43 protein-coding genes and 1 pseudogene (1 of these 44 only partly in view) are annotated in these 57,671 nt (G+C 61.6%); 17 read left to right on the top strand and 27 right to left on the bottom strand.

What is annotated here, in order from left to right; all coding sequences use genetic code 11:
* The first annotated feature begins 229 nt into the window (after positions 1-229).
* A complete protein-coding gene (locus tag M5B99_RS05910; protein WP_248803109.1) occupies positions 230-1,417 on the top strand; it encodes an MFS transporter in 1,188 nt (395 codons plus the stop codon).
* 155 nt (positions 1,418-1,572) lie between these two features.
* Here the strand turns inward: M5B99_RS05910 and M5B99_RS05905 are convergent, their stop codons facing one another.
* From M5B99_RS05905 to M5B99_RS05820, 18 genes are all read right to left on the bottom strand, one after another.
* Positions 1,573-3,063 carry an efflux transporter outer membrane subunit gene (locus M5B99_RS05905; RefSeq protein ID WP_248803107.1) on the bottom strand — a complete coding sequence of 497 codons (1,491 nt, stop codon included), beginning with the start codon at positions 3,061-3,063 and terminating at the stop codon, positions 1,573-1,575.
* Entirely contained in the window at positions 3,060-6,167 is a 3,108-nt protein-coding gene (locus M5B99_RS05900) for an efflux RND transporter permease subunit (RefSeq protein WP_248803106.1), read from the bottom strand. Before M5B99_RS05900 ends, M5B99_RS05905 begins: the two co-directional genes overlap by 4 nt.
* Positions 6,164-9,265, bottom strand: a complete 3,102-nt coding sequence (locus tag M5B99_RS05895; protein WP_248803105.1) for an MdtB/MuxB family multidrug efflux RND transporter permease subunit — start codon at positions 9,263-9,265, stop codon at positions 6,164-6,166. The genes M5B99_RS05900 and M5B99_RS05895 overlap by 4 nt, the downstream gene beginning before the upstream one ends.
* Positions 9,262-10,566, bottom strand: coding sequence for an MdtA/MuxA family multidrug efflux RND transporter periplasmic adaptor subunit (locus M5B99_RS05890; protein ID WP_248803104.1), 1,305 nt, complete (start codon positions 10,564-10,566; stop codon positions 9,262-9,264). Before M5B99_RS05890 ends, M5B99_RS05895 begins: the two co-directional genes overlap by 4 nt.
* Before the next feature lie 190 nt (positions 10,567-10,756).
* Positions 10,757-11,257: a thiol peroxidase gene (tpx, locus tag M5B99_RS05885; RefSeq protein ID WP_248803103.1), complete on the bottom strand. Its 501-nt coding sequence runs from the start codon at positions 11,255-11,257 to the stop codon at positions 10,757-10,759.
* 221 nt (positions 11,258-11,478) lie between these two features.
* Positions 11,479-11,979 carry a thiol peroxidase gene (gene tpx, locus M5B99_RS05880; RefSeq protein ID WP_248803102.1) on the bottom strand — a complete coding sequence of 167 codons (501 nt, stop codon included), beginning with the start codon at positions 11,977-11,979 and terminating at the stop codon, positions 11,479-11,481.
* 161 nt (positions 11,980-12,140) lie between these two features.
* Positions 12,141-12,635, bottom strand: coding sequence for a hypothetical protein (locus M5B99_RS05875; RefSeq protein ID WP_248803101.1), 495 nt, complete (start codon positions 12,633-12,635; stop codon positions 12,141-12,143).
* A 200-nt stretch (positions 12,636-12,835) separates the two neighbouring features.
* Positions 12,836-13,354 carry a GNAT family N-acetyltransferase gene (locus M5B99_RS05870; protein ID WP_248803100.1) on the bottom strand — a complete coding sequence of 173 codons (519 nt, stop codon included), beginning with the start codon at positions 13,352-13,354 and terminating at the stop codon, positions 12,836-12,838.
* 113 nt (positions 13,355-13,467) lie between these two features.
* Positions 13,468-14,838: an exopolysaccharide Pel transporter PelG gene (gene pelG, locus M5B99_RS05865; RefSeq protein WP_248803099.1), complete on the bottom strand. Its 1,371-nt coding sequence runs from the start codon at positions 14,836-14,838 to the stop codon at positions 13,468-13,470.
* A complete protein-coding gene (gene pelF / locus M5B99_RS05860) occupies positions 14,839-16,356 on the bottom strand; it encodes a GT4 family glycosyltransferase PelF (RefSeq protein WP_248803098.1) in 1,518 nt (505 codons plus the stop codon). It abuts the gene before it with no gap.
* Complete coding sequence (locus M5B99_RS05855; protein ID WP_248803097.1) at positions 16,353-17,342, bottom strand: HEAT repeat domain-containing protein; 990 nt, start codon at positions 17,340-17,342, stop codon at positions 16,353-16,355. The genes pelF and M5B99_RS05855 overlap by 4 nt, the downstream gene beginning before the upstream one ends.
* Positions 17,320-18,690: a PelD GGDEF domain-containing protein gene (locus tag M5B99_RS05850; RefSeq protein WP_248803096.1), complete on the bottom strand. Its 1,371-nt coding sequence runs from the start codon at positions 18,688-18,690 to the stop codon at positions 17,320-17,322. Before M5B99_RS05850 ends, M5B99_RS05855 begins: the two co-directional genes overlap by 23 nt.
* 5 nt (positions 18,691-18,695) lie before the next feature.
* Positions 18,696-19,217 carry a penicillin-binding protein activator LpoB gene (locus M5B99_RS05845; RefSeq protein ID WP_248803095.1) on the bottom strand — a complete coding sequence of 174 codons (522 nt, stop codon included), beginning with the start codon at positions 19,215-19,217 and terminating at the stop codon, positions 18,696-18,698.
* A gap of 28 nt (positions 19,218-19,245) precedes the next feature.
* Complete coding sequence (locus M5B99_RS05840) at positions 19,246-22,836, bottom strand: tetratricopeptide repeat protein (protein WP_248803094.1); 3,591 nt, start codon at positions 22,834-22,836, stop codon at positions 19,246-19,248.
* Positions 22,814-25,624 (bottom strand): bifunctional glycoside hydrolase 114/ polysaccharide deacetylase family protein, encoded by a 2,811-nt coding sequence (locus tag M5B99_RS05835; protein WP_248803093.1) that lies wholly within the window; start codon positions 25,622-25,624, stop codon positions 22,814-22,816. Before M5B99_RS05835 ends, M5B99_RS05840 begins: the two co-directional genes overlap by 23 nt.
* 79 nt (positions 25,625-25,703) lie before the next feature.
* Complete coding sequence (locus M5B99_RS05830) at positions 25,704-26,636, bottom strand: NAD-dependent epimerase/dehydratase family protein (RefSeq protein ID WP_248803092.1); 933 nt, start codon at positions 26,634-26,636, stop codon at positions 25,704-25,706.
* Positions 26,637-26,995: 359 nt separating this feature from the next.
* Positions 26,996-28,360, bottom strand: a complete 1,365-nt coding sequence (locus M5B99_RS30040) for an ATP-binding protein (RefSeq protein WP_248803091.1) — start codon at positions 28,358-28,360, stop codon at positions 26,996-26,998.
* Positions 28,357-29,019 carry a response regulator gene (locus M5B99_RS05820; RefSeq protein WP_248803090.1) on the bottom strand — a complete coding sequence of 221 codons (663 nt, stop codon included), beginning with the start codon at positions 29,017-29,019 and terminating at the stop codon, positions 28,357-28,359. The genes M5B99_RS30040 and M5B99_RS05820 overlap by 4 nt, the downstream gene beginning before the upstream one ends.
* 315 nt (positions 29,020-29,334) lie before the next feature.
* On the opposite strand from M5B99_RS05820, the gene M5B99_RS05815 reads away from it, so the two are divergent.
* Positions 29,335-29,931 carry an undecaprenyl-diphosphatase gene (locus M5B99_RS05815; RefSeq protein WP_248803089.1) on the top strand — a complete coding sequence of 199 codons (597 nt, stop codon included), beginning with the start codon at positions 29,335-29,337 and terminating at the stop codon, positions 29,929-29,931.
* A gap of 119 nt (positions 29,932-30,050) precedes the next feature.
* On the top strand, positions 30,051-30,692 hold the full coding sequence (locus M5B99_RS05810) for a DUF1345 domain-containing protein (RefSeq protein ID WP_248803088.1): 642 nt from the start codon (positions 30,051-30,053) through the stop codon (positions 30,690-30,692).
* 140 nt (positions 30,693-30,832) lie between these two features.
* Here M5B99_RS05810 and hppD read toward each other — a convergent pair whose 3' ends face one another.
* Both hppD and M5B99_RS05800 read right to left on the bottom strand, forming a co-directional pair.
* Positions 30,833-31,909 carry a 4-hydroxyphenylpyruvate dioxygenase gene (hppD, locus tag M5B99_RS05805; RefSeq protein WP_248803087.1) on the bottom strand — a complete coding sequence of 359 codons (1,077 nt, stop codon included), beginning with the start codon at positions 31,907-31,909 and terminating at the stop codon, positions 30,833-30,835.
* A gap of 246 nt (positions 31,910-32,155) precedes the next feature.
* Complete coding sequence (locus M5B99_RS05800) at positions 32,156-33,097, bottom strand: DMT family transporter (protein WP_248803086.1); 942 nt, start codon at positions 33,095-33,097, stop codon at positions 32,156-32,158.
* Between the two features lie 87 nt (positions 33,098-33,184).
* Here M5B99_RS05800 and M5B99_RS05795 point away from each other — a divergent pair, with 87 nt between their 5' ends.
* The 4 genes from M5B99_RS05795 to gloA all read left to right on the top strand — a co-directional run bounded on the left by M5B99_RS05795 (position 33,185) and on the right by gloA (position 37,527).
* Entirely contained in the window at positions 33,185-34,057 is an 873-nt protein-coding gene (locus M5B99_RS05795) for a LysR family transcriptional regulator (protein WP_248803085.1), read from the top strand.
* A 159-nt stretch (positions 34,058-34,216) separates the two neighbouring features.
* Positions 34,217-35,788, top strand: coding sequence for an EAL domain-containing protein (locus tag M5B99_RS05790; protein ID WP_248803084.1), 1,572 nt, complete (start codon positions 34,217-34,219; stop codon positions 35,786-35,788).
* Positions 35,789-36,031: 243 nt separating this feature from the next.
* The gene (locus M5B99_RS05785; RefSeq protein ID WP_248803083.1) at positions 36,032-36,388 is read left to right on the top strand and encodes a histone-like nucleoid-structuring protein, MvaT/MvaU family; all 357 of its coding nucleotides are present in this window, start codon (positions 36,032-36,034) and stop codon (positions 36,386-36,388) included.
* A 608-nt stretch (positions 36,389-36,996) separates the two neighbouring features.
* Positions 36,997-37,527 carry a lactoylglutathione lyase gene (gloA, locus tag M5B99_RS05780; protein ID WP_248803082.1) on the top strand — a complete coding sequence of 177 codons (531 nt, stop codon included), beginning with the start codon at positions 36,997-36,999 and terminating at the stop codon, positions 37,525-37,527.
* 166 nt (positions 37,528-37,693) lie between these two features.
* Here gloA and ahpF read toward each other — a convergent pair whose 3' ends face one another.
* The 3 genes from ahpF to M5B99_RS05765 form a co-directional block, all read right to left on the bottom strand.
* Entirely contained in the window at positions 37,694-39,259 is a 1,566-nt protein-coding gene (gene ahpF, locus M5B99_RS05775; protein ID WP_248803081.1) for an alkyl hydroperoxide reductase subunit F, read from the bottom strand.
* A 125-nt stretch (positions 39,260-39,384) separates the two neighbouring features.
* Positions 39,385-39,948 carry an alkyl hydroperoxide reductase subunit C gene (ahpC, locus tag M5B99_RS05770; protein WP_248795807.1) on the bottom strand — a complete coding sequence of 188 codons (564 nt, stop codon included), beginning with the start codon at positions 39,946-39,948 and terminating at the stop codon, positions 39,385-39,387.
* Positions 39,949-40,080: 132 nt separating this feature from the next.
* A complete protein-coding gene (locus tag M5B99_RS05765; protein ID WP_248803080.1) occupies positions 40,081-41,025 on the bottom strand; it encodes a site-specific integrase in 945 nt (314 codons plus the stop codon).
* A gap of 177 nt (positions 41,026-41,202) precedes the next feature.
* Between M5B99_RS05765 and M5B99_RS05760 the strand changes: the two genes are divergently transcribed.
* The 8 genes from M5B99_RS05760 (at position 41,203) to M5B99_RS05725 (ending at position 51,095) form a co-directional block, all read left to right on the top strand.
* A complete protein-coding gene (locus tag M5B99_RS05760; RefSeq protein ID WP_248803079.1) occupies positions 41,203-42,174 on the top strand; it encodes a DNA-binding protein in 972 nt (323 codons plus the stop codon).
* A 317-nt stretch (positions 42,175-42,491) separates the two neighbouring features.
* Complete coding sequence (locus M5B99_RS05755) at positions 42,492-43,802, top strand: ABC transporter substrate-binding protein (RefSeq protein ID WP_248803078.1); 1,311 nt, start codon at positions 42,492-42,494, stop codon at positions 43,800-43,802.
* Positions 43,803-43,978: 176 nt separating this feature from the next.
* On the top strand, positions 43,979-44,905 hold the full coding sequence (locus M5B99_RS05750) for a carbohydrate ABC transporter permease (protein ID WP_100941177.1): 927 nt from the start codon (positions 43,979-43,981) through the stop codon (positions 44,903-44,905).
* A gap of 10 nt (positions 44,906-44,915) precedes the next feature.
* Complete coding sequence (locus M5B99_RS05745) at positions 44,916-45,752, top strand: carbohydrate ABC transporter permease (protein ID WP_100941163.1); 837 nt, start codon at positions 44,916-44,918, stop codon at positions 45,750-45,752.
* Between the two features lie 146 nt (positions 45,753-45,898).
* A complete protein-coding gene (locus M5B99_RS05740) occupies positions 45,899-47,002 on the top strand; it encodes an ABC transporter ATP-binding protein (protein ID WP_248803077.1) in 1,104 nt (367 codons plus the stop codon).
* Positions 47,003-47,020: 18 nt separating this feature from the next.
* The gene (locus M5B99_RS05735; protein ID WP_248803076.1) at positions 47,021-48,505 is read left to right on the top strand and encodes a mannitol dehydrogenase family protein; all 1,485 of its coding nucleotides are present in this window, start codon (positions 47,021-47,023) and stop codon (positions 48,503-48,505) included.
* Positions 48,506-48,662: 157 nt separating this feature from the next.
* On the top strand, positions 48,663-50,153 hold the full coding sequence (gene xylB / locus M5B99_RS05730) for a xylulokinase (RefSeq protein WP_248803075.1): 1,491 nt from the start codon (positions 48,663-48,665) through the stop codon (positions 50,151-50,153).
* Positions 50,154-50,159: 6 nt separating this feature from the next.
* Positions 50,160-51,095: a carbohydrate kinase family protein gene (locus M5B99_RS05725; protein WP_248803074.1), complete on the top strand. Its 936-nt coding sequence runs from the start codon at positions 50,160-50,162 to the stop codon at positions 51,093-51,095.
* Positions 51,096-51,175: 80 nt separating this feature from the next.
* Here the strand turns inward: M5B99_RS05725 and M5B99_RS05720 are convergent, their stop codons facing one another.
* Positions 51,176-52,345 carry a PilT/PilU family type 4a pilus ATPase gene (locus tag M5B99_RS05720; protein ID WP_248803073.1) on the bottom strand — a complete coding sequence of 390 codons (1,170 nt, stop codon included), beginning with the start codon at positions 52,343-52,345 and terminating at the stop codon, positions 51,176-51,178.
* Between the two features lie 169 nt (positions 52,346-52,514).
* Here M5B99_RS05720 and M5B99_RS05715 point away from each other — a divergent pair.
* Positions 52,515-54,125, top strand: a pseudogene (locus M5B99_RS05715) (ATP-binding protein); the annotation flags it as partial.
* A 57-nt stretch (positions 54,126-54,182) separates the two neighbouring features.
* Complete coding sequence (locus M5B99_RS05710; RefSeq protein ID WP_007932676.1) at positions 54,183-54,458, top strand: peptidylprolyl isomerase; 276 nt, start codon at positions 54,183-54,185, stop codon at positions 54,456-54,458.
* A 195-nt stretch (positions 54,459-54,653) separates the two neighbouring features.
* On the opposite strand, the gene M5B99_RS05705 is transcribed toward M5B99_RS05710, so the two are convergent.
* The 3 genes from M5B99_RS05705 to M5B99_RS05695 form a co-directional block, all read right to left on the bottom strand.
* A complete protein-coding gene (locus M5B99_RS05705) occupies positions 54,654-55,580 on the bottom strand; it encodes a sugar kinase (protein WP_248803071.1) in 927 nt (308 codons plus the stop codon).
* Positions 55,581-55,730: 150 nt separating this feature from the next.
* Positions 55,731-56,948: an amino acid deaminase gene (locus M5B99_RS05700; protein ID WP_248803070.1), complete on the bottom strand. Its 1,218-nt coding sequence runs from the start codon at positions 56,946-56,948 to the stop codon at positions 55,731-55,733.
* A 37-nt stretch (positions 56,949-56,985) separates the two neighbouring features.
* Positions 56,986-57,671, bottom strand: partial view of an IclR family transcriptional regulator gene (locus M5B99_RS05695; RefSeq protein WP_248803069.1) — the 3' portion only. The gene runs 79 nt beyond the window's last position; only the last 686 of its 765 coding nucleotides appear in the window; the start codon falls outside the window, past its right edge; it ends in the stop codon at positions 56,986-56,988.

Genomic DNA, 57,671 nt, shown 5'->3' with positions numbered 1-57,671 from the left:
CCGCTCCCACAGGATGTGCGTCAAGTAGCGACTTTGCATACGACATAGATCCTGTGGGGCGTCGAGCGCAGACCTCGCATACGACATAGATCCTGCGGGGGGTCGAGCGCAGACCTCGCATACGACATAGATCCTGTGGGAGCGGAGCTTGCCCGCGAAGCTTTTAGCGGTATTGAGGTCCAGCGGTGAAAGACCGAGACGTTTCCAGAACAAGGATATAAGCATCACCGTGGCCACCTACTCTCTCGTTATCCGCCGGCTGATGATCTGTTCCGTGACCATTGTCGTCAGCCGCGCCATCACCAGCCCCTTGCTGACCCTGTTCCTCAGCAGGAAGCTCGAGCTGAACCAGCAGGATGTCGGCCTGCTGATGGGCATCGCGGTGTTTATCGCCACCCTCCTCTCGCTGTACGGCGGTTATGTCATCGACCGTCTGGAAAAACGCCGGCTGATGATCCTGGCCATGCTTTCCAGCGGCATAGGTTTCACCCTGCTGACGTTCGCCCATGACCTGTACCTGACCACCCTGACCCTGGTGATCACCGAAACCGCGTCGGCACTGTTTCTGATAGGCTCCAAGGCGATCATCAGCGAGAACCTGCCCATCGACCAGCGGGCCAAGGTGTTTTCCCTGCGCTATACCTTGACCAATATCGGTTACGCCACCGGCCCCATGCTCGGCGTGGTGATCGCCGGGGTGCAACCCCTGGCGCCGTTCCTGATCGCCGCCGGTATCGCCTTTGGCAGTATTTTCCTGATGTTCGGCATTGCCTCGACCGCCCAGGCCCAGCTCGGCAAGGCGCAAAGTTTCGTCAAGACCCTGGTGACGCTACGCAACGACCGGACCCTGATCCTGTTCACCTGCGGCAGCCTGCTGAGCACCATCGTCCATGGCCGCTTCACCTTGTACCTGTCGCAGTACCTGCTGGTGACCCACAGTAACCAGGATGCCCTGACTACCTTATCGGCGATCCTGGCCTGCAACGCCATCAGCGTGATCCTTCTGCAATACCAGATCGGTCGTTTTCTCAAGCGCGAGCAACTGCGCTACTGGATCGCCATCGGCACCAGCCTGTTTATCGTCGGGTTGATCGGCTTCAGTTTTGCGCAGAACCTGCTGACCTGGTGCGCGGCCATGTTCATCTTCACCCTCGGGGAGATGATCATTTACCCGTCCGAATACCTGTTCGTCGACACCATCGCCCCGGAGGAGCTGCGCGGCAGTTACCTGGGCGCGCAGAACCTGGCGGCCCTGGGCGGTGCGTTGAGTCCGGTGATCTGCGGTTACCTGCTGATCCATACCGCGCCGGGGACGATGTTCTATGCCTTGAGCTGCCTCACCGCGCTTGGCGGCAGCCTGTGTTTTCTGGCCGGCCGCAGGGTGACTTCGTTACAGAAACAAGGGGGTTTCGGGTAGGTTTCTTGGTGCTCTTGAGGGCCTCTTCGCGGGCAAGCTCCGCTCCCACAGTCCGGGATAGCCACAAAGCTGCGGAACGCCCCGGGTACTGTGGGAGCGGTGCTTGCCCGCGAAGGCGTCGGTGAGCCCAACATCAAAGCCAAGCCAACTATCGATCAGCGCTTGGCGCTCAGATCGGTATTGCCATCCCAACCGCCGCCCATCGCCGCAATCAACTGGACGCTGGCGATCAACCGGCTCTGCAGCAGGCTCAACACGCTACGCTCGTTGGTCAGCGCCGTGGTCTGCACCGTGACCACATCCAGGTAAGTGATCAGGCCAGCCTTGTACTGGTTCTCTGTCAGGCGCAGGGATTCCCGGGCCGCGTCCAGCGCCTGGGCCCGCACCGTCGCCTCGTCCTCCATGACCTTGAGCTGGACCATGTAGTTTTCTACTTCACGGAAACCATCCAGCACGGTCTGGCGATACTTGGCCACGGTCTGGTCGTACACCGCCTCGGTACGATCCACTTCCGCCGAGCGCTGGCCACCGTCGAACAGGGTGGTGGCCAGTTTCGGGCCCACCGACCAGAAACGGTTCGGCAGGCTGATCCAGTTGGCATAGGTGCTGCTGCTGTAGCCGCCGGAGAGGCTCAAGGTGAAGTCCGGGTAGTACGCCGCCTTCGCCACGCCGATATTGGCGTTGGCCGCGATCACCGAACGTTCCGCCGAAGCGATGTCCGGGCGTCGCTCCAGCAGTTGCGACGGCACGCCCAACGGAATCGATGGCAAGGCCGGAACACTGCTGCTCGCCGCCAGCTGGAATTGCGCCGGCGGTTGTCCGATCAACACGGCAATGGCGTTTTCAAACTGGGCCCGTTGCCAGATCAGGTCGATCAAGTCGCCCTGGGCACTCTTGAGCTGGGTCTGCGCCTGGGCAATCGCCGACTTTCCGGAGACACCAAAGCGGTATTGGCTTTCGGTGTTCTTCAACGAACGTTCATAGGCCTGCACCGTCGATTCAAGCAGGCGCTTCTGTTCGTCGATCACCCGCAGTTGCAGGTAGTTCTGCACCAGGCTCGATTGCTGGCTCAGGCGCATGGCCGCAAGGTCGGCAAAGCTCGCCTGGGCGCTGGCGTCATTGGCTTCCAGGCCACGGCGCAGCTTGCCCCAGATATCCGCTTCCCAACTCACCCCGAGTTGGGTGTTATAGGTATCGACAATCCCGCTGGATGAGCGGCTCAGGCTCGAGTTGCTGCTGCCGGTGCCCTGGCTGGAGCGGGTTTTTCCGGCACTCAGGTCGACACTCGGAAAGAACGCCCCACGGGAGCTCTTGACCAGGGCCAGCGCCTGGCGGTACTGGGCTTCGGACTGCGCCACGGTCTGGTTGGCATTGTTGAGTTTTTCCACCAGGCCGTTGAGCGTCGGGTCGCCATACAGCTCCCACCAGGCGCCACGGGCCAGCGAGTCGCTGGGCTGGGCCTGACGCCAACCGGCGGCTTCCTTGTATTGCGCCGGCGTAGTGGCGTCCGGGCGTTTGTAGTCCGGGCCCACGGCACAGGCACTGAGCATCAGCCCGCACAAGGTCAGGCTCAGCAGGCGTGAGCCACGGATGGTCTCCAGGCGCTGGGCGGCCAGAGGCACTTTGCATTGCGATTGGTCAGTCATAGCGGAGTTTCCAGAGCACCATCAGTGCGTACGCCACGCCACTTGTTGAAGCGGTGGCGCAAACGGTCGAGATAAAGGTAAACCACCGGGGTGGTGTAAAGCGTCAGGACCTGGCTGAAGATCAACCCGCCGATAATGGTCAGGCCCAGGGGGTGGCGCATTTCCGCACCTTCGGCACTGCTCAGCAGCAAGGGCAAGGCGCCGAGGATCGCCGCCAGGGTGGTCATCAGGATCGGCCGCAGGCGCAGCAGGCAGGCCTGGCGAATCGACTCCAGCGGGTCCAGGCCCGAATGACGCTCCAGTTGCAGCGCCAGGTCGATCATCAGGATCGCATTCTTTTTCACCACGCCGATCAGCAGGAACAACCCCAGCAGTGAGATCAGGCTGAACTCACCGCCCAGCAGGTAGATGCTGAGCAAGGCTCCGACCCCGGCCGACGGCAGTGTGGAAAGGATGGTCAGCGGATGGATGTAGCTTTCATAGAGGATGCCCAATACCAGGTACACCGCCACCAGCGCACCGAGGATCATGAACGGCTGGCTTTTCTGGGTGGCGGCAAAGGCGTCGTTGGTGCCGGCCATCTTGGCGATCACCGCTTCCGGCAAGCCGAGCTTGGCAATGGCCCGCTCGATGGCCGCGGTACCCTGCTCCACCGTCACCCCCGGGGCCATGTCGAACGACAGGCTTTCGGAGGCGAACTGGCCCTCGTGGTCGACCCGATCGTCCTGCAGGCTGTTTTCATAATGGGCGATGGTCGACAGCGGAATGCGCTGCCCGCTTGAGCCGATCACCTTGACCTGATTGAGGGTTTCCGGCGACTGGGCGTACTTCGGGTTGATCTCCATCACCACCTGATACTGGTTCAGGGTGTCGTAGATGGTGGAAATTTGCCGCTGGCTGTAGGCGTTGTTGAGCACCGTGGTGACCGTGTTCATGTCCACCCCCAGGCGTTTGGCGGTATCGCGGTCGACCACCAGGGTGGTCTGCGGGGCTCCGCGGCCTTCCCGGGCATCGACGGCGGTCAGCTCCGGCAGGGCCTTGAGTGCCGCGACCACTTTCGGATACCACTCGCGCAAGACACCCAGGTCGTCGCTTTGCAGGATGTAGGAGTACTGCGCGGTCTGTTGCTCGCGGCCGCCACCGAACTGCAGGTCCTGGTCGGCCATCAGCATCAGCCGGGCGCCGGGCACCTTGGGCATTTCGTCGCGCAAGCGCTCGATGACCTTCTGCGCCGAGATGTTGCGTTCCTTGATCGGCTTGAGGCGCACCAGCATGAAGGCGTTGTTGGTGCCGTTGTTGCCGCCGATAAAACCGGCCACGCTCTGCACCGCCGAATCGGCCAGCACCGCCTTGCGGAAGATTTCCATCTTCGGCTGCATATTGCCGAACGACATGCCGTCGTCGCCACGCACGAAACCGATCAGTTGCCCGGTATCCTGTTGCGGCAGGAAGGTTTTCGGTACCACCACGTACAGGGCGATATTCACCCCGATGGTGACGAACAGGCTGAGCAAGGTCAGGCGCTTGTGCCGCAGGACCCAGTCGAGGCTGACGGCGTAGGCCGCCATCATCCATTCGTTGGCTTTTTCGCTCCAGCGTTGCAGGCGGGTCGACGCGCCCTGCTGATGCGGCTTGAGCCAGCGCGCGCAGAGCATCGGCGTCAGCGTCAGGGACACCACCAGCGAGACCAGGATGGAGGCCGCCAGGGTGATGGAAAACTCGCGGAACAGGCTGCCGATGATCCCGCCGATAAACAGGATCGAGAGGAACACCACCACCAGCGACAGGTTCATCGACAGCAAGGTGAAGCCGACTTCCCTGGCACCCAGGTACGCGGCCTTCATCGGCGGGATGCCATCGTCGATATGCCGGGAAATGTTCTCCAGTACCACGATGGCATCGTCCACCACCAGGCCGGTGGCCAGGATCAACGCCATCAGCGACAGGTTGTTCAGCGAGAAGCCATAGAGGTACATGACCGCAAAGGTGCCGACCAGCGACACTGGCACCGCCAGGGTCGGGATCAGCGAAGCGCGGAAGTTGCCGAGGAACAGGTACACCACCAGCACCACCAGGGCCACGGCGATCAGCAGGGTCATCTCGGCTTCATGGAGCGTAGCCTTGATCACCGGCGAGCGGTCCATGGCCAGGTTCAGCTTGACGCTGGCCGGCAACACCGCCTGCAAGGTCGGCAACTGAGCCTTGATCTCATTGACCGTCTCGATGATGTTGGCGCCGGCCTGGCGGTTGATCACCAGCAGGACCGCCTCGTCATTGTTGAAGAACCCGGCGTTGTAACGATCCTCGACACTGTCGCTGATCTTCGACACATCCCCCAGGCGCAGGGCGGCACCGTTCTGGTAGTGGATGATCAGCGGCTCGTAGTCCTTGGCTTTTTCCAACTGGTCGTTGGCCTGTATCTGCCAGTTGCGGTCGGCGTCCTCAAGCGACCCCTTGGGCCGGCGCACGTTGGCGTTGGCAATCGCGGCCCGCACATCGTCCAGGGCCACGCCGTACTGGTTGAGCGCCTGGGGTTCGAGTTCGATGCGCACCGCCGGCAGCGAACTGCCGCCGATCTGCACCTCGCCCACACCCGGGACCTGGGACAGGCTCTGGGACAGGATGGTCGAGGCCAGGTCGTAGAGCTGGCCCTTCTGCAACTGGTCGGAGGTCAGCGACAGCACCATGATCGGCGCCTGGGACGGGTTGACCTTCTTGTAGGTGGGCATGCTGCGCATCCCACTGGGCAGCAGGTTGCGCGAGGCATTGATCGCCGCCTGGACTTCCCGCGCCGCGCCGTTGATATCGCGGTTGAGGTCGAACTGCAGAATCACCCGGGTCGAGCCCTGGCTGGAGCGGCTGCTCATGGTGTTGATGCCGGGAATCACGCCGAAGGAGCGTTCCAGCGGCGTGGCCACCGTGGAGGCCATGACTTCCGGACTGGCGCCCGGCAGGCTGGCCTGGACCACGATCACCGGGAAATCCATTTGCGGCAGCGGCGAAACCGGTAACAGACCGAAACTCACGGCCCCCAGCAGGACAATCGCCAGGCTCAGCAGTATGGTCGCTACCGGCCGGCGAATGAAAGGTCCCGACAGGTTCATGTTTCCACCTGTTCAAGACGGCTCGGGTGCCGCCCCCAGCGTCGTCCGAGGCGATCGAAGTACAGGTAGATCACCGGGGTGGTGAACAGCGTCAGCACCTGGCTGACCAGCAAGCCACCGACCATCACCAGGCCCAGGGGTTGACGCAGTTCGGCACCGGAGCCGGTGGCGAGCATCAACGGAATGGCGCCGAACAGCGCCGCCAGGGTGGTCATCAGAATCGGCCGGAAACGTAGCAGGGCCGCCTGGTAGATGGCCTGCTCCGGCAACATGCCCTGGTTGCGCTCGGCGTCGAGGGCGAAGTCGATCATCATGATCGCGTTCTTCTTGACGATACCGATCAGCAGGATGATCCCGATAATGGCAATCATGCCCAGGTCGTTGCCCGTCAGAATCAACGCCAACAAGGCTCCGACCGCCGCCGAGGGCAAGGTCGAGAGAATGGTCACCGGGTGGATATAGCTCTCGTAGAGCACCCCGAGCACGATGTACATGGTCACCACCGCCGCCAGGATCAGCAGCAAGGTGCTCGACAGAGAAGCCTGGAAGGCCTCGGCCGCGCCCTGGAACTGGGTCTGCACGCCCACCGGCATGCCGATCTCCTGCTTCACCTGGTCGATGACCTGTACCGCCTGCCCCAACGCCACGCCCGGGGCCAGGTTGAACGACATCATCACCGCCGGGAACTGGCCGATATGGGAGATAGCCAACTGCGCCTGACGCTCCTCGACACGGGCCAGGCTGGACAGGCGTACCTGTCCGCCGCTGGTGGTCTTGACATGGATCTGCTCCAGCGCCTGGGGCCCGACCTTCTCCCCTGCCTGGGCTTGCAGCACCACGCGGTACTGGCTGGCCTGGGTATAGATGGTGGAAATCTGCCGCTGGCCGAAGCCGTCATACAGCGCATCGGTGATATCCGACACCGCCACGCCTAGACGCGAAGCGGCGTCCCGATCGATCACCAGAAAGACCTGCAAACCCTTGTCCTGCAGGTCGCTGGCGACATCCGTCAGTTCCGGGCGCTGGGCCAGGGCATCCACCAGCTTGCCGCTCCACTCGGCCAGCAGGTCGGGGTCCGGCGAGGACATGCTGAACTGGTACTGGGTACGACTGACCCGATCTTCGATGGTCAGGTCCTGCACCGGCTGCATGTACAGGCGGATACCCGACAGTTTGTCGACTTGTGGCTGCAGGCGGCTGATGATCTGCGTGGCGGTTTCGCTGCGCTGGTGGCGCGGTTTGAGGTTGATCAGAAGGCGGCCGCTGTTGAGCGTGGCATTGTCGCCGTCCACGCCGATATACGACGACAGGCTTTCCACATCCGGATCGGTGAGGATGACCTTGGCCAGCTCCTGCTGGCGCTGGCTCATGGAGGCAAAGGATACCGACTGCGGCGCTTCGGAAATCCCCTGGATCACCCCGGTGTCCTGCACCGGGAAGAAACCCTTGGGCACGATCATGTAGAGGAACACGGTCAGTGCCAGGGTGCCGACCGCCACCAGCAAGGTCAGCGACTGGTGCTTGAGCACCCACTGCAACTTGCGGCCATAAGCCTCGATCAACCAATCGATCCAGGCACCACTGGCACGATAGAAGCGCCCCTGCTCTTCGGGTTTGGGCTCGCGTTTGAGCAAGCGTGCGCACATCATCGGCGTGAGGGTCAGGGACACCACCAGGGAAATCAGGATCGCCACCGCCAGGGTGATGGCGAACTCGCGGAACAGCCGCCCGACCACGTCGGCCATGAACAACAGCGGGATCAATACCGCGATCAGCGACAGCGTCAGCGAAACCAGGGTGAAGCCGATCTGCTTGGCGCCCTTGAGGGCCGCCTGCATCGGGCTGTCACCCTCCTCGATGAACCGCGAGATGTTTTCCAGCATGACGATGGCATCGTCGACCACGAAACCGGTGGCGATGGTCAGGGCCATCAAGGTCAGGTTGTTGACCGAAAAGCCCGCCAGGTACATCACGCCGAAGGTACCGATCAGCGACAGCGGCACGGCCACCGAGGGAATGATGGTAGCGCTGGCCCGGCGCAGGAACAGGAAGGTCACCATCACCACCAGGGCGATGGAAATCAGCAGTTCATGCTGGACGTCGCTGACCGACGCGCGAATGGTCTGGGTGCGGTCGGTCAGTACCTTGACCTCGATGCCCGCCGGCAGGTTGTCGGTGATGCTCGGCAGCAAGGCCTTGATCCGGTCCACCACCTCGATCACGTTGGCCCCGGGCTGGCGCTGGATATTCAGCAACACGGCCTGGTTCTCGTTGGCCCAGGCGGCCAGGCGCTCGTTCTCGGCGCCATCGACGATCTGCGCGACATCCTTGAGCCGCAGCGGTGCGCCGTTCTTGTAGGCGAGGATCAGTTCGGCGTATTCCTTGGGTGAGCGCAACTGGTCGTTGGCGTCGAGCATCGACACCCGGGTCGGACCGTCGAAGTTACCCTTGGGCTGGTTGACGTTCGAAGCGCCGATCAGGGTGCGCACATTCGCCAGGTTCAGGCTGTTGGCCGCCAGGGCCTCGGGATTGACCTTGATCCGCACCGCCTGGCGCTGACCGCCGGCAATGCTGACCATGCCGACGCCGCTGATCTGGGCGATCTTCTGCGCCATGCGGGTGTCGACCAGGTCATTGAGCTTGGGCAAGAGCATGGTTTTCGAGGTAATCGCCAGGGTCAGCACCGGGGTGTCCGCCGGGTTGACCTTGTTGTACACCGGCGGTGCCGGCAAATCCTTGGGCAGCAGGTTGGTGGCGGCATTGATCGCCGCCTGGACCTGCTGCTCGGCGACATCCATGTTGATGTCGAGGTTGAAACGCAGGGTCAGGATCGAGGCCCCGCCGGAACTGGTGGAGGCCATCTGGGTCAGCCCGGGCATCTGTCCGAACTGGCGCTCCAGGGGCGCGGTGACTGCGCTGGTCATCACGTCGGGACTGGCGCCCGGGTAGAGGGTCATCACCCGGATGGTCGGGTAGTCGACCTGGGGCAGCGCCGACACCGGCAGCAGCCGATAGGCGATCAGGCCGGCCAGGACAATGGCCAGCATACTCAGGGTGGTCGCTACCGGGCGGAGAATGAACAGCCGCGAGAGATTCATGCGCCGACCTTTTTCGCCTTGCCGGCTTCAGCCGGTGCCTTGGCCGCCGAGCCCTCTTTCAACTGTCCGACGGGAGCCTTGGGCACGTCCTGACTGTCGTTGACCACCTCCACTTCTCCGCCGTCCTTCAAACGGTCGGTGCCTTCCAGGACCACCCGATCGCCGACGGCCAGGCCGTCCTTGATCACCGTGACGTTGCCGTCGCTGGCGCCGACTTTCAGCGGGCGGATCTTGACCTTCTTGTCGCCGTCCATGGCATAGACGAAGGTGCCGTCGTTGCCGAACTGGATCGCCGCGCTCGGCACCAGCACCACGTTTTTCAGGGTGTCGGCGAGCAGGTGCACATTGACGAACTGGTTGGGGAACAGGTTTTGCTCGCGGTTATCGTAAAGGGCCTTGAACTTGAGGGTGCCGGTGGTGATGTCGATCTGGTTGTCGATGCTCTGCAATACGCCGCTGGCCTGTAGTTTCAGGTCGCCACGGTCCCAGGCTTCGGCCGGCAATTTCGCTCCACCGTGATAGCGCGTGAGCACGGTATCGAGGTTGTTTTCCGGCAAGGTGAACGCCACGCTGATCGGTTGGGTCTGGGTGATGATCACCAGTATCTGGCTGTCGTTCGCCGCCAGCAGGTTGCCGACGTCCAGTTGGCGCAGGCCCAGGCGCCCGGAGATCGGCGCGCGGATCTTGGTAAAGTCCAGGTTCAGTTTGGCGGTGTCGACCGCGCCCTGGTTGGCCTTGACCAGGCCCTGGTACTGCAGCACCGAGGCTTCGGCGGTGTCCAGGGTCTGCTTGGCAATACTGTCTTCGGCGAACAGCCCGCGATAGCGCTGCAAATCGACCTGGGCGTTCTTCAGTTGCGCCTGGCTTTGCAGGAGTGTGCCCTGGGCCTGGAGCAAGGCGCTTTCATAGTTGCGCGGATCGATCTCGGCCAGCACGTCGCCGGCCTTGACCATCTGGCCGTCCTGGAAGTTGATCTTGACCAGTTGCCCGGCGACCTGGGTGCGTACGTTGACCGTGTTGAGAGCCGTCACCGTCCCCAGCGCTTTGTAGTACACCGGAAAGTCCCCCAACGTCGCCGGTGCTACCCGCACGGGCACGGGGCCGGCAGACGCACCGAAGCCCGGACGCGCCATGCCCGACTTGCCCGTATGCGTGGCGGGCTTGGCTTGCGCCCCCTTGTGTTGCCCGCCTGACGGCCAGAAATGCCAGCACAATGCAGCGATAACCAGCAGGATCAGCAGGCCGAACAGCCAGCGACGGGAAGTATGGGAAGCAGAAGATTGCATGGAATGATCAACCATTTTGCGCGAGAACGTCTTTTTGGGGAGGCTGCAAGATAAGCACTGAATTGTTTCAGGCAAAGCGCCTTTACCGGCAATTTACCTTGGAGTGACCTTTGTCAGAGTCCAAGTAAGACACTGAAGCACAAATAAAAACGGCCTGGACAGGGTCAGGCCGTGAATAATTGTAAACCACTTGTTTCAGAGCCGTTTATTTCAAGGCCGCGAGTGCCGTTTCGTAATCGGGCTCCTGGCCGATATCCGTCACCAGTTCGCTGTGCAGCACCTTGTCATGGGCATCGAGCACCACGACCGCGCGGGTCGTCAGACCGGCAAGCGGCCCGTCGGCGATTTCCACGCCGTAGTCGCGCATGAACGCGCGCCCGCGCAAAGTGGACAGATTGACGACATGGTCCAGGCCTTCGGCGCCGCAAAAGCGCGCCTGGGCAAACGGCAGGTCGGCCGAGATGCACAGCACTACAGTGTTTTCCAGTTGGCTGGCGCGTTCATTGAACTGGCGCACGGACTTGGCGCAGGTCGGCGTGTCAACACTGGGGAAGATATTCAGCACCTTGCGCTGGCCGGCGAGACCGCCCAAGGTGATATCGGAGAGGTCCTTGGCCACCAGGGAAAACGCTGGAGCCTGGGAGCCGGGTGGCGGTAACTGTCCGTTGATCTGAACCGTCACGCCCCTGCGGGTGACTTGAGCCATGTGTTTGGCCTCCGTGTAAGCACAAAATCCTACCTTGAAACCCGCACTCACAGAAGCGAGCTTCCTCCCGATAACGATGTCGTATTCACCACCGCTATCGCCTGCAAGCCGGCTCCTACAGTATGGGGGTACGACAGTATTTAACGGTAACCGCCGACTTTGTCGGAGCCGGCTTGCTGGCGATGTGGACATGACATCCGCCGCAAACCGGCGCCTTGCCGTTACTTCAGTACAGCCAAGGCTGCTTCGTAGTTGGGTTCTTCGGCAATTTCCTTGACCAACTCGCTGTGCAGCACCTTGTCGTTCTCGTCCAGCACGACGACAGCACGAGCGGTCAGGCCGGCCAGCGGGCCGTCGGCGATTTCAACGCCGTAGTCATGAATGAACTCGCGGCCACGCAGGGTGGACAGGTTCAGGACGTTTTCCAGGCCTTCGGCGCCGCAGAAACGCGCCTGGGCGAACGGCAGGTCAGCCGAGATGCACAGCACCACGGTGTTGGCCACTTCGTTGGCCTGGGCGTTGAACTTGCGCACCGAGGTGGCGCAGGTCGGGGTGTCGACGCTTGGGAAAATGTTCAGCACCTTGCGCTTGCCGGCATAGCTGCTCAGCGTAACATCAGCCAGACCCGCGCCCACCAGGGAGAACGCTGGAGCCTTGTCGCCGGCCTGCGGCAGTTGACCGTTGACAGTAACCGGGTTGCCTTTGAGGGTGACTTTAGCCATGAGCTGAATCCTTCTAAACGGTTTCGGTGAATAGGGCGGAGTCTTATATGAACATGCCATCCGACCTATGGGGCAGATAAAGTGTCACAGGATTTGCGGCCCGGCAAACCCTCTCGGGCTTTTTTTCTTGTAGGAATCCGCTCGCAATCATAGCGGACGCTTCAGTGATATTCGCGAGGAATCAGACTTTGCAACTGCAAGGCCAGGAAGTCGGCATCGAACGGGTAGATGTCCGCGTCCTTGAGGCCATTGGTCTTGCGCCACTGCCAGTCACCAGTCCCCGGCACGCCCACCAATGAAACGCTGCCATGCCGGGCCGCCGTGTGCCCCATGACCGCAATGGAAATCGTGCCGCCAGCGCCCATGACTTCCGGGACAAACTCCATCACTCTTCCGGCGATCTGGATCGTCAGCTTCTCGGTCTTGAAGGTCGAGGCCTCCGCCGCCAGGTTGGGACCGAAGGCCACATAGGCCTCGCGCTGGGTTTCCAGCAGGTTCGGGCTCTTTACCGGGGCCAGCCACTGTTCCATGCGGTCGAACAACTCGACGATACGCGCCGTCCAGTGTGCCGACTGCTTTTCAAACAGTTGCTTCTTGTGTGCTTCAGTATCGGCGTAGTGCCGAAGCATTTCCCCCAGTTGCTGTACACCATTCATTGGAGCGCTCCGTGGGTGGACCTGAATTGAAGGCTTGATCATGGCAGATCGCACCGCGGGGCGTGCGATTAACTCTGCCAGGGCCGCCGAACGCCGCCAGCATGGTCCTCTGCGGGGAGTGGCAGATCGCTGAAAGCTTCGCGGCGGTGCGGCGTCCCGACAAGCTCCGCTCCCACAGAGGTCCGGCGCAAGGCCGGTGTTCAAGCCGGGCGGCGAAGCCGCGCCATGTTCAAGGTATCCACCAGGCCGCCGTCACGAATCGCGTAGTCACGCATCACGCCTTCGTCCTCGAAACCGAACTTGCGGTACAGCCCCTGGGCGACGACGTTGTCGGCATACACCGTCAACTCGACGCGCTGCAGGTTCATCCAGTTGTCCGCCACCTCAAGCACCGCAGCCAGCAGTTTCGAACCGATGCCCTTGCCCTGCCAGGCCGTGGCCACGCCGATGCCGAGGGTGCCGGCGTGACTGCGACGCACGCGGGCGTACTGCTCCAGGGAGCAACTGCCGATCACCACGCCCTGATGCAGCGCTACCAGCGAGACCAGGCGTTCATTGTCCTGGCGCTGGATCAGTCGCTGGCGCCAGACCTCGGCGGATTGAAAGGGCATTTGCAGCACCTGGCGGCAGACGGCGGGTTCGTTGTAGAGCGCGGTCATACCGTCGACGTGGGCTTCGCGGAAACGCTCGATGACGATAGAGGGGGTGTCGGCTGGCATCGTTTTTTTATCCATAAAAATAACAAGGCCGGCCAGTGTAGAGTGACTCGCGCCAGGCTGGCAAAGCCTGCTCCGGCAGTCAGGCCTTCGTGCCCACAAGACCGCCTCGCCCCTCAGCGCGACAGCATAAAGGTCTCGTACTCCAGGTCATCCAGCGCGGTCGACAAGCGTGCCAACCCCAGCAACACACACACCAGCAGCGAAAAGGTGAACCCGTAACCGAAGAAACTCGGCCCCAGGTAAAGGCTAAGCACGGTCAACGCCGCATTGAGCACCACGAACAACAGGCACAGTTCCAGCACGATCGCCCGTTTGTCGAGGTAGAAAAACACGTTGAGAATTGCCATGAACACTACCTGGATGCTCACCCCGATCAGGTCGATGTAGAACAGCGGCAAATAGTAGCTGGACATGCCCAGCCACTCCAGCAGACGCGGACCGAACAGGAACAACAGGACCACCGTCAGCCCCTGGACCTTGCAGATTTCCAACAGGCCCTGGCGAATCGAAAAGGTCATTTCGGCTTTCAACGAAGCGATATGGCGCAAGGTCTCGCCATCGCGCACAGCGCGGAACAGGCGGTCGTACCATTCGGCGAAGTCGGTTTCGATCCGTACCAGGAACACCGCCATCCCGGGAATGATCGCCAGGTACGCGAGGAAGATCGGCAAGTCATAGAGAATCGAGGCGCGCATCGGTCCGATCACCTGGCTGGAAGTGTCCGGGTTGAACCAGAAGATCAACTTGTCGATCCAGATCCCCAGGTTGTAGCAGAGCCCGGTGAGCAGCAGGCTGACAAATACCTGGCGTCGATCGAGAAAGTCAAAGGCCACCAGTTTCTCGGCCCGGTACTCACGCAGGATGTCATAGAGAAACAGGAACAGCAGTGTGCTGTGGCCGAGCAACAACGCCAGCAGTAGGCCTTCCATCCCCATGTGGCGCAGGAAGAACGCACTGCCGACCATCAGCGCATAACCCACCAGCATCACCAGCAGGATGCGGTTATAGGCCTTCATCCCGGAGAGGAAGATGATCACCAGCCAAAGGTTGCAGAGCACCACGAAGTTGGCCAACGTCAGCAGCCGGTAGATCAGCGGCTGGTCGAACAGCGTGGCCAACAGGATGATACCCAGCAGCCCCGAGCCCAGGGTCACCAGCAACAGCACGCCGACCAGGTTCGGCAGGATCTGCTCGTACTTTCGTTCGAACAGGCGGTCGGAGACGAAACGGGTGAAAAACAGCTGCAAACCGCCGGTGAGGATCAGCGACGTCGCCATCAGGTAGGTCACCGTGATCAGGAACTGACGGATCAACACCTCCGGGATCACCAGCCCGAGGCTGATGACCCCCACCAGCATTACGCTGAGAATCGACAGGACCCAGGGGCCGGAGCTGATCAGGCCCGCGTAGACATACGCGTGCAATGTCGCGGTATAAGAGTCGCGTGAGAGAATCTTGCGCAGTTCAAAACCGATGCCGGCCATTTACACAACCCCCATGGCAGCGTGATAAAGCGTGCGATAACGGTCGATCATCAAGGCCTCGCTGTAGTAACGGTGAACCCGCAGCAAACCGGCGGCCTGGGCAGACTTCCAGCGCTCGGGGCTGCGCAGCAGGTCGGTGATCGCCTGGGACGTGGCCTGCGGATCGGCGATCGCCACCACCTCCCCGGCCAGCCCGATATCACGATCGGCCGCTGTGCCGCCCTCGATCAGTTCGCGGCAGGAGCCGACGTCGCTGCTCACCACCGGCGTGCCGGCGGCCCAGGCTTCGAGAATCACCAGCGGTTGTGCCTCACTGATCGAGGTCAGGACCATCAGGCCCAGTTGCGGTAGGATCTCCTGGATTTTCTGGAAGCCGAGGAACAGCACCTGTTTTTCCAGGCCCAGACTGGCCACCAGGCTGCGACACTCGGCGACGTATTCAGGGTCTTCCTCTTCCGGCCCGACGATCCAGCCCTCGACCTGCGGCATCACGCTGACCACCCCACGCATCGCGCGCAGGAAGGTCTTCACATCCTTGATCGGCACGACCCGACCAATCAGCCCGACCACCGGCGCGATCCCTGCGGCACGAGCGTTGAGGGCCAAGGTCCAGAGTTCCAGGTTGATACCATTGGGGATCACTTGGGTACGCGCCGGCGGCGCGCCGTCCTTGATCTGCCGCTGGCGGTTGCCATCGTACAAGGCAATGATCTGGTCGGCGCTCTCGTACACCAGGTGGCCGATGCGTTCGAAGAAGCGCACCCAGAGCATGCGGATATAACCGGTGCCGGTAGCCATACTGTCGTTGAGCGCCTGGTTGTTGCTTTCGGCGATCCAACTGGCCTGGGCCAGGTCGATCTTGCGTTCCTTGGTGTAGATCCCGTGTTCGCTCAACAGCAACTGGCAACCCCACAATTGCTTGAGGATGCAGCCCACAAGTCCCGCGTAACCGGTGGAAATCGAGTGCAGGACCCGCGCTCGCGGCATCCGTCGAGCGGCATCGGCCAGCATCAGCAGTGGCGACTGCATGGTGCGCAGGGTCCAGAAATAGTTGACGAAGGACGGATCGGCGCAATGCTGCTCGTAACCTTCGGTCAGCGCCTCCCAACTGGGGCGGCTATAGAGCACGTCGTCCAGGGTAATCCGCCCCTGGGCCAGGGCCTCGAGCACGCCAAAGCCCAGCTCGGCGGGCGGCTTCTCGGGGTTGTGCAGATAGCGGTAGAGATTGCTCAGCTCTTCGAGGGACGCGCTGTGCGCGACCCGCTTGCGCTTCGGATTGCGCCAGGCTTCCTCCAGGTACACCTCTTCGATATGCACCACGTTCGCCGGGATCTCATAGCGCCGCTGACCATAGGCTTCACGCTGGCCGCCGATGAACAGCACCGAAAAGGTCAGTTGCGGTAGCCCGAGGATCAGTTGGTGAATCCAGCCGGACACACCACCGCGCACATAGGGCCAGGTACCCTCGAGCAACAGGCAGACATCGGCGATTGGCGTTGGGTTGGCGGGCTTTTTCATGTCCAGGTCCTTACCAGCCCGGCAAAGGGCGGACGTTGTTGCAGCTCCGGCGGCAGGCTTTTCAAGAGCCCGGGAATCTCGCTATAGCGTCCCGTTTCAAAGGCGATCTCAGCACTGAACGGCAGGACCTTGGCCGGGTCCATGCCCGCCTGTTCGGCCTGGTGCATATGCAGCCGCGCCTTGCCGATATCACCGCGTTCAAGGGCAATACGCCCGGCCAGCAGCAGCAACTCACCGCCCTCACCCGCTTTCAGCGCCAACTCGGCATGCTCGCCGGCTTGGCCGAGGACGTGCTGCTGGACACTGCCCTGGGCCAGGCCCAGGTAGGCCAGCTCCCAGTACCAGCGGGCCAGCGTGGCGTGCAACGCCGCGGCCTTCTGTGCGGGCGCGCCGGGCAGCTGCGCGAGGGAGGACTGGATACGCAGATTGATGTCGCTTTCCTGCTTGTCGAGCATCGAATACGCCAGCAGACGGACATCGTCGCTCGGATCGCCCAGGGCCAGCTTGAGAATCGGCACCGCCTCCTTGCCCGGCATCCGTCGAGTGGCGAGCAGAGCCGCCAGGCGCTGGTCGGGATCCGATGCATGGCGCAACACATCCTGCAGGCCACTGTCGCCGAAGGTCGGCGAATGCAGTTGGGTCTGCGCCCGAAACGGCAGGTCGGGAATACCCACCGCCTGCCACATCTGCGTCTCGCGCTGGCGTGGCAGGTACAACGCCGGAAAGATCGCCGCGATAACGCCCACGGCCCCGATCAGCGGCACAAAAAACGCCAGGCTGAAGATAAACAACGGGCTCCATGGCAGCGGCGCGCGATAACGCGCCGGCAGCAACAGCCACACCGCCGCGGTCAACAGGCCGCAGGCAATGCCATGGGTCATGGTGTACAGGAGCGCGATCTGCGGGTCGGGCAGGCGTGTCATCAGACTGGCCCAGCTCCCGGCTTCGAAAAACAGCGCCCCGCTAAACAGCCACTTGCTGAACATTCAGGCCACACTCGTTATGCAGGAAGTTACGCAGCCCGTCCCGTTGCCGGGCCGACTCCAGATCGTAAGGCAAGACATTGACCCCAAGGCCGGACAGCTCCACGCTCATGCCGAAGTGTTCGTGGATCAGCTTGCCCAGGCGCATCAGATAACCTTGGGCGCCCTCGGCGCTGGTCAGCGGCAGCAGCACCAACAACAACTCATGCCCGCGGTTGTTGGCCAGGGTCAGGTGCAGGTCAAGTCCACGCTGGCTGCGTTCGAACAACCGGGCCAGCTCATCATTGCTGCGGGTCAGCTCGAAGGCATAGAGGTAACCGGACAAACCGTGCCGCTCGACATCCACCAACGAACGCTTGAGCTGGCGGGTGAAGTGCTGGGCGTCGGCGTCCTCCAGTTGCAGCACCTGCGGATCGTGGTGCAGCAGATCGGCAATATGCCCGGCCAGCAAGGCCAGCAGACTGAGGGTCCGTTCCTGGAAGGCAAAGAACGGCATCTGGCGGACCGCGAGGATCGCCAGTATCCGGCCCTCGGTATCCACCAGCGGAATACACGCCTGCAACGATGACACCGCGGCTTGGCCGCCGGCATCGATCAGTTCTTCGCGCACACTTACCAGTTCTTCACGCTCCAGGCACAACTTGACCAGCAGGTCCTGGTTGTCCAGAGGCCCCATGACCCCGGTGGCGGCCAACAGGGTCAAGCCGGCTGCCGCGTTGCGCGGCTGTTCCAGACGGTACAGCCCGGCCACCCGCAACGAACCGTACTGACCGAGCAAGGCCAGCACCGGTTCGGCCAGCAACGACAGCGCATCATCGCCATTGGGCGCGGCGCGCAGGCGCTCGCGCAGCCCCAGCAACGAACTGCGCAGGCTCTGGTCGCTGCCAGCCAAACGCTGCTCCAGGCGATCGTGGGACACCCGCAGTATCTGATGCGCCCGGGTGAAATCATCGAGCCGGTACTGGCGATATTCATTGGCCATCTGCAAGCGCAGCAGGCGCCGTTCCCACAGATCCCGAACCTCGCCGACCAGCATGCCGCAAACCAAGACACCGACAATGTAGGACGGCGCGATCTGTGCATAGGCTTGCAGTCCCGACTGGCGCAGGACGAAGAACGTCGCCACCAGCAGGCTCGCACTGATCAGGCCACGGACAAAGCCGTAACGGACCCCCAGCAACAGCGGCGCCAGCAGCGACCAGGGAAACTCGCCGCGCACCTGCAAAGGATCTTCAGGCGTCAGCCAGAGCCCGACGCCGATGACCAGTGCGGTGACCAGGAAAGTTTCCAGCCATGACGCCGGACCGCTGGCGCGCGGTGCCAGCGCGTAGTCCATGTGTGGAGAGTTCATCGCAGTCACTCGATCCGCAGGCCGCCGACAAGCTTGTCGAGGACCTTCTGGGCCGCGCCTGCCAAGCTTTCGCGGGACCAGCCGGCGCGGGCACCGCTATTACTCCAGAGGACCTTGCCGGTACCGGCTTCGACCACCCGCAAACTGATGCCCACCGCCGGTTCGCCATCCAGGCCGTTCTTGTACTGCCACTCTTCGACGCTGCCGGACACCACATAGTCGAGCTTCTGCTCACGGGCCCAGTCCATCGCCCCGGCGAGGCGCTCGTTATCGTCGAGCAAGGCCTGTTCGCCCTGCCCTGGCGCCCCGGCATAAACCTGCGGTTGCAAGCCACGGCTGCTCAGCACGCTGAGCAGGATCTGCTCGCTGCGCTCGCCGGCCTGCGGTGTCTGGGAATAGTTGAGCAGCGGCAACACCCCCCAACGGGCCTTGCTCGACAGTTCCGGACTGCTCTGGCCGGTAAAGCTGCTGCAACCGGCCATCAACACGGCGACCATCGCCAGACTCACGCAACGAATCGATTGCATAAGGTTAACTCCTCTTTGAATTCCATGATCAGCGTCCGAAACGCACGCTGTAACTGACGCCCGCGGTACCGCCGGACTTGCCTGTGCCGCCTTGCGGCGCCGATTGGTAGCCGAAGGTCACTGCCAACTCGTCATTGCCCAACACCTCGGTGCCGACACCGGTACTGATGGCGTAGTTGATGGTGTTGTCGGTCCACTGCCAGCCCGTACTGAGATCCACCAGCCAGGTGTACTGCCCGCGCGTGCGGTTCAGTGCGCCGGGGAAACCGCGCCGCCAGGAACTGCCGAAGAACCACTGGCCATACTGTTTCTGCAGCAGGGTCTGGCTGGTGATCTGGCTCGGATCGTCAAGTTCGAGCCCGGCCAGGTCGATGCCGCCGCCCAGGGTATTGGCCAGATTGGCCAGCGAGCGGTTGTTCAAGCTGTTCTGCTGGTAGTCGATGCCGCTGCGCAGTTCCCAGTTCGGCCCTTCGAACTGCAAGGTGTGGTCAAACTCGATCTTCAGTGCCTGGCCGTTGCCCAGGTCATCGCCGCCGCGGGTCGCGAACCAGCGCTGGGCCAGGTTCCAGGACAACTGGTCACGGGCCGAGTAGCGATGCCGCCCACCCGCCCAGAAATCATCCTGGCGACCGAACGCGCGCATCAGCCCGCTGTCCTCGTTCTTGCGGTGCCAGTCGGCGCCGGCATCCAGTTCGTTGCCACTGTCCACCTGCCAGCTCCGGCTGACGCCAAGGCCATTGCGGTCATCGTCTTTGCGCAGGCTGCTGTCGAAGATCAGCTTGTAGTTGCCATTCTCCAGTTGCCGCTGCAAGGTCAGTTCGGTATTGGTCTCGCTGCCCAGGCGCGACGGCTCCAGGGTCTCGCCACTGTATTGACCCTGCTCCAGCACCAGCTTGGCGTACCAGTTGTCGTTCAGATAACGCGCGGTGGTCAGCCGTGGACCGTTGAGTACCAGTCCACCGTAGTCCTGATGCTCCCAGGCGAGCAGCACACCCTGTGGGGTACGCTCGGTCATTTCAATGGCCTGGCGGCGCAATTGCTCACGGATCGCCGGCGGCTGATCATCGCCCAGTGCCGACAGGTCCACGCCCAGGGCTTCAGCGCTGCGTCCCAGGCTATTGAGCGCCTCGACCTGCTGCGCCGGATCCAGCTCGCCGCTGCTCACCAGGTGTTCCAATGCGGCACGGTTGCTGCCGCGCAGGGCTTCCTGGATCTGCTCGTAGCCATTGATCTTCAGACCACGGCTACGGGCCCAGGCCAGCCAGTCGTCTTTCTGCGCCGACTGATTGAGGTTATCCAGGCGTGCCAGCAACTGGTCGAACCACAGTTGCAGCATCGGTTTGGAGCCATCGCGCCATTGCATTGCCTGGTTCTGTGCCTTGCGCGACGAATAGCTGCTGGCCAGCAGGCGTAACCAGGTGCTGTAGCCCTGCGGGGTGGCGCGAATCTGCTCCGGCGTCACCTCGCGGTTGAGCTTGAGCCGCAAGCGCTGGGCCGACTCGGCGTAACCGGCGCCTTCCAGCGCGTCGGCATAGGCCGCCTGGACCATCCAGTCTCCGGCGTTGGCTTGCAGATAGAGGCGATACCAGGCCAGGGCCTCGGTGTTGCGCCCGACCAACTGGCTGGCGGCGGCAAACGGCAGCCACAGGCTGCTGTCGCTGCGGGCCAGGGCGCGCCATTGCTGCAACAACGGCTTGATTTCGCCGCTACGGCCCAGGTCGACGTACAGCCACAGCAGGCGCTCACGGAAGGTATTGTCATCCGGGAAACGGCTCAACCCCAGGCGATACAAACGCAAGGCCTCCTCGTTCTGCCCTTGTTGCACGGCCAGCGCGCCACGGGCCGCCAGCACCTGGGAGCGTTCGGATGCGTCCGGATACTGCTCGGCATCCTTGAGCAGATCGATCACCAACGGCCAGTCCTGAAGCTCCTGGGCCAGTTGCAAGGCGGCCACCAGGCGCTGCGCGGCGTGGCCCTGCTTCCAGCTGTCGACGGTCAACTGCAAGGCCTTGCGTGGATCGCGGGTTCGATAGAGGGCAATCAGCTCACTCTCGTCGCCGCTATTGAGCGAGCCCTTGATGGCGAGCATCTTCTCCAGGGCAACCCGCAGCTCGTCGTCCAGTTCCAGGTCCCAGGCCAGCGCCGCGCGGGACTGCCAGTAATCGAGGTCATTGATCCTGCTGGCATCGACCGCCGTGATCACCTTCCAGGCGGACTGGCTATCAAACCGCTTGAGGTGGTTGTTGGCCCAGTCGACCCGTTCGGTACTGCTCAGCGGGAAGCGTTTGGCGAAGCTCTGCCAGACGTCCAGGCGCGCCGAGTATTGCTCGGTGTTTTCCAGGTTCTGCAACAGCCGGACCCAGGCCAGGCGATGTTTCGGATATTTGGCGACATAACCGCGCAACCATGTTTCGGCGTGCTCGGGGGTGCCACGGGACTCTTCGGCGTAGACCAGGGCATCCAGCTCGACGTCAGTCAGCGCCCGGGCATCCATGATCCCCGCCAGCACCGGGATGCCCCGGTCGAAGTCGTAGGTCTGCATCGCCAGGCGCCAGGTGTGCTCGAATTCAGTAGGGTTGTCGCGCAGTTTGCTCAGGGCGATCCAGTAGCCCAGCGCGGCTGCCGAGTCGTCCTGCCACTCGGCGATATGAGCCATCTGTTCGAGCAACGCCGAATCGTCCGGGCGCTGCTCGAGCAGTTGCAAGCCCGCCGCGTGCGCCCCCGGCAGGTCGCCGAAGGCCAGGCGCTGCTTGAACTCCTTGGCCAACACTTGCGGGCTGTCGGGCTGCAATTTGCGCCATTCGCTGAAAAACTGCTCTGCCAGGTCAGTACGGTTATGCGCCACCGCCACATCGACGCCCTGGTCAAGCAGCGCCGGATCGAATTGGGCATCCGGCTGCGCGAGCAACTCCCTGGCCAGCAACTCAGCCGCCTGATCGCCTCGATCAGCGGCTACCAGGCCCTCGAAGGCGGCCTGGAGGAACTGGCGCCGCTCTTCAGGTTTCTGGCTATTCGCGAGCAACTCTATATAGAGATCCGCCGCCCGTCCGGGCTGTTCACTGGCCAGGTACCACTTCGCAGCTTCGGCCAGCCATTGGTCATGCTGTTGCGGATCGCGGTGCGCCAGTTCGGCATAGCTATCCGCAGCCAGAGCCGGCGCCTGGGCGCTCAAAGCCAACGGCGCCAGGTGTTCGAGTTGGGGCGTTGGCAATGACTTGTAGTCGAAGGCCTTGAAACGTTCGGCCAGCGCCCGCAATGCTGCGCTATCGCTGCTGGTGTTCAATGCCAGGGCATCGAGTTGCAGCCGATAATAGGTTTTCAGGGTCGAATCGGCCTGCGGCCAATCAGCCAGATGCTTTTCGGCGCGCGGGTATTCACCCAGCTGGATCAGCAGGTCGAGCAACTGGGTGCGCAGTTCGCTGTTCTGCGGGTGCGCCGCCAGCAGCACCTCGGCGTAGCTGGCCGAGACCTCGTCCGGCGCGCCACCCTTGGGACGAAATGCCTCTTCATTGTGAAAGGTCGCCCACAGCAGCACGCCGACGGCGACCGCCACCAGCAGCAGCGCCCAGGGGTTGAGCAGCCGCGTGCTTTTGGCCTTAGTTGCAGAGGAGTTGGGCATCACTCACCTGCTTCAGCGGAAGGTGGAAATGCCACAGGCCTTGTTCGGAGCGGCCCGCATAATGTTGCCCCTGAACCTCGACCCGACAGGCGCCGGACGAGCGTACCGAAAACTCCAGGTCGAATTCACCGGCGAAGGCGAAGCTCACCTGCCGGTCATTCACATACCGCCAGTCAAGCAAGGGAATATTCGCCAGCTCCAGCGCCGGGCGCGGATCACGCTCCGGTCGCAGGGCCAGCAGCGCGCGGTCGCTACTCAGCGCCACATAGCGGCCCTGGGGCAGATCACGGACACCGGCCACGCCCTGGGAGCGGCCGAGGTCCGGCCAACCAAGTGCCGGATCCAGGCGCAGGGTGCGCAAGCCATCCATCCCGCGCACCTGCCAGTCACCCTCGCCGGTGCGAGCCAGGCTGGCCTGGTACAGACCGTGAAGCCGATCCAGGTAATCACTCATCCATAACGACATCGGCTGCTGGCCACGCATGAACTGGTAGATGTCGGTCATGGCCTTGATCGATGCCTGCTTGGTCCCCGAATAGAAGTGGTAATACAAATGAATGCCGCGCAGGCGCCGTGGGCTGTCGGTCAACTCAAAGGTATCGATCACATCACGAAAGCCGTAGTACGGGCCCTTCCACAGGTTGGTGTACATGTTCTCGTTGATCACCGGCGCGTAGTACTGCAAGCCGCCGGCGGTAGGACGCAACAAGGGGTACAGGCCGGTCAGCGACGGATTGGCCTTGGTCAGGATGGTCTGGCCACCGTTGACGTTCTTCAGCCCGGCGTCATAGGCCAGCTTGATGGTTTCCGCGCTTGGTAACGCATCACCTGGCCAGAAGATCATCTTCACCGGCTTTTTTGCCGTGGTCAGGCGGCTATTGATGTAGTCCCGCGAGCCGACGATCTCGCGCTGGTAGTCGAGGGTCTTGTAGCCCGGGATATTCAGCCGCAGGCCGTATTCGGCATGGAAATCTTCGTCCTGCTTGGCCTTGTCCGGCTGCATATAGAACGGATGGCTGTAGGTGTGGGTAGCCACTTCGACCTTGGGATCGGCGAAGATCTCCTGGGCGATCGGCTCCAGCTCCCGGGCCAGGAAAGGCGACATCCCCTTGGGCCCGACCTCGCCTTCAATGATCGACACCGAGGTCAGGAACGGGTTGGGACGAATGTAGTCGGCCAGCACCTGGCGCCCTGAATACGGCGTGCCGCGCACCTCGGCGTGGGACGGGAAACCGTCGCCATCGATATGCACCGTGGCGATCCGCCGGCCGTTTTCGGTGGTGCTGTCCGGGCGTGGCTGGGCAGGCAGGCGCAGGGCTTTCTGGATAAACGCGAACGGATCGAGAATCCAGCGGGTCCGTTCGACGTTGGCTTCCACGACATAGGGTGCCAGGGCCATGCCGCCCCAGTCGCCGGTGACCACCGGGGCGAACTTACCGCCCTTGCCATCACCCAGCAACAAGGCCGGTTGCGGTCCGCCGGGCAGCAACGTCACCCGGGTCAACTCGCGGCTGCGTGGGACCACTGGCGCTTCAAAGGCACCGAGCAGCGCCTTGTCCTGGCTGAGCACCTGCAAGGTATCGCGAGCCCCCGGCGCGGCGAGGTTCAGACCCAGGCGTTTGAGCAGCGCGCGATCTTCGATCGGCAGGCCGGCCATGATCGCCAGGGGGACCTGTTCGTCCAGGCGCTTGCCAACCCAGTTATAAAAGGCACGGCTGTCTTGTGGCGGGCCACTGGTCATCCACACCACCACCCCGGCATACAAACCGGCGAAGCCGTAGGACGGCAAGCTGTCGTCGACCGGCAGGTAATCCACCCGATAACCCAGGTATTCCAGCAGGCCACCGAGCATCCGGTGGCCGGCGTGATCATAGAGTTCACCTTCACGCGGGTCATAGAGCATGGCGATACGCCGTGGCTGCACCTCCACGGTGCTCATGCTGATGGCGTTGAGGTCCGGAGTCGTGACCACCGGGATAAAGCCTTCCTGACTCAACTGACGGACCAGTTTGCGGGCTTCTTCACGCCGCGTGGCCGGCAGGTAGTCGATGGCCACCAGCGGGATATTCCGCGCCCGCAGCGGTTTGAGTTCACCTTCAAGCCAGTTGCGGTCGGACTCGGACACCGGGCGATAACGCTTGGCCAAGGCATCCCAGCCGGCATGGATCGATTCGACGGCTACCGCCGAAGCAACGTCATCGAGCTCAGCCAGGACCTCGAAGCCACGATTGAAGAACAGCTTGAGCTCTGGCTGGCGACGGTGCAGCTCGCGCAGGAACGCTGCCAGCGCCTTGCGCTGCGGTTCGCGGCTGGCTTCGGGGAGCAATTGAAAGCTGTCGAGGGTGTCGAGGAACAGGCCGGCATAGCCCTGGTCCTGCAACGCCTTGGCGCGCTTGAACAGATGTTCCCGCCAGGCCGGCGTGGCGATGTCCATGACCTGGCTGTCCCAGGCCTTGTTACGGATGCTGCTGGCGCCCTGTGTCAACGCTTCCTTGTCCAGGGCGGCACGGTCGCCGTCGAACTCACCCACCGACAGGTAGGCGAAGGGCTGGCTGCCGAGTTTACGCAAGGTGGCGACATCGGCACTGGTCATATGGCCGGGTTCGACCACGGCCCATTCAAACTGCGCCAGTTCCGCCAGCGGCGGCCGCTCGGCGTACCAGAACCCGACGCTGGCGGGAGCCGCCGGCGCGGCCTGTACCGCTGAATTCGTTACACACAATGCCAACGCGGCGAACAGACGTCGCACCATTTTGCAGGTGTGCGCCCTCGGAAACTCGATTTTCATAACTCACTCTTTAGTGGATCAATCCGCGCAACATCAGACTACCGACGCCACACAATCAGGCGTCTGCAAGGCGATGTAACTAAAGACTGCGATAGAGGCGTGCCAAACCTTCGGCCATGGCGGTCGACGCCCCTAGCTCAAAGCGCTCGCACAAACGGCGGTTGTCCGCCTTGGAGTGCCGGATGTCTCCGGCGCGAGCCGGGGCATGGCTCAGGCTCAGGGGCTTGCCGCTGATCTGCTCCAGCGCGGCAATCAGGTCATTGAGCGTCGTCACGCCACCGAGCCCGACATTAGTGGCATCGCCGGTAGGCTGTGCACGTTCGAGACCCTGGACAAGGATCTTCACCAGGTCTTCGACGTAGACGAAATCTCGGGTTTGCCCACCGTCACCGAACACCGTGATCGGCCGCGCGGTTTTCGCCCGCTCGCTGAAAATGCTGATGACCCCGGAGTACGGCGATGACGGGTCCTGGCGAGGTCCGAAGATATTGAAGAAACGCAGGATCACCGGTTCCAGTCCATGCTGGCGGCGATAGAAATCCAGGTAGTACTCGCTGGCGAGTTTGTCCGCCGCATAGGGTGTCAGGGGGGATTTTGGCGTGTCTTCATCAATCGCGGTGCCCTCCCCGTTATTGCCATACACCGCCGCGCTGGAGGCAAACACTACTCGCCGGATACCGGCGGCGAGCATCGCCTCGCAAACCCGCAGGGTGCCGATGAAATTGCTCTGATGGGTGCGTACCGGGTCTTCGACCGAGGCCTGGACCGAGGCCACTGCGGCCAGGTGCACCACTGCGCTGCAACCGCGCATGGCTTCAGCCAGGGTGGCGGCATCGGAGACATCGCCGATCACCAGCTTCAGGGCGGGATTGCTCAGCGGCAAGTTGCTTACCTTGCCGCTGGAAAGATCATCCAGGACCCGAACGGCATGGCCTTTGGCCAACAACGCATCCACAAGATGAGAGCCGATGAACCCAGCGCCCCCTGTTACCAGTATCCGTTCGGCAGACATAAATCATCTCAAGAGAAAAGGCAGTGCAATTTTCATCGCCTGAAACTGGCACCCATGGTGCTGCTCTCTTTAAAAGACTGTGTCGCCTTTTTCATGGAGAACCTTCAGAACGCTGGCGTCAAAAAAACATGAGTGAAGTCAATCACCCAGGGACGCCATAGTGAGATATCAAACCGATATCGTCAACAATATGTCGTTTATTTTATATTTTTTAACCAGCCACCAAAAAAAGCCAATATTTTGACCTGGCATCTCGAAGCTCAAACGCGGGAGCGGACATCGTCGCTACTCAAGCCACTCCCTCCGCTTCCTGAACAGTCCAGCACCAGATCGACTGCACCGCCTCCCAGCCCTCGGCTTCACGGCGAGTCGCCAGCCAGGCCCGACGCCGCATGGTTTTTCGATTCAGAGGGAAAAATTACCAGCACCCGCAGCCCCACGCCGTTTGTGGCTGCATCCAGTACGATCTGGGCGCCGTGCTGCTCTGCAATCGTTTTAACAATTGAGAGCCCCAGTCCGCTGCCAGAGCCGGTTTGATTATGGCCTCGATAGAATCGCTCAAGCACTCGCTCACGCTCCGCCGCCTTTATTCCTGGGCCGTTGTCGCATACCTCAAGCACGACACTTTGGTCGGCCTCGCGCACTGCCAAGTCAATCTTTGCATGGGCACCTGCGTAACGAATCGCGTTGTCCACCAGGTTGTTGAGCAAGATATGCAGCGTTTCGGGATCCCCCAAAATACTCGATGCCGCATGCTCGGCCAGCCCGAGATCAATGTCTGAGGCTTCGGCCCTACAGACCTGATCACTGATCACCGACTTGCATAGCGCGGATAATTCGACTCTCTGCAGGACTGGCGATTGCGCATCGGGCTCCAAACGAGCCAAGGTCAACAACTGTTGCGTCAAATGAGTAAGACGTGTGACGCCCGCCTGCACTTCAGACAGCGATACCTGGCGGTCTTCATCCTGAGTGGCCCGCTGCGCCAACTCCACTTGTATGCTGAGTGCCGCCACTGGGGTGCGTAACTCGTGCGCCGCATCAGCGATGAAGTGTTTTTGCATGGTGAAGGCATTTGCCAGCCGTTCCAGCAAATCGTTGAGCGCGTCGACCAGAGGTTTGACCTCGCCGGGTAGCTCGCTCGACGCGATAGGCTGCAGGCTGTTCACGTTGCGCTCCGACAGCTCTGTCGCCACTGTTCGCAGTGGCTTTAGCCCGTAGCTGATACCAAACCACAAGAACAGGGCCAGTAAGGGTATCAGCGATACTACTGGCCACAGCAAGTGCACGGCTAAACCGGCGAGTTCTTCCCAGCGTTTATTTTGCGCTTGAGCCACCCGGATAAACTTGTCGCCGCGCTGGCTGACAAACGTGTGCCAGGTTTGATCTGCGACCAGAACATCACTCAGGCCCGTTTGCTGCGGTGGAGGCAGCGTGAGCGCTGTGTCGGTCGTAAAGTTCAAGACTCCCGCGCTCCAAACCTGAAGCAGCACTTCATCAGCATTATCATCACTGAGTGAACTGGGTTTCCTGCCTGTATCGGTCAGTACCACACGCTCACCAGGATCCACATTGATGTGTTCGGCGAGATAACGCATTTGATCGTTGAGCAGATCGTCCAGTTCAAGGACGGCCCCCCAATAGGTGCCGATACTTGCCAGCAGCCCAGCCAGAAAGGTGGCTGGCAGCAGCCAAAACAGCAGACGCCGTCGGAGCGAACTCACGCGTCCGCTCCAATGTGATAACCGACACCTCGAACAGTACGGATGACCTTCGCCCCAAGCTTTTTCCGCAGATTATGGATATGAACTTCCACGGCATTGCTGCCCACTTCATCACCCCAGCCGTACAGGCGATCCTCTAGCTGCTCGCGGGAGATCACGGCATCTGGCACCTTCATCAGCTCGTGCAGCAACGCATACTCTTTGGCCGACAGGCTGACAGGCTCGTTGCGCAGCCATAGCAGGTGTCGTACCGGATCAAGGCGCAACGGGCCGCCTCGAAGCTCGGTCTGCACACGTCCTGATTGCCGACGACTGACGGCGCGAATACGTGCAATCAATTCCTCGATGGCAAACGGTTTAACCAGATAATCGTCAGCGCCGAGATCAAGGCCAGCGACCCGATCTGGTAGCGAGTCGCGGGCGGTGATTATGATCACCGGCAAGCTCTCGTCGTGCTGACGCAGATCCTTCAGCACATCCATGCCATCCTGGCGCGGAAGTCCCAGGTCGAGTAGTAGCAACGCATAAGGGGTGGTTTCCAAAGCGTGTATGGCAGCCTTGCCGTCCGTGACCCAATCCACGGTGTACCCCTCCTGGCGCAAGCCTTTTTGCAAGCCACTGCCGATCATCGGCTCATCTTCTGCCAGTAATATTCGCATCGCCTGATCCCTCTCCTCACATCAGTCAGCGCCTCGGTGGAGTACCGCGCAGTGTGCCGAAGTCTCAACTGCGTGCATATGGTGCCCAGGTCATAGATGACTCTGATCCTCTACCCGGCCTATCAGCATTCTGAGCTCAACCCGGCGACCTGCACCTTGACATCCCCCCAGAGCAACGAACTCTCGGGCCGGCAAGGATAATAAGACTGCCGGCGTCAGCCTTAAGGTGGGCTTAAGGAAGCAACCACTATGGTGCGGATCACTCGCGCCGTGCTCACAACGTGGCGCTTCCCAGTCACCTAACGAGGTCTCCTCATGGAAGAACTCAATCGCACTCTGTTTCTGGCTATCAACGCCAGCGTGCACTCCTCGGCGCAAATGCGGCTATTAGCGACTTTTCTCGCGCAGTGGCTCATCACCGGTGTACCGCTATTGCTGATCGGATTGTGGCTGCGAGGCGCGCGCCAGTACCGAGCTGCTGCAGTCACCGCCACGCTGAGCATCGTGTTCGCGCTGGGATGCAACCTGCTGATCAGTAGCCTGTGGTTCCACCCGCGCCCCTTCATGCTGGGACTGGGACAAAATCTCCTCGAGCACGCTCCTGATTCCTCTTTTCCCAGCGATCACGCCACTGTGATGTTCACGTTGAGCGTTGCTCTGATGCGGGCATCGCTACGCAAGCTTGGCGTGTTAATGCTGCTGCTGGGCACATTGACCGGCTGGGCACGTGTTTATTTAGGCGTGCATTTTCCATTCGATATTGTCGGGTCGTTGCTGGTCTCGTTGATAAGCGCGTGGTTGGTATCGCTGGTGCTGAGTTCGCGGCATCTTGGCGAGCATCTGCTCGACGCTCTTGAGTACCTATATCAACGAGTTTTTCCATCAGCCGATCAACGCGACACTCACCCGTAGGCTCGTTCTTGGCGCCATGGCGCTCGAGGCGTCGGCTTGGTTCCAGATCGGGTGAGGGGAAATCATGTAGCGCGAGGTCCATGTTAAGGTGCACGGATACTTGAAAACAGAGAGCGCCAATGCCCCATCTCGCAAGAACCCATCCACGCCTGACCATCGCCGCCCTCCTCGGCCTGGCCGTCGGAGTGCTGGCTCCGGCCAGTCCGACACTGACCAAGATCCTCGTCGGCTGGAATATCGGTGTCTGGTCCTACCTGGCCATGATGCTCTGGCTGACCGTGCGCTCGCGCCCCGAAGACGTGCAACGCTTCGTCGAGCGCGAGGACGAAAATGCCGGGACGGTGCTGTTGATCGTGTCGATTGCCGCGATTGCCAGCCTGGCGGCGATCACCGTCGAACTGGCGGGCAGCAAGGACCTGGAGATGCACACGCGCCTGCTGCATTACGGCTTTACCGGGCTGACGGTGATGGGCTCGTGGCTGCTGATCGGGGTGATCTTCAGCGTGCACTATGCGCGGCAGTTTTATCTGGGCGAACCTGAAGAATCACCCCTGCGCTTTGCCGATGGCGAGAAACATCCGGACTATTGGGACTTCCTGTACTTCTCTTTCACCATCAGCGTGGCAGTGCAGACTTCCGATGTCGGCGTAGCGACAAAGGCATTACGCAAGGTGGTGTTGGCGCAATCGTTGATCGGTTTTCTGTTCAATACGGCGATTCTGGGGTTTTCGATCAATATTGCGGCGGGCTTGTTTGGCTGAGAGCACTTGAGCGGACGTGTGTGGGAGCGGAGCCTGTCGGATCGCCGCACCGCCGCGAAGAGGGCCTTGAGAGCGCCAAAGGCTTCGCGGGCAAGCTCCGCTCCCACACTAAGTACCGCCCCACAAGTGGGGCTCGGTCGTTACTCGGTCGCGAGTACACCACGACGCACCTGGTCACGCTCGATCGACTCGAACAGCGCCTTGAAGTTGCCCTCGCCGAAACCATCGTCGCCTTTACGCTGGATGAATTCGAAGAACACCGGCCCCATCAGGGTTTCCGAGAAAATCTGCAGCAGCAGGCGTTTGTCACCGTCCTGCGAGGAACCGTCCAGCAGGATTCCGCGCGATTTCAGTTCGTCGACCGGCTCGCCATGGTTCGGCAGGCGGCCTTCAAGCATCTCGTAGTAAGTCTCCGGCGGCGCGGTCATGAAGCGCATGCCGATCTTCTTCAACTGGTCCCAGGTCTTGATCAGGTCATCGGTAAGGAACGCCACGTGCTGGATGCCCTCGCCGTTGAACTGCATCAGGAACTCTTCGATCTGCCCCGCGCCCTTGGACGACTCTTCGTTCAGCGGGATGCGGATCATGCCGTCCGGCGCGGTCATGGCCTTGGAGGTCAGCCCGGTGTATTCGCCCTTGATATCGAAGTAGCGGATCTCGCGGAAGTTGAACAGCTTCTCGTAGAAGTTCGCCCAGTAGGCCATGCGCCCGCGATACACGTTATGGGTCAGGTGGTCGATGATCTTCAGGCCTGCGCCCGGCGGATTGCGGTCAACGCCGTCGAGGAAGACGAAGTCGATATCGTAGATCGAGCTGCCTTCGCCATATCGGTCGATCAGGTACAGCGGCGCGCCGCCAATGCCCTTGATCGCCGGCAGGTTCAGCTCCATCGGACCGGTGGCGATATGGATCGGCTGGGCCCCCAGTTCCAGGGCACGGGCATAGGCCTGCTGGGCGTTTTTTACGCGGAAGGCCATGCCACACACCGACGGACCATGCTCGGCGGCAAAGTACGACGCCACGCTGTGGGGTTCGTTGTTGAGGATCAGGTTGATCGCGCCCTGGCGATACAGGTGCACGTTCTTGGAACGGTGGGTCGCGACCTTGCTGAAGCCCATGATCTCGAAGATCGGCTCCAGGGTGTTCGGGGTCGGCGATGCGAATTCAATGAACTCGAAGCCCATCAGGCCCATCGGGTTTTCGAAGATATCGGTCATGGTGACGCCTCATCATTTTTATCAAGTAACGGTCAGTTAGTTGCTATCAATGCGGACGTCGGCGGGTGGCGCACAGGAGATGCCCCGCACGCTGCGGGCCAGGAAATCGCCGTAGATCAGTTGGAACCCAAGTATCTTCATGTCGACCCAGTCTCTCAGGGCGAGGCTTCTGCTGCCAGAAGACGTTATTCTTATATGCGTAACCAGATTCTACATGGCGTAACCCGGTTTGTCCGTATCCCTTTTTCATTTCGGTCCGGGCAGCCGCACAGCCGCTCGATTGCACAGGTAGATCCCGGCCAGGATCAGCCCGCCGCCCAGGCACATGATCAGCGTCAGATGCTCGCCCAGCAACAGCGCGCCGCAGATCACCGCGGTCAACGGATTGAGGCCGATAAACACGCCGGCGCGCGTCGCGCCGATGTGCTGGATACCATCGTAATACCAGATATAGGCCAGCGCCGAACCCAGGCCGCCCAGATAGACCAGGCTCAGCAGTTGCTGAGGATTCAAGGCTTCGATGACGGCCAGGCTCACCTCCCCACGCATCCAGGTCGCCAGCCAGAGCATCGCCGTCCCGAGCCAGATCGAATAGGTCACGGTGGTCAACGGCCCCAGCACCCGGGTCAGGTTACGCGAGAACAGTGAATAGACCGCCCAGGACAGCACACACCCGAAGATCAGCAGGTCGCCGACCCAGGTTTGGGTCGAGCTTTCGAACAGACTCCGGTTGCCGCTGATAATCACTAGCCCCGCGCCGCCCATGCAAACCAGGATGCCTAGGACTTTCACAACGCTCAGCCGTTCCTTGAAGAACAGCCACGATGCCAACCCGAACACTGCCGGGTTCAACACGACGATCAGCGAAGCTCGCGAGGCATTGATGTAGTGCAGGCCGTAAAAGAAGCAGAGGTTATAGAGGAAGATGCCGAAGAAGGCCAATAGCAGCAATTGCGCGAATTGCTTCTTGTCCGGCAGTACCAGCGAAATGCGCGTCACTCCGATAAACATCAGCAGGATCACGCTGGCCAGCAGAAAGCGCAGGCTGGCCAACAGCAACGGCGCGATATCGCTGGACAGGAAGCGCCCGGCGACAAAGGTCCCGCCCCAGATCATCGAGACCCCGGCGAGCTTGAAGTAGACCCGCGGGTCGCTGCCGGCGGCGAAGGTGGATACCTGTGTGTGCATGGTTTTTCCTGCGGATCGAGAAGGACGTTGTCAAACTGGCCACATTATTTTATTTATGTCGACTCATCGTAAAATGAGTAAAAACTCATGACCCTGACCCAACTGGAAGTATTTTCCCTGGTGGCCGAACTGCGCGGTTTTACCAGTGCGGCCTTGCGCCTGGGGATCAGCCAGTCGGCGGTGTCCCATGCCCTCAAGGGACTGGAGCAGGAGCTGGGCGTCGAGTTGCTGCGCCGGCACCAGGGCCAGGTGGAGCTGACGGATATCGGCGCGCAATTGCTGCAACGGGCGCGGGCCATGCTCGGCCTGGCGGACACCTTGCGCCAGGAAGCCGCCGATGCCCGAGGCATGAAACGCGGCACCCTGCGCATCGGCTCTTTCGGGCCGACCTCCTCGACCAAGCTGCTACCGGCGCTGCTGGCCCGTTACCGGCTGGCACATCCGGGTATCCAGGTGCAGGTCGACGAGGGTCCCGATCGACAGGTACTGCAATGGCTGGAGGAGCGGCGGATCGACGTGGGTTTCGTGGTACTGCCGCAGGAGCGCTTCGACACCTTTGCCCTGGTGGAAGACCAGATGGTCGCCCTGCTCCCTGTCGGCCACCCGTTGTGCGAGCAGTCGGCCATCGAGCTCAAGGCGTTGTGCCAGGACCCGTTCATCCTCACCGGCGCCGGCTCCGGGGAACTGGTGTCGCAACTGTTCGCCGCCCAGCGCCTGGTCCCGGATATCCGCTACCGTACCGCGCAACTGCTCAGCACCCTGGCGACCGTCGCCCGCGGCGAAGGCGTGAGCGTGGTGGCCGAACAATCCCTGCCGGAACACCCGACCCCCGGCTACGTCAGCCGACCGTTGTCGCCACGGGTCATACGCCAGATCGGTATCGCCGTGCTCGACCGGCGCCAGGTCTCTCCGGCGACCCAGGCCTTTATCGATCTGGCCAGTCGATTCGAATATAGATAGTCTGTGTGCGGTGCTTGTCGGAACGCCGGACCGCCGTGAAGCTTTTAGCAGCCTCCAGGGACTCTTCGCGGCGGTCCGGCGTTCCGGTAAATCCTGCTCCCACAAGGTATGCGTCAGCATTGCGCTTCCAGGCGCCCTTGCCCCTACAGGTTTCCTTCAATGCCATTGACCGCCAAAGGTTCCCGCTCCTGGATCGCCCGTTACGCCTTGAGCCTGTTGATCGGCCTGCTGCCGATTCTCTCCGGGCTTGTCATCCTGCATTGGCAAGCCGGTCAGACCTTGAGCCAGGACGCCGAAAAAACCGCCGGCGAGGCCCTGAAGCAGTTCGACCTGATGCTCGACAATGCCGCCGAGTCCGCCAATATCATCCTGCCCCTGGCCGGTCAGCCCTGCGACGAGGTCAAGCTGGCCCTGCGCGAGCAGGTCACTAGGCAGCCCTTTGTCCGGGCCGCGAACCTGGCCTGGAACAACAACCTGTATTGCACCTCATTGTTCGGGCCTTATCAGGAAGCGGTCAACCCGGCCGACTATGTCGACGGTACGCTCTGGCTGATGAACGGCAATCCGGTCACGCCCAAGTCCTCGCTACTGGTCTACCGCCTGCAGGACGGCAAAGGTGCCGCCATGGTCAGCATCGACGGTTATCACCTGGCCAATATCCTGCGCCTGATCGGACGTGAAGCCGGCTTGCGCCTGCAGGTCGGCAATGTCTGGATCTCCGGCGAGGGCCAGGTCCGCGAGGGCGAGGCACCCGGGTTTACCGTCGGACAGGCGAACCTGTCCTCCACTCGCTTCCCCTTCAGCGTCAGCTCCGGCTTCCCGGCGGGAGAGGCCTGGCGTTACGTCGGCAAGGAGTATTCGGCCCTGATCGCGCTGCTGCTGGTGTTCGGGGTGCTGGCCGGGGCCACCGCGCGCTGGTTGCAGAAGCGTTCCAACGCACCGACCCACGAGCTCCGGCGAGCCCTCGAAGCCCGTGAATTCATTCCTTATTTCCAGCCGGTGGTGCGCAGCGAGACCCAGCAATGGGCCGGAGCGGAGGTACTGATGCGCTGGCAGCATCCCCGTGAGGGCCTGGTGCGTCCGGATCTGTTCATACCCCTGGCGGAAGACTCCGGCCTGATCGTGCCAATGACCCGTTCATTGCTGCAACAGACTGCCACCTTGCTCGCCCCCCATGCAGCGACCTTTGAGCCCGGTTTTCACGTGGGGGTGAATATCACCGCCCGACATTGCCAGGACCTCGAACTGCTGGACGACTGCCGCGACTTTATCAAAGCCTTTAGCCCTGGCCAGGTGCGCCTGGTACTGGAGTTGACGGAACGGGAACTGATCGAACCCAGTGCCGTTGCCCAGCAATTGTTCGCCGCGTTGCGCGACATGGGCGTGATGATTGCCATTGACGACTTCGGCACCGGGCATTCAAGCCTCAGTTATTTGCGCCAGTTCAATGTCGATTACCTGAAAATCGACCAGAGCTTCGTGGCCATGATCGGCGCCGATGCGTTGTCCGGGCATATCCTGGACAGCATTATCGAATTGAGCGCCAAGCTCGAACTGGGCATCGTCGCCGAAGGTGTCGAAACGCCAGCACAGCGCGACTACCTGACCTCTCGGGGCGTTGGATTCCTCCAGGGCTACTTGTTTGGCAAACCATTGCCGGCGGAGGATTTTCTTAACAATTTCAAACGGCAGGTCAGCGCGCAAGAGGATAAAGTCGCGCTGTCAGAATAAGTCAGCGACACTTGTCTAACGGTATTGCTTCAACGTCTAACGTGCGTTATTTACTCTTGGCCTGATAACTACTACACTTTTTCATGCCAGCAGTAAATTGACAGGAAGCCCCCCAGACTTATAAGTAACTTTCCGCACTGCCACACCCAGGTGCATACGCGTGACGAAAGCCGTTGCAAGCATTGGCTTGTCGTTTTGTTTTAGGTAGATGGCAGCCGAATACAACTCGTGGAGATAAACATCTTGTCCAAACTCGCCGAATTTCGTGCCGCAGAACAAGCCCTTAAAGCGCAACTCGCCCAGCTGGAGGCCCTGAAGAACGATGCGGGACTCAAAAAAGAAATCGAGTTCGAGGAAAAACTCAAGGGCCTGATGAAGGCCTATGATAAGAGCTTGCGCGACATCATCGCGATCCTCGACCCCAACCCAGGCCGGTTTGGTGCCGCAGCGCCCAAGCAGCGGCGCGCCCGCGTGGTCAAGGTCTACCAGAACCCCCATACCGGTGAGCTGATCGAGACCAAGGGCGGCAATCACCGCGGCCTCAAAGCCTGGAAAGAACAATTCGGTGCCGCAACCGTGGATTCCTGGTTGCGTGGCTGACTTTACGCCTCAACGCAAAAGCCCTGCTCAGGCAGGGCTTTTTTCTGATCGTCAGGAGCCACAAAGCCACGCCTCATGGCCGCGACAATAACTTGAATATCGCTCATGGCGACGACAATCCTTTCGGCCAAGAGTTCCCGCTCGGCGATAAACGTCGGGAATGCAGAACTCAAAAACGACGCTCTGCCCGTTATACCGGGACCTGGACATTAATTGCTTGTAAAAAATTTCTCACAGCGACTCGTGCAAAAACCTGCGCTCAACTACGCCTGTCGGATGAGATACAGCTTGTTCACACCCTTCACACTTTTTTCACATCGATTCTTACAGGATGAAAGCTGCTAAAGGATTAGCGCCCCATGCCCGCTTCGGCGGGCTTCTTTATGCCTCTCCGGCACGCTTTATACACTTCTCTATAACTTTCCGACAAAACTGAAATAGCCCGCTATTACCCGGTTTGCTTGTGCTCAAGGCTAGAATACATCCCGTCCGAATTTGGCGCCTGCGCCCCCGGTTCAGTATGATCCAGCCCCACAGGATCGGAATCGGCGAGTCTGCCTGCCGCGTCCATGATCGCCCGATTTTTTCACCTGCTTTGCGGAGAGCCCATGAGCCTGCAAGACCTGAACACCTTTCCCGGCGTCACCGCCCAACCCGACACTGCCACCCAGGGCTTCGTGTTCAACCACACCATGCTGCGGGTCAAGGACGCCACCAAGTCCCTGGACTTCTACACCCGTGTACTGGGTTTCTCCCTGGTGGAGAAACGTGATTTTCCGGAAGCGGAATTCAGCCTGTATTTCCTCGCCCTGGTGGACAAGGCGCAGATCCCTGCCGACGCCGCCGAGCGGACCCAATGGATGAAGTCGATTCCCGGCATCCTGGAACTGACCCATAACCATGGCACTGAAAGCGATCCCGACTTTACCTACCACAACGGCAATACCGACCCACGGGGCTTCGGCCATATCTGTATCTCGGTGCCGGACATTCGTGCTGCCTGCGCGCGCTTTGAAGAACTGGGCGTCGAGTTTCAGAAACGCCTGACCGACGGTCGCATGAAGAGCCTGGCCTTTGTGAAGGACCCGGACGCCTACTGGGTGGAAATCATCCAGCCGGCACCGCTGCAAGACGCCTGATAGCGCCCGGTAAAGAAAGAGCCCCATGAATCGAGGATTCATGGGGCTTTTTTCTACGAACTTCAGGCATCACCGAACCTGTGGGAGCGGAGCTTGCCCGCGAAGCTTTTAGCGGTCTTAAGGGCCTCTTCGCGGGCAAGCTCCGCTCCGACAATGCCTGCGTATTTCAAGCCGGCGCGGAGGTACGGATCAGGTGGTCGAAAGCACTCAGCGAAGCCTTGGCCCCCTCGCCCACCGCGATCACGATCTGCTTGTACGGCACCGTGGTGACGTCACCGGCCGCGAAAATGCCAGGCAACGAGGTTTCACCACGGGCATCGACGATGATCTCGCCGCGCGGCGACAGCTCGACGCTGCCCTTGAGCCAGTCGGTGTTCGGCAACAGGCCGATCTGCACAAAGATGCCTTCCAGGTCGACGGTGTGGAACTCAGCCGAATCGCGGTCCTTGTAGACCAGGCCGGTGACCTTCTGCCCATCGCCCTTGACTTCGCTGGTCAACGCGCTGGTTACGACCTTGACGTTCGGCAGGCTATGCAGCTTGCGTTGCAGCACGGCATCGGCGCGCAGCTTGCTGTCGAACTCCAACAGCGTCACATGGCTGACGATACCGGCCAGGTCGATGGCCGCCTCGACACCGGAGTTGCCGCCGCCGATCACCGCAACACGCTTACCCTTGAATAGCGGGCCGTCACAGTGTGGGCAGAAGCACACGCCCTTGGCCTTGTATTCCTGCTCGCCCGGCACGCCCATTTCGCGCCAGCGGGCGCCGGTGGCGAGGATCACGGTCCTGGCCTTGAGACTGGCACCGCTTTCAAAGCGCACTTCGTGCAGCCCGCCGGCATTCTTCGCCGGCACCAGGGCACTGGCGCGCTGCAGGTTCATGATATCGACATCGTACTGGCGGACATGCTCTTCCAGGGCGCTGGCCAGTTTCGGTCCTTCGGTTTCCTGGACCGAGATAAAGTTCTCGATTGCCATGGTGTCCAGCACCTGGCCACCGAAACGCTCCGCCGCGACACCGGTGCGAATACCCTTGCGTGCCGCATAGATCGCCGCTGCCGCACCGGCTGGGCCACCGCCGACCACCAGCACATCGAAGGCGTCCTTGGCGCTGATTTTTTCCGCTTGTTTCTCAATGGCACCGGTGTCGAGCTTGCCGAGGATTTCCTCGAGGCCCATACGGCCCTGGCCAAAGTTCACACCGTTGAGGTAGACACTTGGCACGGCCATGATCTTGCGATCGCTGACTTCATCCTGGAACAACGCACCGTCGATGGCGACGTGACGGATGTTCGGGTTCAGCACCGCCATCAGGTTCAACGCCTGGACCACGTCCGGGCAGTTCTGGCAGGACAGCGAGAAATAAGTCTCGAAGTTGAACTCACCCTTGAGCGAGCGGATCTGTTCGATTACTTCGACACTGGCTTTCGAAGGGTGGCCGCCGACTTGCAGCAGGGCCAGCACCAGCGAAGTGAATTCGTGACCCATGGGGATGCCGGCGAAACGCAGGCTGATATCGGCTCCCGGGCGATTCAACGAGAACGACGGCTTGCGCCCATCGGTACCGTTGTCCAACAAGGTGATATGGGTGGAAAGACTGGCGACTTCCTCGAGCAGTGCGAGCATCTCCTGAGATTTCGCGCCGTCATCAAGGGAGGCGACGATCTCGATCGGTTGCGTAACCCGTTCCAGGTACGACTTCAACTGGGCTTTAAGATTGGCGTCCAACATGCGGGCGATTTCCCTTTTTCAGTACTGTAGAAATAACAACGCCCAGGTGATTACCACCCGGGCGTTATGGGGCGGTGCGGCTGACTTATGAGGTGCGGATGACCGCCCTTGAATCACTCACGGACTTAGATCTTGCCGACCAGGTCCAGGGATGGGGCTAGGGTAGCCTCGCCTTCTTTCCACTTGGCTGGGCAGACTTCGCCCGGGTGAGCGGCAACGTACTGAGCGGCCTTGATCTTGCGCAGCAGCTCGGAAGCGTCACGACCTACGCCGCCATCGTTGAGTTCGACGATCTTGATCTGGCCTTGCGGGTTGATCACGAAAGTACCGCGGTCGGCCAGGCCGGCTTCTTCGATCAGGACGTCGAAGTTGCGGGAAATGGTCAGGGTCGGGTCGCCGATCATGGTGTACTGGATTTTGCCGATGGCTGGCGAAGTGTTGTGCCAGGCAGCGTGGGCAAAGTGGGTGTCGGTCGACACGCTGTAGATTTCAACGCCCAGTTTCTGGAATGTGGCGTAGTTGTCAGCCAAGTCTTCCAGTTCGGTTGGGCAAACGAAGGTGAAGTCGGCCGGGTAGAAAAACACGACCGACCATTTGCCTTTCAGGTCAGCGTCCGAAACGTCGATGAACTCGCCGTTTTTGAAAGCGGTTGCTTTGAACGGTTTAACTTGGCTGTTGATGATAGGCATCGTTGACTCTCCGTCAGGGGTTAAGAAGTTGATGGGAGAATCCTAGCCATTCTTCGGCGTTCTGGCTCATTGGCAAAGCTGATGCTCGCGATTGGTTTTCGCTATGAGCAGACAGTATTGATAGAAGAAATCTTATGATCCCTGATCGACCGGCTTTTCGATGATCAGTCCCATGCCTGGAAAGGGGCTGGCCTCGATATAACGCATAGCCGATTTCATGTCCTTCCAGCCGACATAACTCATCAGCGACTTCAGGTCCCAGCCGCTGCGGTGGGCCCAGGTGGCGAAGCCACGGCGCAACGAATGGCTGGTGTAGTGTTCGGCGGCAATCCCGGCGCACTCCAGGGCCTGGCGCAGCAAGGGGATAACGCTGTTGACGTGCAAACCCTCCTCACGGAGATGCCCCCAGCGGTCAATGCTGCGAAACACCGGTCCGCGCACCAGCGCGGCGCTGTTGATCCAGTCGATATAAGCCTGCACCGGACACAGGCGCTGCAAGGCCGGAGCCTGGTAGGTCTGACCGAGGTTGTCGCGATCGCTTTTGCTGCGCGGCAGATACAGCGTCATGCCTGCACCTGCCACGGCGCGGACATGCTCGATCTCCAGGCGACAGAGCTCGTCGCTGCGAAAGCCCCGCCAGAAGCCCAGCAGGATCAGCGCCTTGTCACGCCGGGCACGCAACAGCAGCGGCCGATCATCGGCGGCCAGGGCCCGGGTCGCTTGCGCATCGAGACTGCCGACAACTTGCTCGAGGTGCTGCAACTGGAGCGGTTCGGCTTGTTTCTCCCGTGCCGGGTGCAGGGCGCGAATGCCCTTGAATACCTTGCGCACCAGCGGTGCTTTGGTCGGATCGGCGAAACCCTGGCTGTTGTGCCATTGCGCCAGGGCTGACAGCCGCAGCTTCAGCGTATTGATCGAGAGTACTCCGGCATGGGCCATCAGGTAGCGCACCACGCTGTCGCTGGTGGCCGGCAGGAAGCCGCCCCAACTCACTTCGAAATGCTCTATGGCGGCCTGATAGCTGCGACGGGTGTTGTCCCGCGTCGCCGCTTGCAGGTAGCGGTCCAGCTCGTTCATGGCCTCGATTCCCGGCATTCGTACTGATTCCCAGGGCAAAATCGCGAAAAACGCCTATCACACGGGGTAATACCAGTATATCCCGTGTCAATAATTTCAAATATCAGCTTTTCATATTAATCTATATGCTATGTATATACATGGTACGTACCACAGTATGAAATCGTAGGAGAGCATATGGCTCGTGGCGGCGTAAACAAGGCAGTGGTGCAAACAGCACGCTTGGCGATCCTCGCTCGTGGTGAGCACCCGAGCATCGATGCGGTACGTATCGAAATGGGCAACACCGGTTCCAAGACCACCATCCACCGCTATCTCAAGGAACTGGATGACACCGATACGCGCCGTGTCGCACCCGTGGAGTCACTCGACGAAGAACTGGGCGAACTGGTCTCGCGGCTGGCGCAGCGTCTCCAGGAACAGGCTCGGGAACCTGTCGAGCAGGCCCGGGCGCAACTGGCGGCGAAACAAGCCGAATGGCAGGCGCAATTGGCAGAGATGGCCGAACAGTTGGAGCAACAGCGGCGTCAGTTCGAGATCCAGGGCGCGGCCCTGGCCGGCGAGTCAAGCAACCTGCTCGCCACCCGTTCGATGCTGCAAACCGAGCAAACCCGCAACGCCGGGCTGAGCCAGGCCTGCAGCGATTACGAATTGCGTCTCAAGGACAAGGATCAGCAGATCCGCTCCCTGGAGGACAAGCACCTGCATGCCCGCGAGGCACTGGAACATTTCCGCAGTGCCGCCCGCGACCAGCGCGATCAGGAACAGCGCCGCCATGAAGCGCAGGTTCAACAAGTGCAGATGGAGTTGCGCCAGGCCCAGCAGAGTGCGCTGGTGCGCCAGGACGAGATCACCCAGTTGCACCGTGATAATGAACGGCTGTTGGCACAGAACCGGGGAACCACGAAGGCGCTCAAGCTGGCGCAGGAGCAACTGGAAAAAGAGCGGCTACGCGCGGAGCAACAGATTCAGCAGACGCGAGCGCTGGAGAATACGAGCACCTTGCTTGGGGAGCGCCTGCGGGTAGCGCAGGAGGACGCAGGGTTGCTCAAGCTCAGGGTCACAGACCAGCAGGTGCTCGTTCAAACCCTGGAACTCAAGCTGGCTGAAACTGAAACGGCGCTGGAAGCGCTTCAATTGCCAGAGTAGCTTTGCTGGCGATGGCGGCGTTACATTCACCGCCGTCATTGCCCCCCCCATTGCAGGACACCGGGGCGCCCATAATATGTACGGATTCACCCCCTTATCCCCCCGTAAATCCCCACTCCCCTGCCTCGATCAGCTATTTCGCCGACCTGCGACATTCTGCCCCAGTGCAAAAAAGTACCGAACGAAGTGTCGTCAAGGATTTGTCAGGACAGCGTTAGAGGGCTGTAATCAATGCCAGATTCTTCCTGGGCACCGGAAGACACAACAACAATAAACTGACCTTCAGCGCCTCCGTGCGTAATGAAGAGGAGTGTTCGATGAAAGCCATTGCCACCGCACTGCTTGTCACCACCGGCCTCACCCTCAGCGGCGTCAGCCTAGCCGCCCAGACTCTGACCATCGCCACCGTCAACAACAGCGATATGATCCGCATGCAGAAGCTGTCGAAAACCTTCGAAGCCGAGCACCCGGACATCAAGTTGAACTGGGTGGTCCTGGAAGAAAACGTCCTGCGCCAACGCCTGACCACCGACATCGCCACCCAGGGCGGCCAGTTCGACGTGCTGACCATCGGCATGTACGAAGCGGCACTCTGGGGCGCCAAAGGCTGGCTGGAACCGATGAACAACCTGCCCGCCAGCTACGATATCGACGATGTATTTCCGTCGGTGCGTGACGGTCTTTCCGTCAAGGGCACCCTGTTCGCCCTGCCGTTCTACGCCGAAAGCTCCATGACCTACTACCGCACCGACCTGTTCAAGGACGCCGGCCTGACCATGCCCGAGCGTCCGACCTGGGAACAGATCGGCGAATTCGCCGGCAAACTCAACCACCCCGACAAGGAGCAATACGGTATCTGCCTGCGGGGCAAGGCCGGCTGGGGCGAGAACATGGCCCTGATCACCACCATGGCCAATGCCTACGGCGCCCGCTGGTTCGATGAGAAATGGCAGCCGGAATTCAACGGTCCGGAGTGGAAGAACGCCCTGAACTTCTACGTCGACACCATGAAAAAGGCCGGCCCGCCGGGCGCTTCGAGCAACGGCTTCAACGAAAACCTGGCGTTGTTCAACAGCGGCAAGTGCGCCATCTGGGTCGACGCCAGCGTGGCCGGTTCCTTCGTCACCGACAAGACCCAGAGCAAGGTCAGCGACCATGTCGGCTTTACCTACGCACCGCATCAGGTCACCGAGAAAGGCTCGGCCTGGCTCTACTCCTGGGCCCTGGCGATCCCGACCAGCTCCAAGGCCAAGGACGCGGCGAAAGTCTTCAGCAGCTGGGCCACTTCCAAGGAATACGGGGCCCTGGTGGCCAAGGAAGACGGCATTGCCAACGTACCGCCAGGCACTCGCGCCTCGACCTACAGCGATGCCTACATGAAGGCCGCGCCGTTCGCCAGGATCACCCTGGAATCGCTCAAGGCCGCCAACCCGAAAGACCCGAGCGCCAAACCCGTGCCTTATGTCGGGATCCAGCTGGTGACCATTCCTGAGTTCCAGGCCATCGGCACCCAGGTCGGCAAGCAATTCTCCGCTGCCCTGACCGGCCAGACCACGGTCGACAAGGCCCTGGCCGACGCCCAGACCTTCACCGAACGCGAAATGAAACGCGCGGGTTATCCGAAGTAACCCGGTTCGGGGACAACACACCGTCCCCTGTAGGAGCAGAGCTTGCTCGCGAAGGCGCCCTCAAGATCGCTAAAAGCTTGGCGGTGCGGCGTCCCGACAAGCTCCGCTCCCACACAAGCTCGCCTCCCGAAGGACTGAGATTGCCCGCTCCTTGCACTTAATCGGTTTTGAACACCATGAATACCTCCACTGCCAAAGCCCATATGGATATACCCCAGCCGCTGCGTAAAAGCCGTCTGCGCAACCCTGGCTGGTTCCTGGTCTCACCATCAGTCGGCCTGTTGCTGCTGTGGATGATCGTGCCCCTGGGCATGACCGTTTACTTTTCGCTGATCCGCTACAACCTGCTCTATCCGGGCGAGAACCAGTTCGTCGGGCTGGAAAACTACACCTACTTCCTGACCGACTCGGGCTTTCTCCCGGGCGCCACCAATACCCTGTTGCTGGTGGGCAGCGTACTGCTGATCAGCGTGGTGTTCGGCGTGCTGATTTCGGCGCTGCTGGAAGCCAGTGAGTTCTTCGGCCGCGGCATCGTCCGGGTGCTGTTGATCTCGCCCTTCTTCATCATGCCCACCGTCGGGGCGCTGATCTGGAAAAACCTGATTTTCCACCCAGTCTCGGGGATTCTCGCCGCGCTGTGGCGTGTGTTCGGCGCACAGCCGGTGGACTGGCTGGCCCATTACCCGCTGCTGTCGATCATCATCATCGTCTCCTGGCAGTGGCTGCCCTTCGCCATCTTGATCCTGATGACCGCCATGCAGTCCCTCGACCAGGAACAGAAAGAAGCCGCGCGCCTCGACGGTGCCGGTCCCGTGGCGATCTTCTGGCACCTGACCCTGCCGCACCTGGCCCGGCCGATCGCCGTGGTGGTGATGATCGAAACCATCTTCCTGCTCTCGGTGTTCGCGGAAATCTTCACCACCACCAACGGTGGTCCGGGCTATGCCTCGACAAACCTGGCCTACCTGATCTACAACCAGGCCCTGGTGCAGTTCGATGTCGGCATGGCTTCGGCCGGGGGCCTGATCGCGGTGATCATCGCCAATATCGCGGCGATCATCCTGGTACGGATGATCGGCAAAAACCTGACTGACAAGCCTTGAGGCCCGCGCCATGACCCTCACACTCAAACAATCCCGGCGTCTGCAAAGTGTCCTGCTCGGCACCCTGGCCTGGGCCATCGCGATCCTGATCTTCTTCCCGATCTTCTGGATGGTGCTGACCAGCTTCAAGACCGAGATCGACGCGTTCGCCACGCCGCCGCAGTTCTTCTTCACCCCGACGCTGGAGAACTACCTGCATATCCAGGAGCGCAGCGACTACTTCCACTTCGCCTGGAACTCGGTGGTGATTTCCTTCAGCGCCACCTTGCTATGCATGCTGATCGCGGTGCCGGCGGCCTACTCCATGGCGTTCTATGAAACCCAACGAACCAAACGCACCCTGCTGTGGATGCTATCCACCAAGATGCTGCCGCCAGTGGGCGTGCTGATGCCGATCTATCTGCTGGCCAAGTCCTTCGGCCTGCTGGACACGCGCCTGGCGCTGATCGTGATCTACACCCTGATCAACCTGCCGATCGTGGTCTGGATGATTTACACCTACTTCAAGGACATCCCCAAGGACATCCTCGAGGCTGCCCGCCTCGATGGGGCCACCCTGTGGCAGGAAATGGTCCGGGTACTGCTGCCGATCAGCAAGGGCGGGCTGGCTTCGACCCTGCTGCTGTCGCTGATCCTGTGCTGGAACGAGGCGTTCTGGTCGTTGAACCTGACCTCCTCGCAGGCCGCGCCGCTGACCGCCTTGATCGCCTCCTATTCAAGCCCCGAGGGCCTGTTCTGGGCCAAGTTGTCGGCCGTCTCGACCCTGGCCTGTGCGCCGATCCTGATTTTCGGCTGGATCAGCCAGAAGCAGTTGGTCCGCGGCCTGTCCTTCGGCGCCGTGAAATAGATCAGCGATTTTTTGAACACAACAGAACCTGCAGGAGCTGGCTTGCCAGCGATGAGGCCCTCAAGCCTTGTGACGCCCATTCGGACGCCATCGCCGGCAAACCGGCTCCCACAGGGTTCTCAGCGAACTTCAAAAGGAGCCTCACCATGGCCAACCTGAAAATCAAGAATCTGCAAAAAGGCTTCGAAGGCCTGTCCATCATCAAAGGCATCGACCTGCAAGTGAACGACCGCGAGTTCGTGGTCTTCGTCGGTCCGTCCGGCTGTGGCAAATCAACCCTGCTGCGACTGATCGCGGGCCTCGAGGAAGTCACCTCCGGAACCATCGAGCTGGACGGTCGCGATATCACCGAAGTCAGCCCGGCCAAGCGCGACCTGGCGATGGTGTTCCAGACCTACGCCCTGTACCCGCATATGAGCGTACGCAAGAACATGTCTTTCGCCCTCGACCTGGCCGGCGAGTCCAGGACCGAGGTGGAACGCAAGGTCAACGAAGCCGCGCGTATCCTGGAACTCGGCCCGCTGCTGGAGCGCAAGCCCAAGCAACTCTCCGGCGGCCAGCGCCAGCGGGTCGCCATCGGCCGCGCCATTGTGCGTAATCCAAAGATCTTCCTCTTCGACGAACCGCTGTCCAACCTCGACGCCGCCCTGCGGGTACAGATGCGCCTGGAACTGGCGCGCCTGCACAAGGAGCTGCAGGCCACCATGATCTACGTGACCCATGACCAGGTCGAAGCCATGACCCTGGCCGACAAGGTGGTGGTACTCAACGGCGGACGCGTCGAGCAGGTCGGTTCGCCCCTTGAGCTCTACCATGCACCGGCCAACCTGTTCGTCGCCGGCTTCCTCGGTACGCCGAAAATGGGCTTTCTCAAGGGCAAGGTCAGCCGCCTCGACGGCCAGGGCTGTGAGGTCGAGCTGGAGGCCGGGACCCGCGTCAGCCTGCCGCTGAGCGACCCCGGCCTCAGCGTCGGCAGCCCGGTGACCCTGGGGATTCGTCCGGAACACCTGGAGCTCGCCAAGCCCGGCGACTGTACCTTGCAGGTCACCGCCGATGTCGGCGAACGCCTGGGCAGCGACACCTTCTGTCACGTGCGCACGGCCTCGGGTGAAGCCCTGACCATGCGTATCCGCGGCGATATGGCCAGCCAGTACGGAGAAACCCTGCAACTGCACCTGGACAGCGCCCACTGCCATTTATTCGATGCCAACGGTGTCGCGGTCGCCCGTCCGCTGCGCGCTGCCGCCTGATTGCCGAGAGCCTTAGCCATGAAACTGAACAAACAGAATCTCCATCAGTTGGCGCCTGAAGTCCGCCTGCCCCTCTACAACCTGGCCGATACCCGCCAGGGCATCGTCCATATCGGCGTCGGCGGTTTCCATCGCGCCCACCAGGCGTACTACACCGACGCCCTGATGAACACCGGCGAGGGCCTGGACTGGGCCATCTGCGGGGCCGGCCTGCGCAACGAAGACCGCCGCGCCCGGAACGACCTGGCCGGGCAGGATTACCTTTTCACCTTGTACGAGCTGGGCGACAGCGACGACACCGAAGTCCGGGTGATCGGCGCCATCAGCGACATGCTGCTGGCCGAGGACGACCGCCAGGCCTTGATCGACAAGCTCGCCTCGCCGCAGATCCGCATCGTCTCGCTGACCATCACCGAAGGTGGCTACTGCATCGACGACAGCAACGGCGAGTTCATGACGCACCTGCCGCAGATCCAGCACGATCTCACCCACCCCGAGGCACCACAGACCGTCTTCGGCTTTCTCTGCGCGGCCCTGGCCAAACGCCGGGCCGCCGGTATCCCGGCCTTCACCCTGATGTCCTGTGACAACCTGCCCCACAACGGCGCCGTGGCCCGCAAGGCGCTGCTGGCCTTCGCCGCCTTGCGCGACGCCGACCTGCATGACTGGATCGCCGCCCACGTGAGCTTTCCCAATGCCATGGTCGACCGCATCACGCCGATGACCAGCACCGCCCATCGCCTGCAACTGCATGACGAACACGGTATCGACGATGCCTGGCCGGTGGTCTGCGAACCCTTTGTGCAATGGGTGCTGGAAGACAAGTTCGTCAACGGCCGCCCCGCCTGGGAAAAGGTCGGCGTGCAGTTCACCGACGATGTCACCCCCTACGAAGAGATGAAGATCAAGCTGCTCAACGGCAGCCACCTGGCTTTGACCTACCTGGGTTTCCTCAAGGGTTATCGGTTTGTCCACGAGACCATGAACGATCCGCTGTTCGTTAAGTACATGCGTGCCTACATGGACCTGGACGTCACCCCGCAGCTGGCGCCGGTGCCGGGTATCGACCTGGACGAGTACAAGGACACCCTGGTGCGGCGTTTCTCCAACCAGGCGATTGCCGACCAGTTGGAGCGGGTGTGTTCCGATGGCTCGTCGAAGTTTCCCAAGTTCACCATCCCGACCATCAACCGACTGATCGCCGACGCTCGCGAGACCGAGCGCGCGGCGCTGGTGGTGGCGGCCTGGGCCTTGTATCTCAAGGGGGTCGATGAAAACGGCGCGACCTACGGCATTCCTGACCCACGGGCCGAATTCTGTCAGGCGCTGGTGGCGGATGACACCTTGATCGTGCAACGGCTGTTCGCCGTGGAGGAGATTTTCGGCAGCTCGATTCCCCAATCCGCCGAATTTATCGCGGCGTTCGAACGCTGCTTCAACAGCTTGCGCGAAGTGGGCGTGAGCAAGACACTGGAACATTTGTTGGCCAACGTTCCGGCCTAGCGGTCGAACATGAACCTGTGGGATATGAACCTGTGGGAGCGGAGCTTGCCCGCGAAGCTGTTAGCGACCTTGAGGCCGCCTTCGCGGCGATGCGGCGACCCGACAAGCTCCGCGCCCACAATGATGCAGTGATCCAGCTCTAACTCCAGGCACCGTCATGAATCAGAAACTCTATCTCGGCATCGACTGCGGCACCCAAGGCACCAAGGCCATCGTCCTCGACACCGTCAGCGGTCGGGTGCTGGGCCAGGGCTCGGCACCCCATGCAATGATCAGCGAGGCCAATGGCCGCCGCGAACAGGACACCGGGCAATGGCTCGACGCTTTCGTCCAATCCACCCGACAAGCCCTGGCCGCGGCCGCCGTCGATGGCCAGGCGATCCTCGGCATCGGCGTCTCCGGCCAGCAACACGGCCTGGTCCTGCTCGATGAGCGGGGCCAGGTCCTGCGTCCGGCCAAGCTCTGGTGCGACACCGAAACCACCCCGGAAAACCAGCGCCTGCTGGAACAGCTGGGAGGCGAACAGGGCTCGCTCGAACGTCTCGGCCTGGTGATCGCTCCCGGCTATACCGTGTCCAAACTACTCTGGACCCGGGAACAGCATCCCGAGCTGTTCGCCCGGATCGCCCATATCCTGCTGCCCCACGATTACCTCAACTACTGGCTCACCGGCCGTAGCTGCGCGGAGTACGGCGATGCCTCGGGCAGCGGCTATTTCGATGTACGCAAGCGCTGCTGGGACCTGCCCCTACTGCACCAGATCGACCCCAGCGGGCGCCTGCAGGCCGCCTTGCCGGAACTGATCGACGCCCACCAGCCGGTGGCTCGGGTTCTTCCCGAGATCGCCGCAATGCTGGGCATCAATCCCAACGCGCTGGTCTCCAGTGGCGGCGGCGACAACATGATGGGCGCCATCGGCACCGGCAATATCCAGGCCGGGATCATCACCATGAGCCTCGGCTCTTCCGGTACGGTCTATGCCTATGCCGACCGACCGCTGGTCAGCCCTCACACCTCGGTCGCGGCCTTTTGCTCTTCCAGCGGGGGTTGGCTGCCATTGATCTGCACCATGAACCTGACCAACGCCACCGGCGCCGTGCGCGAGCTGTTCGAGCTCGGGCTCGACGACTTCAATGCCCGGGTCGAACAAGCCCCGATCGGCGCCGAGGGGATTGGCATGCTGCCGTTTCTCAATGGCGAACGGGTCCCCGCCCTGCCCCAGGCCACGGGCAGCCTGTCAGGCCTGACCCTGACCAACCTGACCCAGCCCAACCTGTGTCGCGCCGTGGTCGAGGGCACCACTTTCGGCCTGCGTTACGGGCTGGACCTGCTGCGCGAAGCCGGCCTGCAAAGCCAGGGTATCCGCCTGACCGGTGGCGGCTCGAAAAGCCCGGTGTGGCGGCAGATCGTCGCCGATATCATGGACACCCCGGTGGTCTGCACCCGCCAGAGCGAAGCCGCGGCCCTCGGTGCGGCGATCCAGGCCGCCTGGTGCGAATCCGCCGGCGTGCAAACCCTGGCCGAATTGTGCGAACGTTGCGTCAGCCTGGATCCGGCGAGCGAAACCCGGCCAGTTGCCGCCAATGTCGCCGCCTACCAACCCGTTTATCAGCGCTACCGCCAACAGGTAGCGGCCCTTCAAGAGTGAGTTCCCATGTATCTGGTCTGTGGTGAAGCGCTGTTCGATTTTTTCAGTGATGAGGCAAGCGGACAAGCCTCGAAAGTGAATTTCAAGGCGATTGCCGGCGGTTCGCCGTTCAACGTCGCCGTCGGCTTACGCCGCCTGGGGGTCGACGCGGCGTTGTTTGCCGGGTTGTCCACGGACTATCTCGGACGCCGCTTGCAGCAGGTCCTAAAAGAAGAAGGTGTGCGCGCCGATTATCTGCTGGACTTCGAGGCCCCCACCACCCTGGCGATGGTCGCCGTGGGCGCCGACGGCTCGCCCCATTACAGCTTCCGCGGCGAAGGCTGCGCCGACCGCCAGTTGCTGCCGGGGCACCTGCCGAAACTCGGCGACGAGGTGCGTGGCTTGCATATCGGCTCGTTCTCGCTGGTGGTGCAACCGATTGCCGACACCCTGCTGGCCCTGGTGCGGCGGGAAAGCGGCCGGCGGCTGATTTCCCTCGACCCCAACGTGCGACTCAACCCGAAACCGAATATCGAGCTCTGGCGCCAACGGATCGCGGCCCTGGCCGCCCATGCCGACATGATCAAGGTCAGCGACGAGGACCTGGGCCTGCTCTACCCGGATCGCGACCCGCAGAGCATCGCCCAGGAGTGGCTGTCCCAGCGCTGCCAGCTGGTGTTCCTGACCCGCGGCACCCAGGGCGCCAGCGTCTACAGTCGCCAGCATGGCCACTGGTCGGTGCCGGCCCGCGAAGTGATCACCGTCGATACCGTCGGTGCCGGCGATACTTTCCAGGCAGCGCTGATCGCCTGGTTGACCGAACAGCAGCTGGACTCGATACAGGGCCTGGAGCGTCTGGACAAGGCTCAGATCGATGCGATGCTGGATTTCGCCGTCGGCGCTGCTGCAATTACCTGTAGCCGCAACGGCCCGGACTTGCCGTATCGACATCAGTTGGGTTGAGCAACGCGGCCGTCCCTGCAACACGAGGAAACTGCCCTGATCCGGAAAGCGCCGCCCATCAGGTTATGGGCGGCGCGGAGTCAACCGTGGGGCGTGTTGCCATCTTCCACCAGGCCCCAGTCCTTGGCATCCAACTCTTTCGCCGCGATCGGCGGCGCGGGAGGGGTCTTCTGCACGGTCAGGGCCGTGGTGTCCTGATGCAACTTCAGGCGCAGCCGCAGGTTGTTCACCGAGTCGGCGTTCTTCAACGCCTCCTCCTCGTCGATCGCGCCCTCCACCACCAGTTCGAACAAGGCCGTATCAAAGGTGCGCATACCGATGAGCTCGGACTTCTCCATGATGCCCTTGAGCTCGGAAAACTCATTGCGCTTGATGAAATCCCGCACCGTCGGCGTGCCCAGCATCACCTCCACCGCCGCCCGGCGCTTGCCGTCCAGGGTCGCGACCAGACGCTGCGAGACGAACGCCTTGAGGTTGTTGCCCAGGTCATTGAGCAATTGTGGCCGGCGGTCTTCGGGGAAGAAGTTGATGATGCGGTCCAGCGCCTGGTTGGCGTTATTGGCGTGCAGGGTGGAGATCGCCAGGTGCCCGGTATCGGCGAACGCCAGGGCGTGCTCCATGGTTTCGCGATCGCGGATCTCGCCGATCAGAATCACGTCCGGTGCCTGGCGCAGGGTATTTTTCAGCGCCGCGTGGAAACTGCGGGTGTCGACCCCGACTTCGCGCTGGTTGATGATCGACTTCTTGTGCCGATGGATGTACTCCACCGGGTCTTCGATGGTGATGATATGACCACTGCTGTGGCGGTTGCGGTAGTCGATCAGCGCTGCCAGCGACGTCGATTTGCCAGAACCGGTGGCACCGACGAACAGCACCAGGCCACGTTTCTCCATGATGGTCTCAAGCAGGATTGGCGGCAGCTTGAGGTCTTCGAAACGAGGAATTTCCAGCTTGATATTGCGCGCGACGATGGACACTTCGTTGCGCTGCTTGAAGATATTGATGCGGAAGCGGCCGACACCGGGCAAGGACAGCGCCAGGTTCATTTCCAGTTCGCGCTCGAATTGCAGGCGTTGCTCGGCATCCATGATACCGTCGGCAATGGCCGCCACTTCACCCAACTTCAGCGAGTCCGTGCCCAATGGCTTGAGCACGCCGTTGAATTTGGCACAGGGCGGCGCACCGGTGGACAGGTACAGGTCCGAACCGTCCTGGGCGGCCAGGGTTTTCAGCAACGCGTGGATATCCATGGCAAAGTTGTCCGCAATACAGTCAAAAAGAGGTTTGTGCGATTAAGCTTGTGTCATTCAGATATGACGGATGTCTACAGCTTGGCGGGATAATAAGCCGCGGCGCAACCCAAAGCTTCACCTTCAAGGCAGGTTTATGAACGGATCTCCAGGCGACACCGCCACCCGACTCGGTACCTGGGACTGGGATATCGACCAGGACCTTTTTATCGCCGATGCTCATTTCGCCCAATTGCACGGAGTCGACCCGGCGCTGGCCAGCCAGACCCCCATCAGCGTCTATATGGACAGTGTGCACCCTGAAGATCGCGCGCTGGTGGCCCATGGCATCAAGCAGTGCCTGGAGCAGCACACCGAGCACGCCGAAGAATACCGGGTATTGCACGCCGACGGCCAGGTGCGCTGGGTCTTTGCTCGCGGACGCTGCCAACTCGATCCCCATGGTCGGGCGCGGCGCTTTGTCGGTGCGGCCCTGGATATCACCGAACACAAACGTACCGAAGAGGCCCTGCGCAATCTCAACGAGACCCTGGAAGAGCGTGTCGCCCAGCGCACCCGAGCACTGGCCGAATCCAACCAGCGCTTGCAGAACGAGATGTTCGAGCGCGAGCGGGCCGAAGAAGCCTTGCGTCACGCGCAGAAAATGGAAGCGGTGGGACAACTGACCGGCGGCATAGCCCATGACTTCAACAACATGCTCACCGGCATCATCGGCAGCCTCGATCTGATGCAACGCTATATCGCCGCCGGGCGCAGCGACGAAATCGGCCGTTTTGCCGACGCCGCCGTCAGCTCGGCACAACGGGCCGCCGCCCTCACCCACCGATTGCTGGCATTTTCCCGACGGCAATCGCTGGACCGCAAGCGCATCGATCCCAACCAATTGGTGCAGTCGCTGGAAGAGCTGTTCAGCCGCACCAAGGGCGCGCATATCAGCTTGAAGGTCGAACTGGGCCAGGACGTGTGGCCGGTCAACACCGACACCGGACAACTGGAAAGCGCCCTGCTCAACCTGGTGATCAACGCCCGCGATGCCATGCCCGACGGTGGCGAGCTGCGTATCGTGACCGCCAACAGCTATCTCGACGGTGGCGACATCAGCACCCTGGAACCGGTCAAGGCCGGTGACTACGTGATGATCGGCGTCAGCGACAACGGCACCGGGATGAGCCCATTGATTCTGGCCAAGGCCTTCGACCCGTTCTTCACCACCAAGCCCATCGGCCAGGGCACGGGCCTGGGCTTGTCGATGATCTATGGCTTTGCCCAGCAGTCCGGCGGCCATGTCACCCTGGAAAGCGAGCCGGGCAAAGGCACCAGCGTACGCTTGTACCTGCCGCGCTATCACGCGCCGCAAGCAGAGGCGCCGCGACCGTCGCGGCAACCGGCGGAGTCGCCGCTGGCCGAGATCGACGAGTCGGTGATGGTGGTCGAGGATGACCCGGCGGTACGGATGTTGGTGCTCAATGTCCTCGACGAACTGGGCTATACCGTGCACCCGGCGGCGGATGCGCGGACCGCCTTGCCGCTGCTGGAGTCGAGCCTGCGCATCGACCTGCTGGTCACCGATGTCGGCCTGCCGGGGATGAACGGTCGGCAACTGGCGGAAGTCGCCCGCCAGCACCGTCCTGGGCTCAAGGTGCTGTTCATGACCGGTTATGCCGAGAAGGCCGCCGAACGCCAAGGTTTTCTCGAGCCGGGTATGGACCTGATCGCCAAGCCCTTCACCCTCGATGCACTGGCGATCCGGGTGCGCGACATGATCGGGCAAGCGTCTTGACCTTCAGGCATAATGCCGCGCCCGTCGCATGCCCCAACGCTTCAAGGTAACGAATCAATGAAAGCCCAAGCCCGCCATATCCTGGTCAAGACCGCCGAGGAAGCCGAACAGCTCAAGCAACGTATCGCCAAGGGCGAGGCGTTCGATGTGCTGGCCAAGAAGTACTCCACCTGCCCCTCCGGCAAGCGCGGTGGTGACCTGGGAGAAGTCCGGCCGGGTCAGATGGTCGGTGCCATCGACCAGGTGATTTTCAAGAAGCCGCTGCGCACCGTGCACGGGCCGATCAAGAGCAAGTTTGGGTATCATCTGGTGCAGGTCTTTTACCGCGATTAAGGCACGTAACACTTGTGGCGAGCGGGCTTGCCCGCGTTAGGGCGCGAAGCGGCCCTAAAATCTGTGATCCGGGTGCATCAGGTCGAATGCAGTGACTGGCTTCACGACTGCTTCGCAGCCGAACGGGGCGGTGCGGCGTCCCGACAAGCCCCCTCGCCACAAAACTAGCACCTCCACACACTCAGGCCTGAACCGTCAGCCTCGTGGAATCAGCGCCCCACGCACCTGAATCACCCGACTCGCCAGCCGATGCCCGGCCAACGCCGCTTCTTGCGGATCACCGCCCCTCAGGCGACTGGCCAGATACGCCGCACTGAACGAATCCCCAGCCGCCGTGGTATCGACCACCGTCTCGACCTTCTGCGCCGGCACCTCGAACGCCGCGCCTTCGCAGTGAATCAGGCAACTCTCCGCCCCCCGCTTGATCACCACTTCCGGGATGCCGATATGCTCATAGGCACGAAACACCGCCTCGCCATCGGCATAATCGAACAGCGCCTGCTCATCTTCCAGGGTCAACAAGGCCAGGTCGACATAAGGCAATACCGAGCGATACGCCTCACGCGCCTGCTCGACATTCGCCCAGAGACGCGGCCGATAGTTATTGTCGAAGACCACCCGGGTATCGCCCCGACGGGCCTCTTGCAGCACCGCAACCAGCTTTTCCCGGCCGAGTTCGCCCAGCACCGCCAGGGTGATGCCGCTGAAATACAGCACGTCGTAATCCGGCAAAGCCGCCAGCACCGGGGCCGCGCTCGGCGCAGTGAAGCAGTCGCGCACGGCCGCTTCGTTGCGCCAGTAGAGAAACCGGCGCTCGCCCTTGGCATCGGTCTGGATGCAGTACAAACCGGGCAAGCGCCCTGGCAGGCGTTGAACAAGGTCCAAGCCAATGCCTTCCTCGCGCCAGATCCGGCACATACTGTCGCTGAAGCTGTCATCGCCCAGGGCCGTGACATAGTCCACCGAAGCCCGTCCACCCAGTTCGCGGGACAGGTACACGGCGCTGTTCAGGGTGTCGCCACCGAAGCTCTGGTGCAGACTGCCGTCGGCGTGTTGTTGCAGTTCGATCATGCATTCGCCGATCAGGGCAATGCGCGGTAGGGGCAGGTTCAGGGTGGTCATTCTGCGGGTCTCATAGTGTCCGATACGGCTTTCTCGCGGCGCTGCGGCGTGCCGACAAGCTCCGCTCCCACTGGTCCTGTGTCGATCACTCTGTCCGGGATCGACACCGACACTGTGGGAGCGGAGCTTGCCCGCGAAGACGATATCCGCTTAGAAGCAAGTCTCGAAGGTTTCGATCACACTCATCCGCTCATCGACAATGCAACCGACCCGCCACTTGTCAAACGTCAGGCACGGATGAGAGGTGCCAAACGACACAATATCCCCAACCTTCAACTCGCAGCCCGGCGCCACCGTCATGAATGCGTGCTGGTCCATCACCGCCGTCACCTTGCAGGCACTGACATCCTCGCCCATTGCCGGCAGCACCCCCGGCTGATAACGCAGCAAAGGCACCGGCAACCCGGCATCGAAGGCCACATCGCGCTTACCCAGGGCGATCACCGCGAAGCCCGGCTCCGGTATCGATTGCACATGGGCCCAGACTTCCAGTGCCGGACGCAAGCCTTCGCTCAGGTCACCCCGGCGATGCAGCACGCAGCACTGCGCGTCCTTGTAGATGCCATGGTCGTGGGCGACATAACTGCCCGGGCGCAGCACGCTGAGAAAACGTCCGTCGGCGTCCTGGGCCTCGAACTCCTCGGCGATCAGGTCGTACCAGGCCGAACCCGAGGCGGTGATGATCGGCTTGCCGATATCGAACGCATCGCTGTTCTGCAGGTCCACCGCCAGTCGCACCAGGGAGCCGGCGAAGGCGCGAATCCCGCTCTCGGCCTGATCGCCATGAATCACCCCTTCGTAACCTTCGATACCGGTCAGGGCCAATGCCGGCTGGGCTTTGATGGCTCGAGCCAGGTCCAGCACTTCCTGCTCGCTGCGGCAACCACAACGACCGCCGACCACGCCGTACTCGATCATCACGTTCAAGCGCAGGCCGCGCTCGGCGAAGAAAGCCCCCAGGGCCGCGACGTTGTCCGGGTGATCGACCATACAGTGAAACTCAAACTGCGTATCGACCAGCAACCCGGCGATCAGCGCCATGTTCGGCGCGCCCACCAGCTGGTTGGCCATCAGCACTCGCCGGACGCCTGCCGCGTAGGCGGCACGGGTCTGCACGGCGGTCGCCAGGGTCATCCCCCAGGCCCCGGCGGCCAGTTGCCGCCGGAACAGCGCCGGCACCATGCTGGTCTTGCCATGGGGCGCCAGCTCGGCGCCGCTGGCGCTGACGAAATCCTGCATCCAGCGAATATTGTGCTCCAGGGCGTCGCGGTGGAGCACCAGGGCTGGCAGACTGACATCGCTCACCAGTTGCGCACCGACGCTGGCGGCGCCTTTTTCCACGGCGGTGAAGTTCAAGGCAGTAGACATTGCAAACTCCTTATCGGCGGCGCCCGTGGCGGCCGCACTAGTCGTTGATGCGACGGGCCAGGTTGTTCGCGCTCTCGATCAGGACCCGGCGATAGTCGTTGTAGTTGGTCTTGGCATCGGCCCGCGGGGCGACGATGCACAGGGTGGCGATGCAAATGCCGCGCTCGTCCTTGACGGGCGCGGCGAAGCAGTGGGTAAAGGTGTCGGCGACGCTATCGAAGGAAAAGAACCCGTCGATCCCGGCCTGGCGGATTTCCTTGAGAAACACCTCCAGCGGCAGGCGCTGGCCGTCCGGCAGGATGAAGTCGTCGTGGTCGATCAGGTCGATGATTTGCTGGTCGCTCAGGTGTGCCAGCAGCAGGCGGCCGGAAGCGGTCCAGGGAATCGGCGCGTTTTCGCCGATATCCGAGGAAATCCGGAAATGCCGCTCACCTTCCTTCATCAGCGCCACGGTGTACTTGCGCCCGTTGAGCAGGCACATCTGCGCGGTTTCCCGGGTCTGGCTGACGATTTCCTGCAAGGCGTGGTCGGCTTCGCGGCTCAGGTCGAAATGCCGCAGGTGCGCCTGGCCGAGAAAATACAGCTGACGGCCCAGGTAGACATGGCCTTCCTTGCCGACCGATTCGAGGATGCGCCGCTCCAGCAGGGATGCCACCAGCTCGTAGACCGTGGACTTCGGGCTGCCGATACCGCTGGCAATGTCATTGGGACGTAGCGGTTGGC

The sequence above is a fragment of the Pseudomonas sp. MWU13-2100 genome, assembly GCF_023242365.1.
Taxonomy (GTDB): domain Bacteria; phylum Pseudomonadota; class Gammaproteobacteria; order Pseudomonadales; family Pseudomonadaceae; genus Aquipseudomonas.
Note: the sequence above shows the minus strand (reverse complement) of the source record. Positions and strands in the feature narration are given on the sequence as shown.

Excerpts from the sequence above, each read along its gene's own strand:
- gloA (WP_248803082.1), top strand. The coding sequence starts at position 36,997 with ATGAGCCTGCAAGACCTGAACACCTTTCCCGGCGTCACCGCCCAACCC.
- M5B99_RS05795 (WP_248803085.1), top strand. The coding sequence starts at position 33,185 with ATGACCCTGACCCAACTGGAAGTATTTTCCCTGGTGGCCGAACTGCGC.
- M5B99_RS05700 (WP_248803070.1), bottom strand. The coding sequence starts at position 56,948 with ATGTCTACTGCCTTGAACTTCACCGCCGTGGAAAAAGGCGCCGCCAGC.
- tpx (WP_248803103.1), bottom strand. The coding sequence starts at position 11,257 with ATGGCTCAAGTCACCCGCAGGGGCGTGACGGTTCAGATCAACGGACAG.
- M5B99_RS05725 (WP_248803074.1), top strand. The coding sequence starts at position 50,160 with ATGTATCTGGTCTGTGGTGAAGCGCTGTTCGATTTTTTCAGTGATGAG.
- M5B99_RS05835 (WP_248803093.1), bottom strand. The coding sequence starts at position 25,624 with ATGAAAATCGAGTTTCCGAGGGCGCACACCTGCAAAATGGTGCGACGT.
- M5B99_RS05810 (WP_248803088.1), top strand. The coding sequence starts at position 30,051 with ATGCCCCATCTCGCAAGAACCCATCCACGCCTGACCATCGCCGCCCTC.
- M5B99_RS05895 (WP_248803105.1), bottom strand. The coding sequence starts at position 9,265 with ATGAATCTCTCGCGGCTGTTCATTCTCCGCCCGGTAGCGACCACCCTG.
- M5B99_RS05875 (WP_248803101.1), bottom strand. The coding sequence starts at position 12,635 with ATGAATGGTGTACAGCAACTGGGGGAAATGCTTCGGCACTACGCCGAT.
- M5B99_RS05745 (WP_100941163.1), top strand. The coding sequence starts at position 44,916 with ATGACCCTCACACTCAAACAATCCCGGCGTCTGCAAAGTGTCCTGCTC.
- M5B99_RS05830 (WP_248803092.1), bottom strand. The coding sequence starts at position 26,636 with ATGTCTGCCGAACGGATACTGGTAACAGGGGGCGCTGGGTTCATCGGC.
- M5B99_RS05820 (WP_248803090.1), bottom strand. The coding sequence starts at position 29,019 with ATGCGAATATTACTGGCAGAAGATGAGCCGATGATCGGCAGTGGCTTG.
- M5B99_RS05750 (WP_100941177.1), top strand. The coding sequence starts at position 43,979 with ATGAATACCTCCACTGCCAAAGCCCATATGGATATACCCCAGCCGCTG.
- M5B99_RS05710 (WP_007932676.1), top strand. The coding sequence starts at position 54,183 with ATGAAAGCCCAAGCCCGCCATATCCTGGTCAAGACCGCCGAGGAAGCC.
- hppD (WP_248803087.1), bottom strand. The coding sequence starts at position 31,909 with ATGACCGATATCTTCGAAAACCCGATGGGCCTGATGGGCTTCGAGTTC.
- M5B99_RS05740 (WP_248803077.1), top strand. The coding sequence starts at position 45,899 with ATGGCCAACCTGAAAATCAAGAATCTGCAAAAAGGCTTCGAAGGCCTG.
- M5B99_RS05855 (WP_248803097.1), bottom strand. The coding sequence starts at position 17,342 with ATGTTCAGCAAGTGGCTGTTTAGCGGGGCGCTGTTTTTCGAAGCCGGG.
- M5B99_RS05765 (WP_248803080.1), bottom strand. The coding sequence starts at position 41,025 with ATGAACGAGCTGGACCGCTACCTGCAAGCGGCGACGCGGGACAACACC.
- M5B99_RS05870 (WP_248803100.1), bottom strand. The coding sequence starts at position 13,354 with ATGCCAGCCGACACCCCCTCTATCGTCATCGAGCGTTTCCGCGAAGCC.
- M5B99_RS05735 (WP_248803076.1), top strand. The coding sequence starts at position 47,021 with ATGAAACTGAACAAACAGAATCTCCATCAGTTGGCGCCTGAAGTCCGC.
- ahpC (WP_248795807.1), bottom strand. The coding sequence starts at position 39,948 with ATGCCTATCATCAACAGCCAAGTTAAACCGTTCAAAGCAACCGCTTTC.
- M5B99_RS05720 (WP_248803073.1), bottom strand. The coding sequence starts at position 52,345 with ATGGATATCCACGCGTTGCTGAAAACCCTGGCCGCCCAGGACGGTTCG.
- M5B99_RS05760 (WP_248803079.1), top strand. The coding sequence starts at position 41,203 with ATGGCTCGTGGCGGCGTAAACAAGGCAGTGGTGCAAACAGCACGCTTG.
- M5B99_RS05840 (WP_248803094.1), bottom strand. The coding sequence starts at position 22,836 with ATGCCCAACTCCTCTGCAACTAAGGCCAAAAGCACGCGGCTGCTCAAC.
- pelG (WP_248803099.1), bottom strand. The coding sequence starts at position 14,838 with ATGGCCGGCATCGGTTTTGAACTGCGCAAGATTCTCTCACGCGACTCT.
- M5B99_RS05755 (WP_248803078.1), top strand. The coding sequence starts at position 42,492 with ATGAAAGCCATTGCCACCGCACTGCTTGTCACCACCGGCCTCACCCTC.
- pelF (WP_248803098.1), bottom strand. The coding sequence starts at position 16,356 with ATGAAAAAGCCCGCCAACCCAACGCCAATCGCCGATGTCTGCCTGTTG.
- xylB (WP_248803075.1), top strand. The coding sequence starts at position 48,663 with ATGAATCAGAAACTCTATCTCGGCATCGACTGCGGCACCCAAGGCACC.
- M5B99_RS05790 (WP_248803084.1), top strand. The coding sequence starts at position 34,217 with ATGCCATTGACCGCCAAAGGTTCCCGCTCCTGGATCGCCCGTTACGCC.
- M5B99_RS05890 (WP_248803104.1), bottom strand. The coding sequence starts at position 10,566 with ATGGTTGATCATTCCATGCAATCTTCTGCTTCCCATACTTCCCGTCGC.
- M5B99_RS05800 (WP_248803086.1), bottom strand. The coding sequence starts at position 33,097 with ATGCACACACAGGTATCCACCTTCGCCGCCGGCAGCGACCCGCGGGTC.
- M5B99_RS05850 (WP_248803096.1), bottom strand. The coding sequence starts at position 18,690 with ATGAACTCTCCACACATGGACTACGCGCTGGCACCGCGCGCCAGCGGT.
- M5B99_RS05705 (WP_248803071.1), bottom strand. The coding sequence starts at position 55,580 with ATGACCACCCTGAACCTGCCCCTACCGCGCATTGCCCTGATCGGCGAA.
- ahpF (WP_248803081.1), bottom strand. The coding sequence starts at position 39,259 with ATGTTGGACGCCAATCTTAAAGCCCAGTTGAAGTCGTACCTGGAACGG.
- M5B99_RS05845 (WP_248803095.1), bottom strand. The coding sequence starts at position 19,217 with ATGCAATCGATTCGTTGCGTGAGTCTGGCGATGGTCGCCGTGTTGATG.
- tpx (WP_248803102.1), bottom strand. The coding sequence starts at position 11,979 with ATGGCTAAAGTCACCCTCAAAGGCAACCCGGTTACTGTCAACGGTCAA.
- M5B99_RS05815 (WP_248803089.1), top strand. The coding sequence starts at position 29,335 with ATGGAAGAACTCAATCGCACTCTGTTTCTGGCTATCAACGCCAGCGTG.
- M5B99_RS05900 (WP_248803106.1), bottom strand. The coding sequence starts at position 6,167 with ATGAACCTGTCGGGACCTTTCATTCGCCGGCCGGTAGCGACCATACTG.
- M5B99_RS05905 (WP_248803107.1), bottom strand. The coding sequence starts at position 3,063 with ATGACTGACCAATCGCAATGCAAAGTGCCTCTGGCCGCCCAGCGCCTG.